This window comes from Coleofasciculus sp. H7-1, assembly GCF_057473865.1.
Genome location: NZ_JBYCCT010000054.1, coordinates 57,672 through 115,342, shown reverse-complemented (window position 1 = coordinate 115,342; position 57,671 = coordinate 57,672). Strand labels below are relative to the sequence as shown.

Genomic DNA, 57,671 nt, shown 5'->3' with positions numbered 1-57,671 from the left:
TTTTAGCAAATTTGCGGCAAGAATACCCAGTTTATGTCAACCTAGGAGCCGTTACATCTCAGGGCGATCTATTTTGCAGCGCCGTCCCCCTAAAAGCGCCCCTGAACTTAGTCAACGATTCGTGGGTTCGGGATGCTGTCAAAGAGCGCGACTTCTGGGCGGGAGACTATCAAATTGGTCGCATCGCGGGCAAACCGGCGATTTTTTTCAGCTATCCCGTCCTAGACGAAGGCAAGGTAAAAGCGGTCGTTTTTGCCGCCCTAGATTTGACATCGTTCAGTCAACGCGCGAACGTTGCCCAGCTACCACCAGGCTCGACGTTCGCGGTTATTGACAGCAAAGGGATAATTTTAGCTCGCTACCCCAACCCCGAAACCTGGGTGGGGCAAGCCGCGCCGGAGACACCTCTGGTTAAAACCATGCTGAGGCAAAAAAGGGCAGGCACGGTGGAGGCTGCTGGCGTGGATGGTGTCGCGCGATTGTATGCGATCGCGCCGCTGGAGGGCGCTTGTAGAGACAAGGGCGATCGCGTCTGCAACATCTACGTGTCGGTGGGCATCCCCAAAACCGTCGCCTTTGCTGCTGCTGACAGGCAGTTGCACCGCAACTTAGCAGGCATGGGGTTGGTCGCCGTGTTAGCGATCGCTGCCACTTGGGTGGGTAGCGACGTGTTTATTTTGCGTCGGGTGAAGGCGCTCCTGAAGCCAATGCAGCGGCTCTCAGAAGGCGATTTGAGCGTTCGTACTGGCGTTAATCACGGTTTTGGAGTCAGCCAATTGGCTGGTGCCTTTGACACGATGGCGGCGTCGCTAGAACGTTCTGAGGGCGATCGCAAACAATCTCTTGAGGCGCTGCGGGAGAGCGAAACCCGTTACCGCCTCGTCGCCAAAGCCAGCAACGATGCAATCTGGGACTGGGATTTGCTGACAAACCGGGTAGAGTGGAACGAATCCATCGAAAAACTCTTCGGCTACTCAGCAACTGAAGTCGGTTTTGATGCCAATTGGTGGTGCGAAAATATACACCCAGAAGACAGAGAGCGGGTTGTCTCTGGGATTCACGCTGCGATCGACAGTGGAAGACAAATCTGGTCGGATGAATATCGCTACCGTCGCGCCGACAACTCTTATGCTTTGGTAATTGACCGGGGATTGGTCGCCTATGACGATCGGGGGAATCCAGTGCGGATAATCGGCTCAATGACAGACATTAGCGAAAGCCTGCGGCACGCTACGCTACGCAAGCAAGCTGAGACGCTCATCGCCGGACAAAAACAGGTACTGGAAATGATTGCCACTGGCGCAGCACTGGTCGATGTTCTGGATGTTTTGGTTCGGTTTATCGAGAAACAATCAGGTGAAAGCTTTTGTGCGATTCTGCTAGTTGACGAAAAAGAGAACAAGTTGCGGCATGGAGCCGCTCCCAGCCTTCCAGAAAGCTACAATCAGGCGATCGATGGCATCGCCATTGGCGCTGAATTTGGTTGTTGTAGCAAGGCGGCGTTTTTCGGTAAACCCGTCATTGTTTCAGATATTGACAGCGATCGCCTTTGGGCGGATTTCGGGGATTTGACATTAAGCCACAAACTGCGAAGCTGTTGGTCTACGCCTATCTTTTCCAGCAATGGTAAGGTATTGGGCATTTTTGTGATGTATCACCCCGAAGCGAGGCAACCGAATCAGGATGAGTTACATCTGACCACGATTGCCACCCAAATCGCCGGGATTGCTCTGGAACGCCAGCAAGCAGAGGAAGCATTGCAACATAGTGAAGAGCAACTGCGCCTGATTGCAGATGCTTTGCCGGTGCTGATTGCCTATATCAATTCGGATCAGTGCTATCACTTTAATAATCGGGCTTACGAACAATGGTTCGGCAAATCTCAGGCGGAAGTCACCGGACAGCACATTAGAAAAGTTTTAGGTGAGTCGGCTTATCAGGCAATTCAGCAGTATGTCGAGGCAGCATTGTCAGGGCAGGAAGTAACCTACGAAAGCGCTGTGCCCTATGAATATGGAGGGACGCGTTGGGTCAATGCCACTTACCTGCCACATTTTGGGGAACACGGTGAAGTCAAAGGATTTATTGCCTTGGTCAGCAACATCACCGAGCGTAAAGCGGCTGAAGAGGCGTTGCGGCAGAGTGAGGAGCGATATCGTTCTTTGGCACGCGCTACGTCACAGATGGTTTGGACTTGCAACGCCCAAGGAGAGGTTGTGACCAATCAGCCGGATTGGAGAGTCTATACGGGTCAAAGCGAGGCAGAAATACTAGGCTGGCGCTGGCTAGATGCCATCCATCCAGACGATCGCGATCGCATTGCTCAGCAGTGGTCTGACGCTATCCAATCGAAAAACGTCTATGACACTGAGTTTCGCCTGCGGCGTGCTGATAGTATTTATCGCTACTTCAATGTCCGTGGTGTTCCTGTATTATCAAAAGACGGTGACGTGCGAGAGTGGATAGGCACCTGCACCGACATCACCGAAAAAGTACAGGCAGAGGAAGCGATTCGCCAGTTGAACGGCCAACTTGAACAACGAGTCATCAAACGAACCGCGCAACTGGAAGCCGCCAATCAAGAGTTAGAAGCCTTCTGCTATTCCATCTCTCACGACTTGCGATCGCCTTTGCGTGCCATCAACGGATTTTCGCGGATTTTGCTGGAAGAATATAGAGAACAACTCGATCCGGAAGCCCAACGCTATCAGCAACTGGTGCAAAACAACGCCCAGCAAATGGGTCAACTGATTGATGACTTACTTGCATTTTCGCGCCTTTCGCGCCAGCCACTGAGGAAACAAACCGTAGCGATCGCTGACTTGGTACGCCAAGTGCTAAGAGACTTATGGCACGAACAGCAAAATCGGCAATTTGAAATGATTATCGGCAATTTACCTACCTGCGAAGGCGATCCCGCTTTACTCAAGCAGGTAGTTGTCAACTTGCTGACAAACGCCCTAAAATTCACGCGCGGTCGGGAAGTCGCCCAGATTGAAATTGGCTGGAGTCATCAGTCATTAACGAATGACCCAGAACTAGAGACCGATCGCTCTTTAACGAATGTCGTTTATTTCGTCAAAGACAACGGCGCAGGCTTTGATATGCGATACGCCCATAAACTCTTTGGCGTCTTCCAACGGCTGCATCGTGCTGAAGATTATGAAGGAACCGGAGTGGGACTAGCAATCGTGCAGCGCATCATCCATCGCCACGGCGGACGGATTTGGGCTGAGTCAGTCGTCAACCAAGGCACAACATTTTACTTTACCCTAACAGGGGGCAATACTCATGAGTGAGCGCTCAGCAGAATGTTTGCTGGTCGAAGACAATCCCAACGACCTGGAATTGGCACTTTATGCTTTGCGAAAGTACAACCTTAGCGATCGCATCCAAGTTGCCCGCGACGGTGCTGAAGCCCTAGACTACATTTTCCGGACAGGTGCCTATCGCGATCGCTACCCTGAAAACCACCCCAAAGTCATTTTCCTCGATCTCAAACTACCCAGAGTAGACGGGTTGGAAGTATTGCAGCGCCTCAAATCCGACCCCCAAACTCGGATGATTCCAGTAGTAATTCTCACCTCGTCGAACGAAGAACGCGACATCTTAGAGAGTTACCGTTTGGGGGTCAACAGTTATATCGTTAAGCCGGTGAACTTTGAACAGTTCACCGAAACTGTGCAGCAATTAGGGTTGTACTGGCTGCTGTTGAACCAGACCCCAAGCCGCTAGCAGCCAGCATTCTTAAGGATAAAAGCTATAAAAGATAGAAACATCGCCATTGAATTTACACTGAACACGTAATAATTCAGAGTACACGCTCTATAAAAGCGCACAGTGGTGTAACCCCACCCACGGCTCAATTCCCCCTGCTTACAAGAAGGTCATCATGTCCGCTCTGCTCCAGATTTTACTGCTTGAGGATTCCCTGGCTGATGCTGAATTAACTTTGCACGCACTAAGTTTGGCTGGCTTTAAACCCGACTGGCAGCGTGTAGAGACAGAAGCCGATTACCTCGCCCAACTGCATCCCGGTATCGAGTTGATTCTGGCTGACTATAGCTTGCCTCAGTTTGACGCCCTCAGGGCGCTGCAACTTTTGCAAGAGCGCGGCTTAGATATTTCGTTGCCAGTTAATTCATGATGCGCGTTATTGGTCTGACTGGAGGCATTGGAACTGGCAAAACGACTGTCTCAAATTATCTTGCCAGTCACTACAATTTGCCGGTTTTGGATGCGGATATTTATGCTAGAGAAGCTGTGAAAGTGGGTTCGCCCATTCTCAGCGAAATTGTTGAGCGCTATGGAGCAGATATGCTGCTACCGGATGGGACGCTAGACCGCCGAAAGCTTGGCAATATTGTGTTTAATTCGCCCGAAGAGCGGCGTTGGCTAGAGCAACAGATTCATCCTGATGTGCGCGATCGCTTGATTGAAAAAATGCCAGAACTCAACTCGCATCCGACTGTGGTTTTGGTGGTGCCTTTGCTGTTTGAAGCGGGGATGACGGCTCTGTGTACGGAAATTTGGGTCGTATACTGTTCCGAACAACATCAACTTCAGAGATTAATCAAGCGCGATCGCTTAACTTTAGAACAAGCGCAAGCCAGGATTACTAGCCAAATGCCCATTCAGGAGAAATGCGATCGCGCTGATGTAATTTTAGATAACTCCTCCACCCTAGAAGCTTTGCTCAAACAGGTAGATAATCAATTAAAAATTAAAAATTAAAAATTGCCAAATCCCGTCAGTGTCACGAAGTTTTCTTGATGGGAATGACCTAACCCCCAACCTTCTTCCCTTCCAGGAATGGGGGAGAAGTCAAAATATAGGCGACGAAAAACTAATGACACTAACAACTCCCCATTTTTAATTTTTAATTTTTAATTACTCTGCATCGCCTCCCACAATAACATTGCGAATGCGGAGACTTGGCCCGCCACAGCCTACTGGCAAGCCATTTTGACCTCCCTTACCGCAGCCGCCGGATTCATCCCAGTAAAAATCATCCCCAATCGCTTCAATATCCGCCAAGGTACTGAAAACATTCCCTGAAAGCGTCACATCCCGAACGGGTTCGGCAATCTTGCCGTCGCGGATCATCCAAGCTTCAGCGGCGGAGAAAGTAAACATTTCTCCATTCGTCATGCCACCCAGCCAGTTACGAGCGTAGACGCCTTCTTTGATCCCTTTAAATAAATCCTGCACGGGCGTTTTGCCCCGCTCAATCCAAGTATTCGTCATGCGGACGAGGGGGGAATAGTGGTAATTCAGACAACGGGCATTGCCGGTGGGGGCTTCCGAGAGCTTTCCGGCAGTTTCGCGAGAGTGGAGGCGTCCGACTAAGATGCCATCCTTAATTAGCTGAGTGGTGGTAGCAGGTGTCCCTTCATCGTCGTATAAGTAGCTGCCGCGATGACCGGCGGGAGCGGCACCGTCAAAGATTTGCAGTTCTTTTGGCCCAAATCGGCGTCCCAGGGTCATCACTTCCAGAATATCGGGGTTTTCATAAGCCATATCTGCTTCTGAAAGGTGCCCAAAAGCTTCGTGGACAAATAAACCGCTGAGAATGGGATCGATGACGACAGTGTAGGTATTGCCTTTTACCGGAGGCAGAGAGAGGGCGTTCACGGCACGGAGAGCGGCACTACGAACCTGCTCGTCCAAATTTGTTAAGTCTTCGTAGGCTTTGCGGGAGCCGGTCGTTTCTCGTCCTGTTTGCACGGTTTCGCCATTTCGAGCGGTGGCGGCAAAGCGCATTTCCATATCCACCCAAGACTGCTCAATCAGCGTTCCGTCTGAGGTGGCGAGGATGACTCGCTGGGAGCTGTCGCTGTAGCGCACGGAGGTGGTGGTGATTGAAGAGCTGGCGCTCTTGAGGATTTCGGTGTAGCGATCGCACAATTGTTTCTTGGTTGCCAGCGATATCTCTCGCGGATCGCTGCCTTCTAGGGGAAGTTTACAAATCGCCTGCACGGGGTCTATCGGAGCCAGCAGGGTTTCTTCATCGCCAATAATTCGAGCGGCAGCGATCGCTTCTTCAATCCGTTCTGCTAAGGTGGAAAGCTGATTAAAGCTGGCGAAGCCCCAGCCTCCTTTGTAACAAGCCCGGACTTGTCCACCAATGGAGATGCCTTCAGTGAGGGTTTCGACCCGATCGCCGCGCAAAAAGATATCAGTTCCTTCGGCTTCTTCTATCCGAATTGCTAAATAATCGACGTGGGGTGAGTAACGAGCGACTAAGTCGGCGAGCAAGTTTTTGGCATCAGCCAGTAAGGTCGGCATTTGTCTTGCAGCAACATTGATAAACTGCTTCCATTGTGCAATTATTTAGCCTCACCTTGCCACTGGAGGCAGGAAAAGAGGAGCCGGAAAGGTAATGGCGATCGATAAATATACAAAGCATAAAAACCCGTTTTCGCTCCGAAAACGGGTTTTTATAGTTAGATGCACCTGTTGTCATCTAGACGAGAATATTTAAATTAAAGAGACCTTTCAGTGATGGGTGGCCCTGTCGGTGTCTTGGCGTCGTAAATTCTCAATTCTTGGACGTTCCAGCGGTTGAGAATTGCTTCGGCTTGACGCACCTCTGCCTCTGTGCCTTCGACGATCAAGAAATAGTCGCCATGATGAATGCGATCGCTGTAAACTGCGGCTTGCTCTTCAGGAATCCCATAGCCAGTCAATGAACCCAATAAGCCGCCTGCGGTTGCACCAATCACACCGCTGGTTAAGGTAGTAGCTAAAGCCGTTGCTGCCATCCCAATAATGCTAATTGGCCCTAAAACGGGAATGGCGGCAATGGTGCCCAGTCCCAGCGCCAAACCTAAGACGCCTCCGGCTGCACCGCCCGCGATCGCGCCAATGGTTGTTCCTTCTTGGGCTTTAGAAGCCGATGGCGGGGATACTGGCTCAGACTCTTTGCCGATCGCAGAAACCTGATTCATGGGAAAGCCAGCTGCTCTTAATTCCTCAATTGCGCCTTCTGCATCTTGCAAGTTTGAAAACACGCCAAAAGCGCGTTTTGGCTGAGTAAGCACCATTACCCTTTCCTCCCTAACTCTTTACCAATCTGTTCGTGGTTTTGCCACAAGCGAAATCAAATTACAGTTACAAAGTCATCGCAGTTAATTTTTAACTGTTGGTGCAACTTTCGCTTGAACAGTTACCGTCTTAACACCCTTAATTTGCTTCGCCAGTGGTTCTATTTTGCCCACTTGATCTGCATTGGCTACGGTTCCTACAACTGTTACAGCTCCGTCTTTAGCGTCAATTTCTAATTTGCTACTGGGCAAGTTCGCTTCTAACTTGTTGCGAACTTCGCTTTCCAAGTCGCTATCAGCTCTTTTTAGGGGGTCGCCAGCCACCTCATTGCGTTGTTCGCGTGCCCGAATATCTGATTCTAGCTGTCTTTTGCGGACATCACTCGATGCATCGTTTTTCGCGCCTTGATCGGGTTTTGCTGAATCATCAGTCGAGGGCGATGCTGGGGCGCTGGCATTTGGACTGGCGGCTCCGTTTGCAGCAGGCGAAGAAGTCTGACTCGCGTCAGAATCCGCTCCAGCGGACGTTTTCTCATTGTTGTCGCAAGCTGCAACACTCACCAACAATACGCCGCTAAACAGTAATGTTAAAACCTTGTTCATTTTTTCAATTCCTCACTTCGAGCAGATAAGAGGTGGAAGTATTTTACCTCCCACCCCGTTCAATCGTTCACATTCAGCCTAAAGAGTCTGTTCCCGGCGGTCGATGATTTGAACCGGGCTATCCGTGCGTGGAGTCGGATCAACTACTGGAGTTTGATATGTGCCACTCGGCTCGGCCATATCAGTAGTGCGAGTTGTATTAGTAGCAGGAGCATCATAGATACCCCAATCTTCAATTCCCCGATGACTGAGAATCGCTTCGGCACGACGGATATCGTCGTCGTTGCCATCTACCATGACTAAATAATCCCCACGGGATACTCGGTCGTTATAGCGTCTGGCTCGTTCTTCAGGAATTCCTAAACCAATTAATGCACCCAACAGACTTCCTGCGGCTGCACCAATGGCACCGCCAGAAAGGGTTGTAGCGATGGCTGTGCCTGCTGCTCCCGCTAGCATGACAGGACCAAGTCCTGGAATTGCCAAGGCTCCCAGACCGACTAGCAAGCCTGTTAGACCGCCCAAAGCACCTCCGGTGACGGCACCCGTTTTCGCACCTTCGTCGGCTTTGTTGCCAACGCGATCGCTTACATCAGCACCAGCAATGTCGTCCCCTTTGTCCGCGTCTCGGGCTACTACGGACACATTGTCCATCGAAAAACCAGAATTTTTTAGCTCGGTCAGTGCTACTTCGGCGTCTTGGTAATTTGAAAATACGCCAACAGCACGCTTATGTTGTCCTAACATCAGTGTTTTCTCCGATTGCCACTGAACCTAACCAAATTGTGTTACTACAGAGCCGAATTAGTCTCTTCGTAACAGTTCAATTTTTACTTTTTTCTTGACTAAAGCCATCAATCTTCAGATATAACTTCAATCCCTAGGTTTCTGGTTTTTTGGAACTGTCTATCTTCCTTAAGAATTAGATCGTTACTTGTTGCGGGAGTTTAACCTTGACCGTCCGCTCCTTTACAACAATTTTTTGAGATTTTTCAATTAGCAAGCAAATTAAGAAGCTGATTAAAACAACTTATTTTCTTAATAAAAAAACACATATTTAAACAAGACCAGTAAAAAGAAAACAAATAAGTAGAGTTCTGTAGACTGTTAGGTAGGAAGTTCAAGAAGTGATAGATAGTAAAAACATTTTCTGTTATTCAATGAGTTTATTAAAAACAGAGGACTTTAATTTTCGGGTCAAAACAGGGAAATATAAATAAGGTCTACTGGGTTGTTGTCATCAAGTTGTCAGATTGAGGAGTTGCAGATGCGGTACTTATTATTAATTTTTGTGTCTTCCCTACTAAGTTTGGCGTCCGGACGGGCGATCGCTGCCACAGAGTCCCAAATGCTGGATGTAAGTCGCCAAAGCCCTTTGAGGTCAACTTCGGCTCAAAGTTTCTGGCCCCAAGCCCAGCGACTGGTGCAGAATCAAATCAATTTAGTTAATCGGATAGAAAGAGCGATCGCCTCTCCCGATCCCTACCGTCCTTTCGCAGCGGAGGGGCAGATCCTCCTCCACCAGGGAGAAGTAGACCGCTTTCTCAAGAGCCAATATCCTAATCCTGCCCTGCTGTGTACCCGCACGAACGGCGTTACCCCAGCAGGCTCTAATTTAACGTTGCAAGAGGCGCAGGTATACTGTGCCCTCTATGCTTCGACTCAGCAATTATTGCCGCTGCGTCCGGTGCTAGAAAGACGACAGTCAATTCTCGCTCCCACCAGACCGAATCCGCTGGCAATCGGTGAACCGTCGATTTTAACCGTACCTCCCCAGAGGTTGTCCGTTCCAGTGCCCAAATTCCCCGCCCCCGAACCGCCAGTCGTTGGCGTAGCGGCAAAGACGCCGATTTCGGGCTATCAGCCTCCAATTCAGCCAGCGATCGCGCCCCCGTTACAAGCAACGACAACCCTACAAACTGCCAAAAAGTTCTTGGGGCAAGCCGTGGCAGCATTTCCCCCATCCACCCGTTTTACTGATATCGCCGAAACGTATCAATTAAACGAACGCAACACCTACGCCCTGTATCGGCAAGAGCCAAGTCTGTATACCGAGTTTCTTTCTCAGCCCAACACTGGCATTGCCCGCGTTTTACCATCTGCGGCTTACCGTCAACAACTGAATCCGCTAGGAAACCGACTCTCACCCAGCGTAGCAGAGCGTTTCCCATTTCCACCCTTGCTGCGTGGGGTTGGTGGCGGTAACAATGAGGAACCCACTCCCTCATCGGTGCGAATTGCTCCTGGGGATGAATTTACCCCGCGCTTTGCCGTTCGGCTGGAAGGGAGTAACTTTGAGATTGCCCAGCAAGGGCTGGATTATGGCTTCATGGTGGATTTGGGAGAAGTACCCTTAGAAAACCTCGACCCCACCTTGAAGAAAGCCCGCGCCTTATCGCCGCAAACACGCCAGTTTTTCCTCAATTATCGTCCCCCGAATCAATTGGCATCCATCCAGGTAGATCGACAGCGCTTTATCACGGGCAAGCTGGGTGAGGTGGCTTTCAGCGAACCAGTGCAACAGACAAGAGCGATCGCATCATCGATCGACCGCCTCTCGCCAAATGCACCAGCAATGCTGAACCACACCTACTTAATGCGATTAGTCCAATTTCAGGTGCCGGAAGTGGTGCTGACGGGAGGAACCGTTTCTAGGGGACAACGCCGCTATCTTGACCAAATTCTAGAAACGCCCAGCAGCGATGTCCTTGTCGCCTTCCGTCCCGTCAGCCGCCGCGCTGATGGCAGTTACACGGTTTTGTGGCAAGTGCTAACTCAGTTCCCAGATCCCCAGATTGAAGATGTGGAAAAGTACATCAAGTTGCAGTAGGTGAAGAATTAGTAGTCATTAGCCATCAGTCATCCTCTTAGCTCGACTTTATCCAATTCAGGCAGCGTAGCATAACAAGTCTCGTGCCCAGTCGAGCAGCGTTTTATGTTGCTGCTTGCGAGTTTGGTGATAGCATTTCTCCTGCAAAGACGCTGCGCGAACAGACGGTGCCAAAACGGTAAAGAACGGGAGTGCCCAGATCCGTTGTGCCCAAGGAATCTGAACCAGCAACATCAAACTCAGCCAGCGCAACCCACTGGTTTTGACTTATTGGCTATCACTTGAACGCACTGGATCTCGGTAGATACCTCGTGCTGCAATGCGTTTGCCCCACCGCCGCTCGATGGTGTCATCAATGCCCATCACTAACACCCCGCTAGGAGGAAAGACTTTGACCACCTGTTGCAACAGCAACCGACTCGCCTGACGACTTGACCAGATGGCTCGGCTGAGAGCGCGATGATAGTTTTGAAAGTGGGGTTCATTGTGCAACCCCATTACCTGTAAAATCGCACTGACTGTGCGTTTGCCCGGTGCCACAATTGCCCCCACTAGCAGCACGACTGCCGACTGCCATACAGGCTTGGAAAACAGCGGCGCGAACGTTAGGATTAAGGGCAGAAATTCTTTCGGTAGCAAGTTCATCAGCATAAATTCAACCACTCTTTCGCGATCTTGCTACCTTTCCTCCCCTTCAAAATGGATAAAGTCGAGCTTAGATCATTTTGTTTTTTGTTTGCAACATATAGACTTCTTAGCCCCCCAATTTATCGGGGTATCGTTAATGTAGAGCCTCACAACCCAAATGGTATTAAGGGGGGCTTAGAAAAACCTTTTTTGCTTTTATTCCCCTGGTTAAAGAGGAATAAAATGTGTGGCATTGAAACATTAACTGAACCGTATTGATTCTGGCAGGGGACGGGGAGAATGTAGATTTAAATTCTCTGTCCCCAAAGCTCCCTCTGCTACCTGGTTAGGATGCGACCTTCGCAGTCGAACGGCGGCGGCGTCTTCCGGCAGCCTTTGCAGGCGGTTCCTCTTCGGGAGTTTGCAGTAAGAAGACTAGCAAGGGGCGAGAAGCCTGGAATTCGCGTCGGATCAATCGCTGGAGGGCAGACTCCATTAGAGTTTGCAGTCCTATCCAGTCAACTTCTAGGAGTTCATCGTCCAAGGTGCGGGCGAATTCTGACCAGCGATCGCTCAACAGTGATTCTAGCGTTTCGCGGACAATTGCCTGTAGGCGATCGCGTTCCATTGATGTCACTACACCGCGCAGGTGAACTTCCGGCTTAGCACTCAGTTTGCCTTCCCAGTTCACCGCCGCTGCAATCGTCACAATTCCATCCTCAGCCAACTGCTGCCGTTCCTTCAGCACATTAGCTTTCACCACGCCAGAATTATCTACTAGCTCAATGCCAGACGGAACTTTACCTTTCACCTGGATGCCATCTTCCGACACCTCCACGACATCCCCATTGTCAATAATCACCATATTTTCAGCGGGTATGCTCATGCTCTGGGCAGTCTTGGCGTGCTGAATCAGCATCCGATGCTCACCGTGAACTGGCAAGAAGAATTTCGGACGAGTCAGGGCAATCATCAGCTTTTGGTCTTCCTGACAGCCGTGACCGGAAACGTGAATCCCCTTATCACGACCATAGATGACATTAGCACCCTGCATCATCAGCTTATCAATGGTGTTTACCACTGCAATGGTATTTCCCGGAATCGGGTTTGCCGAGAAGATCACCGTATCGCCCTTACGGATTTTAATTTGCCGGTGTTCGCCGTTCGCAATCCGCGTCATTGCTGACATTGGCTCACCCTGCGAACCTGTAGTTAGAATGATCACCTTCTCTTCGGGCAGCTGATGAATCGACTGCAAAGGTTGGAATAGATTGTCCGAACACTTGATATAACCCAAATTGCGTGCTTGGGCGATCACATTCAGCATCGAACGACCCACGACGGATACCACCCGTCCGTGTTTTTGCGCTATTTCCAGAACCATGTTGATCCGGTGGACGGACGAAGCGAAAGTCGTCAATAGCACCCGTCCCGTTGCCTGACTGATAAAGCGGTCAAGATTGGGATAAACTGAGCGCTCAGAAGGGGTGAACCCTGGTACTTCCGAGTTTGTAGAGTCGCTAATCAGGCATAAAACGCCCTTCTCGCCGTATTCAGCCAGCCTCTGTAAATCAAAAAACTCGCCATCTACAGGTGTGTGGTCAATCTTAAAGTCACCTGTATGGATGACGACGCCAGCGGGAGTATGGATAGCGACGGTGAAGCTATCAGCGATGGAGTGAGTGTTGCGAATGAATTCGACGAAGAAGGAAGCGCCAATTCGCACCATGTCGCGGGGTCCCACCCGTTTGAGTGTCGTGCGGTTGGAAACGCCTGCTTCTTCTAACTTGCCTTCTAGCAAAGCCATTGCGAGGCGGGGGCCATAGATGACTGGAATATCAAACTGTTTGAGGTGATATGCGATTCCCCCAATGTGGTCTTCATGACCGTGGGTGACGATCATGCCCTTAATCTTGTGGCGATTTTCTCGCAGATAAGTCATATCGGGCAAGACGATATTGACGCCGTGCATTGAATCGCTGGGGAAAGCCAATCCAGCATCTAATAAAACAATTTCGTCGTTGTATTCAAAAACACAGGTATTTTTTCCAATTTCATGCAGTCCACCCAAGGGAATCACTTTCAGGATGGGTGCGGATGATTCGTTCTTGTTCAGGATGGGTGCGGATGATTCGTTCTTGTTCAGGATGGGTGCGGATGATTCGTTCTTGTTCAGGATGGGTGCGGATGATTCGTTTTTGTTCAGGATGGGTGCGGATGATTCGTTCTTAGTCATTTGTTTCCTTCTATTAAGTCAATCAATGTCAATCAATACAAAACCGTTGAAAATTTGCATAAGATAGGGCAGCTTTGGCACGTAAAAAGCCCCAAGTAAAAAGAGAAGGTTCTGTCTTTGGTCTTCTTACTTTGTCTTTTTTTGCCTTTTGCCTTTTTACTCTTGCCTTTGTGGACGTATTCAGTTTTTCAAAAAAACCGTCGCCTTACATCAAAGCCATCTGAGTCATTACACCCTCTACCATTTGCCTATCTGACTCTGGTAGATGGCACAGGGGTGGACGAGTGGCACCCACATCCCAACCTTGCAGTTTTAGAGCCGCTTTGACGGGGATAGGATTGGTTGTACAAAACAAAGCTTTAAATAAGGGAAAAAGTTTCAGGTGAATCTCGGTTGCTACCTGAGGTTGACCGTTTTCAAAGGCTTGGATCATCTGTTGGAGCTGAGTACCTACCAGATGGCTGGCAACGCTAATGACTCCAGCAGCCCCAATGGCTAATAAAGGTAGCGTCAGGGAATCATCCCCAGCGTATATCTGAAAGTCCGTGGGGGTTATGCGTCGAATTTGACTCGCTTGGTCTAAGTTGCCACTGGCCTCCTTGATTGCCACAATATTCGGGATCTCTGCTAAACGAGCCACGGTCTCTGGCTGGAGATTCTGTCCGGTGCGACCGGGTATGTTGTAGAGGATCAGGGGCAGGTCTGGGCAGGATTGGGCGACGCGGAGGAAATGCTGATACAACCCTTCTTGCGGAGGCTTGTTGTAGTAGGGAACAACTTGTAAAGATCCATCTAATCCTAGTTTAGCGGCTTTTTCGGTGGCGGCGATCGCTTCTTTGGTTGAATTTGACCCCGTACCTGCGATTACCTTCGCCTTGCCAGCTACCGCCCGCTGCACTACCTGAAATAACTCGTATTCCTCATCCCAAGTCAGCGTCGGAGATTCCCCTGTCGTGCCGCATACTACTAAGGCGTCGCTGCCATTTTGAGCCAAATGAGCCGCCAGTTGCTCTGCAACAGCGTAATTCACACTGCCATCTTCTTTAAACGGCGTCACCATTGCGGTGAGAACGCGCCCAAAATTTACCACACTCTTTTAACTCCCCCTTGTTTTTCGTGATTGGTTTCGTGATGAGTTGTTTGTTGCTAGGGGCGCACAGTTGTGCGCCCTGCTGTTGTGAATCGTGTAAAAAACTATTTAGAAAAAGCTGGGGTTGCCGGTTGCAGTAGATGCCGTTCCACCAATAATTCGGCAATCTGGATGGCATTGAGAGCCGCTCCCTTGCGAATTTGGTCTCCACTCAGCCACAGTTCTAACCCACAAGGATGAGAAATATCTTGCCGAATCCGACCTACTAACACTTCATCCCGACCGCTGGCTTCAATGGGCATCGGGAAATAATTGGCCTGCCAGTTTTCGACCAACTTAACGCCGGGAGCATTCGCTAACACTTCCTTTGCCTTTGCTACCGGGAAGGGTTGCTCAAATTCTAGGTTAATCGCTTCTGAATGGGCGCGGAGTACGGGAACCCGCACGCAGGTTGCTGTCACTCGCAGATCGGGCGCACCGAAAATTTTGCGCGTCTCGTTAAGCATTTTCAGCTCTTCCTCACAATAACCTAGATCGGTCATGGGGGAATTATGGAGAAACAAATTAAACGCTAAGGTGTAGGGGAAAATGCCCGGTTTTGGCTCTTCTCCCCGTAAAATCGCCCAAGTGTGAGTTTTTACTTCTTCCATTGCCCTGGCACCCGCACCGCTTGCCGATTGGTAAGTAGCAGCAACAATGCGTTTGACTGGCTGCACTTGATGCAGAGGCCAAACCGCCACTGCCATCAAAATCGTCGTGCAGTTGGGATTGGCAATAATTCCTTGATGAGTTGCCGCTGCTTCTGGATTCACCTCTGGAACCACGAGAGGCACCCTAGGATCGAGGCGAAAGGCGCTGGAGTTATCAATCACCACCGCCCCAGCGTCTACTGCTTTCGATGCCCAGGCTTTAGAAGTAGAGCCACCGGCAGAAGCCAACACTACATCCACATTATCAAACGAGCGATCGCCCACCGCCTCTACAGGCACATCTTCGCCTAAAAATTGCAAAGTCCGACCGGCGGAACGCGGGGAAGCCAAGAGTTTCAACTCAGCAACCGGAAAGTTACGGGATTCTAGGAGTTCTAGCAACTCCGTACCCACCGCACCCGTTGCTCCCAGAATGGCAACGCGATAGGAATCAGACAAAGATGGTTCCTCCTCTTGAATACATATAGGTGTCAAAAGCTTTAATCAGAGTGAGCCAAAGCAGTTAAATATTTTTTTTCGGGAAATTTGAGCTTGTACTGGAAGATGCTTTTTATTGACTGTTGCTGGTTATATAACGAATATCTCTAACGAAATTTTACACAAGCTTAGCACCGACTTCGTCGAAGTTTCCAGTCCCCAACAAGCTAAATTGAATTCGCAACAGAGCGATGGCTTAGTCAATGTACTATCATCAAATATGTCAACGAGAGGGATAGGTAAGGTTTTATTTACCAAGGCTCCAACTGTTGCAAAACTAGGATATCACGGGGTTGAGACAGAAATTGTATCCATTTGGCTTGAACCGACCGTCCGAAAACGTCTGCAATACCCGCCCTCTCGAATCGTTATCAACCTTGTCGCTCTGAGTTTTGAGAGAAGTTAACTGATGAAAGTTACCCAGGAAAAGCTTCCCGCCAGCAAGATTGGCTTGGAAATTGAAATTCCAGCCGATATGTCAAAAAATGCCTACGAGCAGGTGATTCAAAAGCTCGCACGCTCAGCCAATATTCCTGGGTTTCGCAAAGGAAAGGTGCCTCGCCAGATCCTGCTACAGCAACTGGGGACGGCACGAATTAAAGCAACTGCCTTGGAAGAACTGATTCAAGATGGTCTCCAGCAGGCTCTCAAGCAAGAAGCAATTGAGGCGCTTGGTAACTTTGAGCTGCGTTCTGACTTCGAGGAATTAGTCAGCCAGTTTAAACCCGGAGAACCCATCACTTTCTTAGCTGCGGTAGATGTCCAACCGCAGGTGCAGGTAAGCGATTACAACAACCTCACTATCAAAGCCGAAGAAGTACCCTATGACTCCAGTTCGGTGGAGAAGTTTTTAGAAGAGCGTCGCGTTGAGCAAGCTACGTTAATTCCAGTGGCAGGTCGTCCGGCGCAGTTGGGAGATGTGGCGGTGGTCGATTATACCAGCCGCTTTGTCAGCGAACAAGAAGATGAAGCACAGGAAGAAATTAGTGGGGGTCAGGCAGAAGACGCTCAAATTGAGCTGGTAGAAGGGCGGTTTCTGGGAGAATTTATAGATGGCGTTGTGGGAATGAATCCCGGAGACAGCAAGGAAGTAGAAGTAAAGTTTCCGGAAGATTATCGCCAAGATTTAGCAGGTCGGACGGCGATGTTTACGATCACGCTCAAAGACCTGAAGGAAAAAGAGTTACCGGCGGTGGATGATGACTTCGCCCAAGAAGTCAGCGAGTTTGAAACCCTGGCTGAATTGCAAGCTGACTTGGAGAAGAAATTCCGAGAGAAGGCCGATCAAGAAATGTCAGCTAATAAAGAGCAAGCACTTGTCAAGGAACTTTTGAAAAAAGTTGAAATTGACGTGCCGGAAACCCTAATTCAGCGGGAAGTTGAAACCATGCTTCGTCAAACCATCATCCAGATGGGGCAGATGGGGATGGATGTCAAGAAAGTGTTTACTCCCGACATGGTAAAACAAATGGGCGTGCGATCGCGTCCGGAAGCCATCGATCGACTCAAACAAACCCTGGCACTTGAGGAAATTGCTAAGCGCGAATCCCTCAAAACCGAACCGCAAGAGGTGACAGACAGAGTCAATGAGCTACTCCAGCAGTTCCCGGATCAAGAGATCGACCTGGAACGGTTGCGTACCATTGTCGAAGGTGATTTGCTCAAAGAAAAAGCGATTAAGTGGCTGGAAGAACACGCCACGATTGAACTGGTTCCCCAAGGCTCTCTCGCACCTGAAAAGACGGAGGAAGAGCAGGCTGAAACAACGACTACAGAAGCCATAGAAGCGGCACAAGCGGAAGACAATGAAGTAGAAGCAACCGCTGCAACCGCTACCGAATCTCAACTAGAAGCTGAGGCGTCTGAGGTTGAATAAACCTGGCTTAGGGGCAATTTTAAAATTGCCCCAACATCTGCACAGGCAGTCCTGAATGGTCAAATACAGCGGATTCGGATATAACGGAAGTATGTGGTGACGAGCCACTCGCCAGTTCACCTGATAGTGCAGCGTTAAAATTAAGTTTCGCTCGTTATGGATGTATCTCTGTCCCAGAATTACGAAATCACAAACCTGAGGAAGAGTAATATTTACTCACAACTCCCCAGTAACGTCGTCCCTATGGTGGTGGAACAGTCCGGAATGGGGGAACGGGCGTTTGATATCTACTCGCGGCTACTGCGAGAGCGCATTGTTTTCTTGGGGACGCCGGTTGATGATAATGTGGCTGACACGATTGTGGCTCAGCTGCTCTTTTTAGACGCCGAAGACCCGGAAAAAGACATTCAGCTATACATCAACTCCCCCGGTGGGTCGGTGACAGCTGGTATGGCAATCTATGACACGATGCAACAAATACGCCCTGATGTTGTTACCATATGCTATGGTTTAGCAGCCAGTATGGGTGCATTTTTGCTAGCAGGTGGAGCGCAGGGTAAGCGTATGGCTTTGCCCAGTTCCAGGATTATGATTCACCAGCCCCTGGGAGGCGCTCAGGGACAAGCCGTTGATATAGAGATTCAAGCAAGAGAAATTCTCTATCATAAGCAAAAGCTGAACGAGCTACTGGCTCAAAATACTGGTCAGCCGTTTGATAAAATTTCGGCAGATACCGAACGCGACTTCTTCATGTCATCTGCTGAAGCAAAAGATTACGGTTTGATCGATCAGGTCATCTCCAGACAGAACCTTCCTCACTCGGAAGCAACTGTCACTTCACTGAGGTAAGAGGCAAGTATGTCTAAGTACGACTCCCATCTAAAATGCTCATTTTGCGGCAAGTCCCAAGAACAGGTACGCAAGTTAATTGCAGGGCCGGGAGTCTACATCTGTGATGAATGCGTTGACCTGTGTAATGAAATTTTAGATGAGGAGTTGCTGGACTCTGGGGCACCCGCACCCCAACCAGTGCCTCGCGCCGAACCTCCCCAGAAGCGTCGAACCAGGTCGGGCAATATTTCTTTGAGTCAAATTCCCAAACCGAGAGAACTGAAAAAGTATCTCGATGAACACGTCATTGGTCAGGATGAAGCCAAAAAAGTGCTTTCTGTAGCGGTCTACAACCACTACAAGCGCCTGAGCTTTATCCAGTCTAAAGGCAGTGGCAAAGGGGGGCATGAAGATCAGGTAGAGCTGCAAAAATCTAACATTCTCCTGATTGGCCCGACGGGTTGCGGGAAAACCCTGCTGGCGCAAACGCTGGCAAGTATTCTGGATGTGCCTTTTGCGGTAGCGGATGCTACAACGCTTACAGAAGCGGGGTATGTGGGAGAAGACGTAGAAAATATCCTACTGCGACTGCTACAGGTGGCAGACCTCGACGTTGAGGAAGCGCAGCGGGGGATTATTTACATTGATGAAATTGATAAGATTGCCCGAAAGAGCGAGAACCCCTCAATTACGCGGGATGTTTCCGGTGAGGGCGTTCAGCAAGCTTTGCTGAAGATGTTGGAAGGGACGATTGCGAATGTGCCGCCGCAGGGTGGACGCAAGCATCCCTACCAGGACTGCATCCAGATTGACACCAGCAACATCATGTTTATTTGTGGTGGTGCTTTTGTAGGTCTGGAGAAGGTAGTAGAGCAAAGAATTGGGAAAAAGTCAATAGGCTTTGTCCAAGGCGGGGAAGGGCAACCGCGAGAAAAGCGGACAGCAGATATTGTGCGGAACCTGGAGCCGGACGACTTGGTGAAGTTTGGGATGATTCCAGAGTTTATCGGTCGGGTGCCAGTGATGGCGGTCGTCGATCCGCTGGATGAAGAGGCGCTGATGGCGATTTTGACAGAGCCTCGGAATGCTTTGGCGAAGCAGTATCAGAAGCTGCTGAAGATGGACAACGTGCAACTGGAGTTTAAGCCGGATGCGCTGCGAGCGATCGCGCAAGAAGCGTATCGGCGGAAAACTGGCGCACGGGCACTGCGCGGCATTGTTGAAGAACTGATGTTGGATGTGATGTACGAGTTGCCGTCCCGCAAGGATGTGACTCGCTGCATGATTACGCGGGAAATGGTCGAGAAGCGATCGACTGCCGAACTGATCGTACATCCCTCCTCGATGCCGAAGCCCGAATCTGCCTAAAGCGATCGCATTATCGGCGAACCTTGTATCGCTCCAGTGACAAAAAAGCTGAAAATAATATAGAAACCCGTTTTCTCTCTCGAAGACGGGTTTTTCACATGATAGGCATCACTCAAAACTCAAAAATTTTAACATGGCTCATATTCAAGTTCGCGGCATCGCCCATTATTACGAGTGGATTAAGACACCCAGCGAGGAAGGTAAAAATAAGCCGGTGATGGTCTTCCTGCACGGATGGGGGGGATCTTCTCGATACTGGGAAAGTCCCGCTAAAGCCCTTTCAGATACCTTTGACTGCTTGCTGTACGATATGCGAGGATTTGGGCGATCGCGTAAACTTTCGCCTGTGGGGAACGGTAGCGTCTTAGCAGAAGAATCCTCGCCACTGGCAGAAGAACCTGCCACAGCGGAAGAGTTGACTTACGAAATGGAGGAATACGCAGATGACCTAGCAGGCTTATTAGATGCCTTAGAACTGGATCGCGTATACATCAATGCTCATTCTATGGGCGCATCGGTCGGCGTCTTTTTTCTAAACCGCTACCCAGAACGAGTGTTTAAGGCAATTTTAACCTGTAGCGGCGTTTTTGAATACGAGGAAAAATTATTTAAAGATTTTCATAAGTTTGGCGGCTATGTCGTTAAATTCCGTCCCCGTTGGCTGTATCAACTTCCGTTTGTTGACAGAATGTTTATGAAGCGATTCTTGCATCGCCCCTTATCTAGTGCCATCAGTCGGGCTTTCTTAGACGATTTTCTCATGGCAGATTACCAAGCTGCTGTAGGCACCATGATTACCTCAGTTAGCGAAAAAGCCGCCCAAGTGATGCCTAATGAGTTCGCCAAGCTTACCGTTCCAACACTTTTAGTGGCTGGCGAATACGATATCATTATCCCTGCCGCGATGGGGCGTCAGGCAGCAGCATTAAGTGAGAAAGTCGAGTATGTTGAGATTCCCGATACAGCTCACTTCCCGATGCTAGAGGCACCAGAAACTTACCTTCAGGTAGTACGAGAGTTTCTGGCAACCTCAGATTTAAATGAATAGAACCCCCATTCTGCGCTTTTGACGATCGCGGGGGATGATTTTGAACAGTTCACCTTAATCCTTCAAACTGAATTCTACCGTGCCATTTGAGCGGTCATGCGAGACTTGAACGCTTCCATTACCTCTGGTGTAGCCTCAGTAGCTTGCCAAGCCTCTCGTGCCATTAGGCGATCGCACCAAGCACTCAGTTTTGGATAGTCACTCAAGGACACGCCTCCTTGAGATAACCAGGGGATTACAGTTCCAGCAACAACCTCGGCTAGAGTTAAGTTTTGACTACCAAAGTAAGGGCGATCGCCTAATAAATTCTCAAAAAACTTCAGCACTGTGGTAATTTTCTGATGTGCCTGCTCGATTTTTTCTTGATCTCCTCCAGGCAAGCCTAAAATCTTCGGAATCAGTGGAAAAGTAGCAGGGAACAACTCATTCACAGTTACCAGTTGCACCATCCGCACAACTGCCAGATCCTTTCCATCTTTTGGCAACATAGCAGGCGTGGGGTACTTTGCCTCTAAATAGTCCATAATTGCCAAAGATTCCACCATCTTAAAGCCGTCATCTACCAAAGCTGGAATGTGGTGGAAAGGGCTAATCGCCATAAAATCTGGTTGAAACTGCTCCCCATCCAGTTTTATCTCTACCAGTTCAAACTCAAGTTTTTTTTCCAGCAGCGTAATCCAGACGCGGCGGGAGTTGGGAGATATCGGCTCGTGATAAAGCGTCAGCATGAGAAAACCTCACAGCTTTATGAGTAGAGTGGGTATTGCAATCTTACACCTTACACTCAATTGAATTGTTCTAACAATGTCTCAACACTGGCTTTGCGATCCAGAAAAGTCAAAATTATTGGTGTCAGTTGAAAGGGCGCGTGACTAGGTTGAAGGTTTACAACAGTTTATACTTCATCAAGTCGCAAACGGCTGTAATTGCTGACAAAAGTTACTTTCTTCCCAGTCAGGACTCGCCGCACATCACCACATAGTGTGGGCAACCACAGGGGGATTGAACCGACAAGAACGCTATATGTATAAGCTTTGCGTAAGTCCTACCAGTATTAGATTACCGAAATTTAGTAGGCACTTTTGAGGAACGAAAGCCAGCAAAGAAAGTTAAGTTAAGCACTTTTCGTTACTCGATCTACGGATACGGATTCTAAAAAACTCAGCCAGCTTTAAAGCGCAGCAATCCAATCAGGGCAACACCTGTAATCGCAGCGACGACAACCCATGCCACAGCTAAACCCACCAACTCGCTAACGAATAAGCGCGTCGCTTCGCGCAAAATGCCGCCAACAGCCCAACCCATCGCTAGCCCTATCGCCCAGCTAACAGAACTGACCAAGATCCATATCCAAGCTTTTTTTGCCTGCTGAAACAGGACAAGCCCTTGCAGCACTCCTAGCAAAGCGCCTGCCAGTGCCCCATTGAAGATGCCAAAGATTACCCTAGCTTCAAATAGTAACGTTCTGGGTGCTATCCAGCCGATGGCTCCGACGCCACTGCCGCCGATGAAGCCCCAGCTGACTACACTTGTTAGTACCCACCAAGCAGCGATCGCTTTTGGCATCGCTTTGCTCACCTCCACTCGCTGTCTGAGAACTAACGCTTGTGCCAAACCAACGGCAGATCCGCCGATTGCGCCCTCTACAACGCCGATGTCGGGTTTTTCACCCACCTCAATCCACAGCAAACTGACCAAAAAACCCACTAGCGTGACGGATACCCACTGGAACCAGAAAATGTAGGAATTGGTAATAGGCGATTGGTCATTGGTCATTGGTCATTGCTGATGGCTAATTGAAGGATTGTTCATCACCGATTACCAGACTTTGGCAAAATCTTGGGTCGTATAGCGCTGGCAGGAAAAAGTGCCTGGAATGCCTCTCGGCGTCTTTTTGGTGACTCTGGAGCCATATAACCCCACAAGCTTTCCCAGTAGAAGAAGGATACCCCACTAAAACCGCGATCGCGTACTGCCTGAACTTGCTGCTGAATCTGCTTCATGTCAATCGGACGACTAACTAAGCCCGATAAAATCCCGACACCCACTGGAATCTGACGACGCGCCATCTGCACAGAGGGTTGGGACAATTCAGCCAAAAAACTTTTTAGGTCATCTCTATACACCTGCAATACCAACTCCTCCACCAAACCCCGCTGCACCCAAGTCTGCCAATCTTGAAGATAGAATCTGTAGGCAAAAGAGTAGGGGTTAGGAGACAAGGACACCAAACAGCCAGGTTTGACAGATTTGACAGCCTGAAAGAGCCGCTGCATAAAATCAGTAATCTTGTCCGCTCTCCAACGCATCCACTCAGCCTCTTTGGGGTTGGTGGGAGGACTTTTGCCCTCGTGTTCTTGCCGATAAAGTTCGACTGTAAAAGGGTCGTAGCCAAACTCAACCGGCAAGCCAAAGTGATCGTCCATCTGAATGCCAGCTACATCATACTCAGTGACGACTTCAACAATCAGATTTAGGATAAACTGCTGCACTTCTGGATGCAGGGGGTTGAGCCACACGACTTTCCTGGCAAACTGGTTGCGGATAAATTGTTCTACTTTTCGAGAGGAAGGCTGAACATTTGGCTTTGCCGGGTTGAGCAAGTCCTGTTCCAGAATGTCCGGCAAGATATTCTTGGTGCCGTCCCGACGAAGGGAGATCCAGTCTGGGTGACGCTTCGCCAGTTCTGAACTCGCAGGAGCCATAAAGCCATACTCAAACCAAGGGATGGCTCGAATTTGCTGTCGATTTCCCTGCTTGATTATCTCAGCTAGGACATCTCGCCCCAGCCCCAGAAATTCTAGCCATTGGTCTTGAGAGCGTCCTGTCTTCCGTCTCCCAACCGTGCTGGGGTAGAAGGTATGCCCCCGATTCCAGACTACAGGATAGACCGTATTGAAATGTAGTTGAGATAGCTGGTGCATCGCCCGGTTGATTCCCCAGGGCATAAATAGCACAGAACTCCCAACATTGGTCAACCAAACGCCCCGCAATTCAGTGGAAGCTACAGAAGGCGGGGAATTGGCTCTAAACTGCGGAGGATAAATGGAGAACGCGATCGCTAGCCCCAGAGATAGCAAGGAAATGAACCAGGTATAAATCCCGTTCCTTTTTCGGCGGTGCGACCTCCTTAGACCATTGGGCTTTGAACTTGCATAATTTCTAACCACTGAAAATACCTGCTAGATTGCTTCGGTCAATCCAACATCCAAAATGGCATAAGTTGAGTCAACCCCAGCTAAAATTTTTGTTCAAAAATTAGAACTCGAACCGCGACGCTGCCGTTCGCTGAATAAATCCGAATTTCAAGTGCCGTATCAGGAACTCTAATATCCAATCACCTAGCATTGAGCCAGTCATGGCATGATTATTCTAATTGTCCTGAACTTGAGTGTTCCCAAAAAATCCTTTAGTTTTTCAAGCGGCTTGTGAAAAATCAATCTATTATGAAGCATTTTCTCCGACTAACAGCATTGGTCTTGGCACTCGTGCTTATCTGTTTTTCCCCTTCAGCACTCGCCGCTAGCTCTTCTTCCATTTCCCGTTCAGCTAGCCAAGGGGAACTTATAGGTAAGGATTTCTCCGGTCAAAACTTACAGGCAATTGAGTTTTCCAACGCCAATCTGGAAAATATTAATTTTAGCAATGCCGACTTACGGGGCGTGGTATTTAATAGTTCAGTCCTGAGCAAGGCGAATCTACATGGAGCAGACTTTACCAATGGAATCGCCTATTTAGCTGACTTCACGAATGCAGATTTAAGTGATGCAGTGTTCGCAGAAGCGATGATGCTGCGATCGCGCTTTAACGATGCGGACATCACAGGTGCCGACTTTTCTGATGCGATTTTAGATGCTGTCCAAGTGAAAAAACTCTGTGCTAGAGCAACGGGTGTTAATTCCAAAACGAAAGTAGGAACCCGCGAATCTTTAGGCTGTCGGTAAAAGGCTGTTTATCTGCATATTTGGGGAGGCTAAAGCCCCAGTTCTTGCCAGCTCAACTTGGGAACGAGAATATTACGGCTCATGGGGATGGGAAAAGTTCAAAAGATAAACCTGGTCGCAAGTTTCCCGTTCTAGAAAGGCTTTCTAGAAACTATTCCCAGCGCTGACTATTTTCTTTCTTATTGGGCAGTAGGTGAGCTACTCTTCGCTCCTATTCTCGCATTGATTTTGAGCGGATTGATTTTGAGCCGCCTTCCTGACAACCTCAACATCCAACTCTAACGCCGCAGCTATTTGTTCCACATTCAGCCCTAGATGCAATAACCGAGGCACTGTTTCTAACTTTGCCTCTTGCTTGCCTTCTTGCTTGCCCTCTTCCTTAGCTTCTTGATAGACCCTGGTTTGTTTTAAATCGCTTAAGCCAAACATTGCTTCTATCTCCTGACGGCTAACTCTGGGAAATTTATAGACTAATATCGTCTCAATCAATTCTCTTGTCGGATTGTTCTTGAGCTATCTTCCTCACAGCCTCAATATCCAACTCTAACCCCTCAGCTATTTGTTCCAGGGTCAATCCAAGTTTCAAGAACCGAGGCACGGCTTCTAACTTACCTTCTTCCTTAGCTTCTTGATAGACCCTGGTTTGTTTTAAATCGCTTAAGCCAAACATTGCTTCTATCTCCTGACGGCTAACTCTGGGAAATTTATAGACTAATATCGTCTCAATCAATTCTAGAATTTTTTGCCTGACCGCCTCATCCTCAAGCTCCTGTTGTGCCTTCTGAATTAATTGTCTGACTTGCGCTTGGGCTGTATCTTCATCCTCAACGACTAACTGCACCATACCCAATCCTACCGATTGGTTTCCGGCTTCCTCCAATTCATCCAAATATACCCATTGCACTTGCTGACTTAGTAGCAGTCGCTGATATTCTATTGGTACTTCTCGATCGATACTCCGTCTGCTGAACACTGCCACAGCACGCCAATCTCTGTTAGGTTTATTTTGACCTAAGTACAGGAAAATTTCGGTAAAGAATCGGTAGTAAAAGATATCGTCACGTTGAAACTGGACTTCAACAAAGTAGATGGGTTGACGGCTGCGCCCAGAAGGAACAAATATTCCATCAATCCGTTTAGCTACTTCTTTGATTTCAACTGACTGGAAGGTATAGCCATTTCCATTACTTGACGGCTGTCCGATGAGTTCAAAAAAGATGCCTGGAAAGGCTTGAAACATCTGATAGAAAATGCTGTCGGTTTTCATCTCAACCGCTCAGCAAAGCTTCTACAAATTCGTAGCTAGAAAAGGGACGTAAATCTTCTATACCTTCACCCGCACCGATGAAGCGGATGGGCAAGCCAAGCTGTTGCACTACGGCTAGAGCCACGCCTCCTTTAGCAGTTCCATCGAGTTTTGTCAAGACGACGCCGCTGAGTTTTGCTGCTTCTGAGAAGACTTGTGCTTGACGCAAGCCATTTTGACCGAGGGTGGCGTCAAGCACCAGGAGGGCTTCTACTTGGGCGTCGGGGGCTTTTTTATCGACAATGCGGCGGATTTTGCTCAGTTCGTCCATCAGATTTTTCTTGTTCTGGAGACGCCCTGCGGTGTCGATCAGGAGTAATTCTGTACCCCGTGCCTGGGCGGCGGCGATCGCGTCAAACACAACGGCAGCCGGATCGGTATTCTGTCCTGGGTTGGCAATCACCTCAACGCCACTGCGCTGTCCCCAAATCTTTACCTGTTCTACAGCAGCGGCACGGAAGGTATCGGCAGCACCAATTAAGCACTTATAGCCGGATTTTTGGGCTAAATGGGCAATTTTGCCAATCGTGGTTGTTTTACCCGCACCATTGACCCCAGTCATCAGCCAGATATTCAGGGTGTCTTTTGTCGGGACAAAGGTGGGGCTGTAGGATTCCTGAATGGGTTGGTCGAGTAAGTCGCGCAGGATTTGCTTGAGGTAGGCGATCGCTTGCTCTGGTGGCAGCACCTCATCTCGAAGTCTCTTTTGCAGCGTATTGATGATAGAGTCCGTCGCCTCAACGCCAGCATCTGCCTGCAACAGCAGCGCCTCAATCTCCATCACCGCGTCTTGATTTAACGGCCCTTGACCAACAATTGCCTTAAGTCGGTTGATCAAGCTGCGACGAGTTTTGTCCAAGCCTTGCCGCAGTCGCTTCAGCCAGGTAATTTCTTCAATTGAAACATCCTCCGCCCGACGCCCTTGAGATGCCAGCACTTGCGCTGACCACATGAAGCCCTCATCGAAGGTGAGTCCCGGCATCGATCCAGTCTCCAAGGTTGCCGCTGCTGGCTGCACGGGTGCCCTGACAGGTTCTGTTTCTGGCGTCTCTATCGCCGTTGCCTTGAGGCGTTCTAGCCGCGCCTGTCGGTCTTCCCGCGCCCAGAAGGGCACCGGGGTGGTGGCAGCTTCATCTGTCTGGGATTCAGTCGCTGTTGGCTCTGGTGAAGCCTCTGGGGGTAAGGCTTCTAAATTGACGCTGGTTTGGGCGATCGCTTGCTCAACCTCTGGTTCCCCTGCCTCTGACTCTGGGGGTAAGGCTTCTAAATTGACGCTGGTTTGGGCGATCGCTTGCTCAACCTCTGGTTCCCCTACCTCTGACTCTGGGGGTGCTTCTGCCTCAACTACTTTAGGCGTTTGAGTCGGTTCTGGTTCTGGGGCTGTTTCTACCGTGGACGCTTCTGCCAGTGTCAGCGTTTCAGGCGTCTCCGGTGCTTCAGCTTCAACCGTCGTTGTCGCGGGTGCCTCAACTGATTGAGCCGTCTGGGTCTCCGCGCTGACTTCTGTCGTTTCTGCTGCCGGTGTGGCGGGTGACTCAGCCACCGCTGGAGCCGTTTCTACCTGGGATTGTTGCTGTTTTTGCTGAATATTTTTGTAGGCTGCCTTAGCGTAACTGAGCAGGTCTTCAGCAACCTGCTGTGACTGAGCCTCTGTTGTTGATTCTGACGTTTCGGTTTCGGCTTCCGGTTGTAGAGACGCAATATCTGGCGTCTCTACATCGGTTTTTTCCGGTTCAACCTGGGAGTCACTTGTTTTATCGCTAAACTGACGACGGAACCAATTAAAAACCATTGCACCTATAAAACTCAGCAGCAATTAAGGAGCTATTACTGCTACTAACTATAGAAAACTTTTCTAGGTCGTGGGCGATTGAGCCTTAAGCTGGTCAGTGACTCGGCGCAGGACGCCTTGAATAAATCGATGCCCTTCCTCATCACTGTACCGTTTAGCTAACTCTATCGCTTCATTGACGGCAACTCTGTCTGGCACGCCCATATACATAATTTCTACCACTGCCACCCGCAAGATATCCCGGTCAATCCGAGGCAGGCGGTTTAACTGCCAATTCACCATTGCTTCGTCCAGCAGTTGATCGATCTCTGCCCGCTTGGCGTTGACTTTGGTGATAATTTCTAGAGCGTAGGCGCGAACCTCCTGCTGGTTTGACAGTTGAATAAATTCTGGCAGTTCTAGAGCCGTTCCCACGCGGTTGATGGCTGCCTGAGTTAGCTCAATGGCTTCGTTTATCATCGCCTTTGCACTCTGAACATCCGAGGCGCGGGTTTCGCTACTGAGCAAGCGTTCGCTTGAGCGTTGGACTTCTGCTGCGGCAACCTCTAAAGTCTCTTGCACTTCAGCGGTGAGGGCGCGGATGGCAGCCGTTATTAGACTGGAGAGTTGCTGACGAGTGACTTGTTCTGGATTCAGTTGTTTGGGATTTACACTCAGCTGGCTCAGGTTCAAAATAGCATTCCCACTCAGCTGGCTGAGGCTGAGGAGAGCTAATTCACGGGCAATACTTTGGGGTTTGCGGGTTTGCATGACAAATTGGTAATTGGGGAGGTAATTGGTAAAGTCAGTCGTCATTAGTCAGTAGCAGCAAACCAAGGATTAAGGACTATCTGAGGGCTGAGGACTGAGGACTGAGGGCTGAGGTAGCAACAGACTAAGGACTACTGACCATTACCAATTACCTACTAACTTTTTAATCTTCCTCTGTGGGTAAAACCTGCCATCTCCCTTCAGAAACCACGGGTTCCAGTTGGCGATCGCTATCAGTGGGAACCGGCACCGAGGGTAAGGGGTTGGGACTGACAATTCCTCCCGAAACCACTACCTTGAAGGCATCTTCAATCGACATTGAGAGGTTCAGCACTTCTTCCTCCGGGACAACCGCATACCAGCCGGTGGTTGGGTTAGGCGTAGTTGGAATAAAAACGCTGAGCATGGGACGAGTCATCTGACATTGGATTTCGCTGCTCATCACACCCGTAACGAAAGCGATCGCCCATACTCCTCGACGGGGATACTCTACCAAAATGACGCGACGAAACTTGCCGTTTGTATCCCTTAAAATCGTTTCTAGTAACTGTTTGAGCGTTTTATAAACCGCTCCCGCTAATGGAATCGCCTGCAACAGCCGCTCCCCAAAATCTAGCAGCCACCGTCCTGCAATATTGCGGGCCATCAAGCCAATCAGCATAATACACAGCAATGGCACTGCCAGTCCCACCAACAGATTTAGTACATTCACTAGGATGGGATGCAGACCATCGAAGGGATTTACCTGCTTTGGAATGCGGGTCAAAAAGTTGATCACCCAGCTGGCAATTGTAATTGTCAGCCAGATTGTGGTGGCCAAAGGAATGACAACCAGAAGACCTGCAATTAGGTCATTCTTTAAGTCCTGCTTGAAGCGTTGGATCACAGATTGCCCAATCTCCTTACAACTGGCGGTGCTTTCTTTATACGGAATACCAATCTCACTCGGTGAGCCTTGGCTGAAAATGAAAAAAGTTCGTCAATCAACCCCAGAAGACGCGCCTGCAAAACTAGAACTGGGCATTCTCTAAAGATTGCTGCTCCTTCATGCATGGCTTACCTGCCGCCAAAGTGCAGGGTTGATTCTGGAATTGTTTCATTTCTATCTTTATTTGTAAGACTTGTGAAGAATTGTTGCAACTCCCCTGGTATCTAGTATCACACTTTACACTTTAGCATTTACAAGCCCGCTACCTTTGTCGAGGAAAGGAACTGACTGTCGCCGCATCCACATTCGTGTCGTCTGGAGGAATTGGTTGATTTGGGTCATCCAGCGGGGGCAGGGGCATATGCTTTAGCTCCCACACCTTGAGTAAGATGAGATATTCGTAGAATGCCTGCAAAGTACACCAGGCAAATCCTCCTCGCCCGTCCAGAAAGCCACCCAGGAAGAAATACATATATACGAAGCGCACGAGCGGACGGAAGGGCAACCGCAGAGACAAATCTTTGAGGGCGCGGCGTTTTTCTACTTCCGAACGACCCAAGAGTAAATCTCGCCAGTTCACACTTCCTTTCTCTAGCTGGCGTAGGGTTTCAACGGCTTCGTCTGTAGAATAACGGTTGTGCTTGTCAATCCAGCGACTCAATCCCTTACTACAGGTGTAGTGGGGATAGGTTTCTTTCAAGAAGCTGGTAGCTCCTTGGCAAACTTCCCGTTCGGTATGACCGTAGTCGCTAAACCAGACTTTGCCCGGTTTCAACAGACGCATCTGGTAGCGGGGATACTGGGTGCTGCGGCGAATCCAACTGCCCATGAACATGACGCGCTCTGCCACGTAGTAGCCGACATATTCCTGAGTTTTAATCGCTTCCAGGCATTCCTGAAACAGCTCTTTTGTCATCCGCTCATCAGCTTCTAGGATGTAAATCCATTCGTGTTTGGCGGGTACTTCTTGGAGCATCCAGGTTCTTTGTCGTCCGTGACTTTCAAACCGATGCTTCACCACTCGCACATTGTAGCGACTGGCGATTTCGAGAGTGCGATCGCTACTGTACGAATCCACCACAATCACATCATCCGATAGCATTGCCGACTCAATACAAGCGGCAATATCAATTTCTTCGTTATGGGTCAGTATGTAAATTGAAAACATGCGATGCCGCTCGTGAGAGGAAATAACCAATCGCTGCTTTGAGATGCACTCCAGCCAGGAAAATCCCGATCGCGTGGGGTTCCTAGGGGCGTTATGACTTCCAAGAGTAGAAGTGTGTTAGTAGGATGCTTTCTTCGCCGGATGAAGGATGAAAAATTGCAGCCTTCATCCTAGCCTACTCAACGGGCAGCAGCTTCGCCCACCACTTCACCGAGGGGAAAGCCCTACAGCTTTTTTTGGCGACTGACCCCTAACCACTCACAACTCGCGAGTCCTTACCGCGCCTGAGCTTTCCGACGACTTCCTCCCAAACCTGTCAACCCCAGCGCCGCAATGCTCAGGTAGCCAATCGCTAAGAGTAAACTGCTCAGACCATTCCGAATACTCGTTTTCCATAACTCGCCTTGAGCTTGTTTTTGGGCTTCTAGTTTGCCGCCTCGAACTTGGGTTTTAGCTGCATCGACTTGTGCATTCAAAGCTTTTGGGTCTTGCTTTAACTTTTCTAATTGATCTTTGAGTGCTTGCAATCTCGCCTGTTGCTCCCCTTGGACTTGACCGCTCTTGAGCGCCTGATCTAGTTCCGATAGCTTCTTGCTATCTTCAAGCAGGGCGGTAACTTGTGCTGACTGGCTGGCGATCTGAGTTTCAACTTGAGTGGCTCTTTGGTTAATTCGGGCGATCGCTTCCTGGTTCAGCAGACGCAGGCTATTGATGTTCAGTAAGGGAACTGGCAGCAGGAAGCTCAAACCTAAAATAGCAGAGAGTATCAACGCTCCGACTCTCACTAGGTCTTCCCAACCTTTTCGAGCCACTCCAGAGTTGGTGTCAATCCAATATCCAGCGAACAGCAGCGCCAGACCTACCATCGGAATCACACCTCTGTCAATTAACTGCCCTGTAACGCCCTGTTGCCACTGTAGGAAGTTCAGCCGCCACTGTGGATCGTCCACGCCACCGGGTCTACTCGGCGGAATTAGAAAAACCGCATAGTCAAGCAGCGAGGAGACAATCAGGATTACCCCGACTAGCTTGAGAATTTTGGAAGTAACGGAGGAAGGTTGACGGCTATTAGCTGCTTTCATGGTTTTCGTCGTGAGTTATGAATTTTTCACTTCAAACTTAACTGAATAACATACTGAGTGACCTATCTGCCCACCGGATAATTACGCATTTATCAAGGTTTGGAAGACTCAGTAAAGGGGGGAAGTCTTCCCGATTCACCCGTTGGCTTCACGGAAAACCAAGAGGACTCCTACTCAGTTATTGTCGGTACGCGGTAATTATCTTGAGTTTAAAGCCGCTGATTCTTCAGATATTTTGTTAGCAAGCTCCACATCTTACATCAACTGGGTCTATCAGTGTTAAAAAATCACAATTTGCAACTAAAAGGATAAAATTTTGTAAGCATGGCAATCGTTTATGTTCATTGTCCAAAAATTTAGCGTCGAGAGAGTGAGGAACTGCTGAAAATCAGTAGTTTTGGTTTTTAGGTAACAAATGTTAGCCGTTTTTTTAAAGGAGACCTATCGTTAGTATATTATTCAAAACTAAAAGGACGCTAGGCTAGAAGAACTAACAATATTTACTGAAAGCTATTCAACAGAAAGATAAAATTTATATAAAAATTAGGTTAACGATGTAAATGTAAGGGTTTCGCCCCTTATCCCTTTAAGTTCGGAGAGAGAAAAGTTCAGACATCACTTGTTTTTAGCAAATTGCCTTGATTAACTCAATCCGATGAACCAGAATCGGTGCATCCAATCCTTTAAAACTCATGGCATTACACAGTCGGGGGCAATCCTTGACAGCACTGGCAGCGTCAGCGTCCATGAGTACAGTTTCAGTACAAGCAATGTCGTTGCCTTGGCTTGTAGCCTGCACCCGTGCTGCTGTATTGACCGTCGTGCCGAAGTAGTCAAGCCGCTCGTTTAGGGTGACACTAATACAGGGGCCGACATCAATGCCAATTTTGAGGATGAGCCGATCTTCTGCTGTTAGTTGCAACTGTTGATTTAAGGCTTCCATCTGCTGATGCATGGCGATCGCGCTGGCGATCGCATCAACAGGCGCAGTGAATGCTGCCATCACCGCATCCCCAATCGTCTTGACAACCACACCATTGTGGGCATCTACTACCTGAAACAGTAGATCGAAGTGTCGGCGTACCAGATGATAAGCCCGCGAATCTCCTCGCCTTGCATAGAGTGCCGTCGAACCAGCCAGATCCGTAAATAGAATCGCCACCCGCCGGATCGTTAAACTCTCATTAGGCGGAATCGTCTCGCGGGGAAAAAAGTCCCGAAAAGTTTGCAGCGTCAGCATCTGGTGTCCGGAAACCACCCCATATTGAGCATCGACTTGGGCGCGGAAATTCGGATCGTCCGCTTTCTTTTCCAGGTGGCGCAATCGTTCATCAATACTAAATGTAATCCGCACCTGCTCATCAGCATCAGTGGCGTGGACGGTGTGACACAGTGGGCAGGTATGGTTTGTCCGCAGATCGTACAGACTTTTCGGATTGAAGTCGATGCCCCGACAGATGGGACATTGAATGTCCCAGTTGAGAGACAGGATGCCTTCTTTCAAGGCGATGACTAAAACTCGCAGCGCCTCCCGTTCGCTTAAGTGCAATCTTTCGGCAATTCGGCGGGGGTTAGCATGGTATAGTTCGCGGCTGTCGCTTTCCTGCAAAAATGCCGTCAGATGCTGCCGCACTGCTGGTTTAACCCCATAGGTTTCCAATGCAGCGACAGCTTTGGCGATCGCACTTTGGCGTCTAGGAAAAAAGTTAAGCACTGCCCGGTTTATCCTCTATATCGCTAGATTGATTGAGAATTTTGGTAGCGTGCGACCCTGAGTGTAATCCCAATACAATGATTATTAGCGATTCAGTTTTAGCAAGATGAATGGGTGCAAAGAGTTATCTTAGTACCAGCTTAGAACATTAGTAAAAATACCCATTTGTCTTTGTTCGCAAAAAAACAATAATAATGGGTCTCAATACAAACACCAAGTCGTGCAAATTCCCCGGCTGCATCCAGACACTATTGAGGAAGTAAAGCAACGGGCTGACATCTACGATGTCATCTCGGAATACGTCTTATTGCGGAAGCAGGGCAAAGATTTTGTGGGTTTGTGCCCTTTTCATGAAGAAAAAACCCCTAGTTTTAGCGTCAGTCCCAGCAAGCAGATGTATTATTGCTTTGGCTGTCAAGCTGGGGGAAATGTAATTACATTCCTGAAGGAACACTCTAAGCGCTCCTTGGGCGAAGTCGTGCTGGATTTGGCGCGGCGCTACCAAGTGCCGGTGCAGATGCTGGAGCCAGAACAGCGACAGGAATTGCAGCGCCAAATTACGCTGCGAGAGCAGCTGTATGAGATTTTGGCAGTGACTGCAAGCTTTTATCAGCACGCGCTGCGGCAAGCTCAAGGACAGGTGGCTCTAGAGTATTTACGCTCAAAGCGGCAACTCTCTGAAGAAACCATCCAACAATTTCATCTAGGCTATGCACCGGCGGGTTGGGAAACCCTCTACCGCTACTTGGTGGAACAGAAACACTACCCGGTGCAGTTGGTGGAACAAGCGGGATTGATTGTCCCTCGGAAGTCAGGCGGCGGTTATTATGACAGATTCCGCGATCGCTTGACGATCCCGATCCACGACAGCCAAGGGCGCGTCATTGCCTTTGGCGGTAGAACATTGGGGGATGAGCAACCCAAGTATCTCAACTCCCCCGAAACTGAGTTATTTCATAAAGGCAAAACTTTATTTGCTTTGGATAAAGCCCGTGACGCGATTGGCAAGCAAGATCAAGCCGTCGTGGTAGAGGGATATTTTGATGCGATCGCTCTCCATGCAGCAGGCATTTCCAACGTCGTCGCTTCTCTTGGCACCGCTCTCAGCTTAGAACAGGTGCGGCTGTTGCTGCGATACACCGAATCCAAGCAGATTATATTCAACTTCGACGCTGACGCCGCTGGGACAAAAGCAGCTCAACGAGCGATTGGAGAAATTGCCAATCTCGCCTACCAAGGACAAGTAAATCTCCGAATTCTCAACCTTCCAGATGGGAAAGATGCCGACGAATTTATCCGCAAAGGCGGCACTCAAACCTATCGGGAACTGCTGCTCAACGCCCCTCTGTGGCTTGATTGGCAGATTCAGCAAATCTTAGTCGAAAAAAACCTCAAACAGGCAGATCAATTTGGGCAAGTTACGGGAGAATTGGTGAAGTTACTCAACAACCTCACCAACGACGATCAAATTACTTATTACATCAATCACTGTGCGGAAATCCTTAGTCAGGGCGATTCTCGACGGGTGGGGTTGCTATCAGATAATCTTCTCAATAAAGTTGTCCGTCACTGGGAAGAACTCCTCAATCAAGATAATTCCCTACAGGTGCCGCTGCTAGTTAATAATCTCCTCAAGCAAACTAAGCCCAATCAGAATAAACGTTCCCAGCCGCGCCGTACTGGTAGCAATAATAAACGCCAACAGCCAGTTGTACCTGGTTCTTCGGAACGCACTCTTTTAGAACGATCAGAAGCTTTACTCCTGCGCTTTTACCTGCATTGCCCCGAATATCGGCAGGCGGTTATTGATGTGCTAGAAGAACGAGATTTGTTCTTTAGCCTTCCCCATTACCGATTTTTATGGCTAAAAATTTTAGATATACAAAGGCGTCCAGAAGCGTCTAGAGTAGAAGCGCCAGAACTGATATCTTTCCTACAAAACTTGTTAATTGAGTTTCCTGGCGATTTGGCTCAGGTATCTCCACTGTTTCATCTTGACGAGAATACACAGCAAGATATTCTCTCTCCGGAATTGATTAAAGCAGCTGCCGCTTGTATGGAAAGGGTAATGTGTGAAAACATCGCCCGCCGCTTTTTGGAACTATGGAAAAACCCCGATACCTCTATCGCTCCTGAAAAACAGGAGTACTATTGCCAGGAATTTTATAAGGCAAAACAGCGGATCAAAGAGCTAGATGGGCAACTGCAATTTTCGTATTTTTATCGTTAAGTAATTTAGGTTTTGCTCACATCTTGCACCGGGCAGTTGAAACCGCAGTTCGGTTAAAAATAATTGTAGGTTGGGTTGAGGCAACGTTACCCAACTACGGGAACTTTGGTGTTTTTCGCTCTAACCGAATCGTATTGGATGGCGTAGCGGCTATTGTCAGCTTAACGATTCTCGGAATTACGCCTTGAAGACGATCGCTGGATCGACACGAGTCACCTTTTGAATGGCAAAGATGGCAGAACCGACGCACATGACAACCGTGATCCCAAAGGCAGCGATCGCAGTTGCCGGAGTAATTAAAATCATGATTCCCTGACTGGCAAATGTCCAGGCTACCACTCCTAAGCAAAGAACCATACTGGGAATATAGCCTAGAATCGCCATCCACAGCGCCTGCTCGACGATTGCACAGTAGATAACCCAATCGGACGCGCCCATCGCTTTGAGGGTGCCAAATTCCTTGATGTGATCTGATACTGAGGAGTAGAGGATCTGACCGACAACGATCGCCCCAACAATTATACCCACCGCTGCACCAAGACCCAGAAGGAACCCAATTCCAGTTCGCTTTTGCCAGTAAGTCTGAGTCATCTCAATCATTTCGGCGCGAGTGTACGCACGGGTATCTGGTAAGGTGGCTTCTAGCTTTTGCTTAAGTGCCTCTAAATCCTGACCCGGCTTGGCTTGAATCAACACATAAGTGATGGGATCTGATGCAGCTAACTGTTTGGGTACAGAAGAAGTAGAAGTTGGATCGGGCTTCTCATAAGTGTTGGTACACTGGATTCCCGTCGATCCCGATTGCAATCGGCAGGACAAACTAGAAGTCTGACCGGAATTTAAGTAAGCGTTGGCACTCTCCAAAGAGGTAAACATATAAGCATTCGATGCAATTGAGCGATTTCTTTGTGTGAACCCAACTAACCGCGCCGGTAAAGTACCAACTTCAGCGACATCACCTATCTTTCGTACCTTTAAGGAATCCAGGTTAGTTACATCCACCATTACGGTGTAAGGTTCTTTTAGGGCACTCACACTTCCTTGTGTGATATTGGTTGGTACAAACAATTGTCCATTTGGGTTAAATCCGATGACTCTCACTGGAGCAATCTCACCTGAGGGGTGACGCCATACGGAACCCCTAGCAATTAGTGCTTCGGCTCGCTCTACGCCTGCCACCTCTTGAGCCAGAACTACGTGCGCCTGGGGGATTGGCAGCGTCAGATCAACATACACCATACTCTTTGATGCCACCCAAAGATCGGCTTGGGAATTGTCAATTAATTTAGCAGCGGAGCGACTAAAGCCATTGAAGATACCAGTTTGAATTGTTACCAGGCTAACAGCAAACATAATCCCTGCCTGAGCCACAAGTAAGCGAGGAATGTCTTCGAGCAAGTGCTTCCGAGCCAGTGAAACCATAGGAAAAAATTTATGATTACGTGCAAACTTGACAAAAAGTTAGGCTAAAAACTTAAACGGATGAGTGCTTTTGAAATTAACTCTACTGTGTTTAAAAAGAGCCGGAGCCAGGATGATTCTACCTCAAGAGATTTTAATAATCGTCAAATGGGAGCCATTATTGCCAAAGGGGTAGAGATGGCATTCCCATCAGGACGACAGTTCTATCAAGTTCTTAAAGGGATTGACTTAGAAATCCCTAGGGGCGATATCCAACTATTGATGGGGCCTTCTGGATCGGGAAAAACCACTCTGCTGTCAATCTTAGCTGGACTGCTGACACCATCTGCTGGAAACGTGTACTTACTCGGAGACGAGATTACAGGAATGTCTAGGGCAAAGCTAGCACGGTTCCGACTCGAAAATATCGGCTTTATTTTTCAGGGTTTCAACTTGTTTGGGGCACTGACAGCATCTGAAAATATTGAAATCGTGCTGAATGTTAAAGGCATTCGGGATAGGCTAGCGCGACAGCAAGCAAAAGTTTTGTTGGAACAGGTGGGATTAGGGGATAAAGCGAATCAGAAGCCGGGTGATTTGTCCGGGGGACAAAAACAGCGGGTAGCGATCGCTCGGGCTTTAGCAGGTCATCCTCAATTGATTATGGCAGATGAGCCAACCGCTGCCTTAGACTCCCATAGTGGGCATACCGTGATTGAGTTACTGCGTCAGTTAGCAAAAGAAGGCGGCTGCACGGTGCTGATGGTGACGCACGATCCTCGGATTGTAGATGTAGCCGACCGAGTCGCTTATCTTGAAGATGGGGTTCTCCAGAAAGAATAGTGCCACGTTCACGATGCTGCTTGCATGATTCGGACAATCTCACGCAATGTTTCTGATACTGAGCGGGGATGCCAACCGAGTTCCTGAAAGGCTTTGGTGGCATCCACCCGGACGCAGCGGTCGTAAATATAATGAACGCGCTCCCGGCTGAGGGGTGGCTGCCATTTGAGAAGGCGTCCGACTGGATCGAGTAAGTTTCCCAAAAGTCTCACGACTGGCTTAGGAGCTTCGGCAGGGACGGGAATGTTGGTTTCCTGGCTGAAAATCTCAAACATTTCGCGGGTAGTCAGCTCACCGGCAGAAATAATGTAGTGTTCTCCAGATTTGCTTTTTTTTGCTGCCAGAATCATCGCCGCAGCTAAGTCGTCCACATGGACAATGCCGGTAATGCGATCGCCTCCTGCCCACAGCTTTAGCCGTCCTTTGAGAAATTGCTGCATCGCGGGGCCAAAATGGGGATCGTCAGCCCCAAAAATCCCGGAAGGCAGAAGACTAACCACCGGAAGCCCTTGCGCCGCAAATCGATCCACCCATTCTTGCGCTTGGTATTTAGTGCGATCGTAGGCTGAGGAAAAGTTAGTTTGTGTCCGTTTAAAAGTTTCATCTACAAGTTTGCCCCCGGTATCGCCAAACACGCCAATAGTGCTGCAATAGACCACTTTGGAGACACCAGCGGCTTGGGCAATTTCTAACACCGAGCGGGTTCCTTCCACATTCACCCGCTCCATTTCTGCCTCATTGACGATGCCCAGTTCTACATAGGCAGCAGTGTGAAAAACTGTATCTACCCCAGTCATTGCCGTTCGCAAGGCATCTCTATCGGTGATATCTCCGTAAACCAACTGGACGTTGCAATTAGAAAGACGCGCTAGATTGCTTGACTTTCGGACTAGACCCACCACAAAGTCGCCCTGCTGCTCTAAAGCCCGCACTAAGTGAGAACCTGTAAATCCGCCCGCTCCAGTAACTAGCGCCTTCATAATGCTTTTTCGTAAATGCGGTAAGTTTTATAAATCTTGCCCCCCGATGCTTCAATTAGCTTGCGGGAGGGAAAATTATCTTCATAGACCCAGGAAAGTTCAGCTCGTTTATAGGGTTTGCCCTTTTGAATTCCACCTTGCATTCCCAAATAAATTAAGGCGAGAGGTACCATTTTTCGGCGATACTCCGGCAGGGAACAAATGGCAATTACTCGTCCTCGATCAATTTGACGGCGATACCAAAGAAACTTAAGAATTCCTAGCCAGTCTAGCTTACCGTTGACGTGTTTTAGGGGAATATTATAGTCTGGTAATCCCATCCAAAAGCCAATCATTTCACCGTTATATTCGGCAATTGGGAAGACATCCGGATCTACTAAACTCTGTAGTTCCTTCGCTTCTTCTAAAAATTCTTCCTCGCTGCGCGGTGTTGAACTCCAGTTATTGGCGAAAGCGCGGTTAAAAAGGTGATAGAGGCTGATGCAATCTTGCTCAAATTCTTTTCCCTTAGTTCTTAACGGACGAAAGGTAACACCAGATTTACAAGCAATCCGATAAGCTTTCTCAAATTCTGTTGGTAAGGGTTTATCTAAAGAAAAATTATAGGCGTAAGCATCCTTGGCTTTATGCCAGCCATCTTTCTCTATAAACTCTGGATAGTAGGACAGATTGTAGGGCATCATCACCATCGGTGGCGAGTCAAATCCGTCTACTAAAAACAAACAATTATTGTGAGTTGAGAGATCGATAGGACCCCTAGCAACCGTCATGCCTTGCTCCCGCAACCAGTTGCAGGCAGTATCTAATAAGGATTGAGCGATCGCAAAATCTTGCACGCACTCAAAAAAACCGAACAAACCAACATTTTGCCCTTCTCGCTCAATTAACCGATGATTCACTGCGGCAACAATGCGCCCTAACGCCTGAGAATTGTTTGCTCCTTCAGATATGGCAATAAACTGTTGTAACTTCCCATATTGAAAGAACGGATTACTGGCAGTGAACTGCTTGGCAATACTGCTCCGAATCGGCGCTACCCAGTGAGGATCGTTCGCATAAACCCGCTCCGGAACATCCAGAAACATTTTGGTTTCTGCTGGAGTTGTTACCGCCCGGATTTGAACCTTTGCTGTTTGATCTATCACCATTACTCTAGTTGTAAAAGTGTCTAATGAAACAACTTTATCTTAGTCCTCCGAATTCATTCATAAAGTCAATCCAAAATTGAATGGCTCAACTTGCCAGAACCTTTTCCTGAGTCGTTTCTGTTGCCTTATTAGCTAGGTATTGGGTAAGTTGGGCTTCGATTTCGTCGCGCACAATTTGACGGTACTCGATGAAATGCTCAATATGGGCGCAATTAATCAAATAAGACTCAAATACACCCGGATTGTGCTTGATGATTGAGAACATCTGACGCCAGAACTGGAAGCGTGTATTGCGCTTCAGCCCCTGTCGCCAACAAATGATCAACAATGCCCGGATATCGCTTAATCCCGGCATTCGGAACTTCTTTTTGTGAGGCGTCGGCTTCATCTCTAGGAAGTGCCGATAGACTCGTGCCAGATAGCGAGTTGGTTCATACAGTTCCCAGAAGCAACTGACGTATTCACGAGCCAATTCTTCTAAAGGACGACTGGGGATAAAATTGGTAAGTGTTGTCTGGTGGATATTCGCCTCTTCAGTCCCCTCCAGCAGACGACCCTCTTTCTGGAGTCGATACCACAGTGCCGTATTCGGCAAAGCCTGAAGCATACTGAACAGTGCTTGAGGAATTGCAGTCGCTTCCACAAAATCAATGATGCGACGACCTGCCCCTGCCTTTTCACCATCGAAGCCAATGATGAAACCAGCCATCACGCGCAAACCCACCCGATTGATTTTCTGAACCGATTCCATCAGCGAACTGCGCGTATTTTGGAATTTCTGAGTGAGTTTCAGACTATCTGTGTCTGGTGTTTCGATGCCCAAAAACACTGCACTGAAGTTGGCAGCGACCATCAAATCCAGCAGTTCCTCATCCTGTGCTAAGTCCACCGAGGCTTCAGTCGAGAGACGGAAGGGGTAGCCGCGAGCTGCCATCCAGGGACCGAGTTCGCGCAGTAAGAGCTTGACGTTGCGCTTGTTGCCGATGAAGTTGTCATCAACCACAAAAATGGAGCGCCGCCAGCCCAAGTCATAGAGAGCTTGCAACTCAGCGAGCAGTTGTGCGGGTGTTTTAGTGCGTGGCTTGCGCCCATAGAGGACAATGATGTCGCAGAACTCGCACTGAAACGGGCAACCCCGCGAAAACTGCACCGACATATCGTTGTAGGCTGTGAGATCCAGCAGGTCGAATCTGGGAATGGGTGTGTTAGTGACATCGGGCTTTTCGTCATTGGCACGAAATATCCCCTCTGTTTCACCCCGCTCTAGAGCCTCGACTAAAAGCGGCAGGGTAATCTCGCCTTCATCTAACACCAGAAAATCCACTCCGGCTTCCTGTGCCGCCTTCGGAACTGAGGTAACGTAGGGACCACCTACCGCCACCAATTTGCCGCGCTGCTTCGCTTCGCGGATCAGGTGCAGCATATCTGGTTTCTGGACAATCATCCCTGAGATGATGACTAGGTCTGCCCAAGCCCAGTCTGCTTCAGTCTCAAATTGAACATTGCGGTCTACTAAGCGGAACTCCCAAGTTTGGGGCAAAATCGCTGCGACTGTAATCATCCCCAGCGGGGGAAGCGACACCTTGCGTCCGATTAGTTCCAGCGCTTTGTCAAAAGACCAGAACGATTTGGGAAATTGTGGATAGAGGAGCAGTACACGCATCACGCACTCCAAAAAGGGGGTTAAGCAAACAGCTAGTCTTACTGCAAAAGTGTCAGGTTAAGCCTGATATTGCTATGCACTAATGGTTGGTTGATACAACAAGTCCCGAATGGCTACCATCGCTGCCACCAGACGATCCATTTCCTCGTGAGTGTGGAGGGCGTTGACGGTAATGCGTAGGCGGGGTTTGGCAATAAACCAAATCGGAGATACCCAAAAACCGCGATCTTGCAAAAGTTGTCTGCCAAAGGCTTTGGGATTAATCTCCGACGGTAAAATGACTGGGACAACATTTGTCTCGCCAATCGCGACAAAATCATTTTCAGCTAAGCGCGATCGCATATACCGCGTATTTTCCTGAAGCTTTTGGACTCGTTCTGGCTGTTGGCGAACCAAACGGATGCTTTCTAAGGCAGCAGCTGTGGTTGGTGGCGGTAAAGATATGGTTCCAATTGAGGTGGGAGAAACATTCAGAAGCGGTTTTAGCTCGGCGACATGGCTGCTAATGGCGGCTCCGGCTGAGGCGGCAAACTTAGAGAAAGTCGTCATAATCAGCGGCACGACGCCCCGCTCAATCGCATAACTGGGCAAAATGCCAAAATGCTCGTAGATCCCTCTTCCAGTTGCTCCAATGGCACCACTGGCATGAGCCTCATCCATCACTAGCACGCTACCCTCGTATTTTTGCAGGACATTTATCATGTCGGGCAGCGGCGCGATATCCCCATCCATTGAGAATACGGCATCGGATACAACCAGAATGCGATCGCCGGGGCGGGCATACCGATGCAGTTTCCGCGCCAAATCCTCTATATCACAATGGCGGTAAGCTTTTACACGGGTGCGGGGGCTATTGCCAAAAACTTTTCCGGAACGAGTCCCGGCATTGACGACGGCTGAGACAATGCAGCCATGATTGAGGACATCGGTGAGAATCAAAGTTTCGCGGGTGTTCTGAAATCCTGGCACGGGAATTGCCAAGTGACAGAAGGCATCCATTAAGGCTTGCATCGCCATCCAAGCGTTCAGAAATAGCTGGGTGTGGGGGAGATGCTTAAAGGCTGAAATCTCGTCCTCTAGCTGTCGGTGCAGATCGATTCGACCGCTCAAGACTGAGCAGGAGCTGTTCGACGTTCCGTATTTCAGGATGGCGTCAATCGCAGCTTGCTTAACGGCTTCTTCGTGAACTAACCCTAAGACATCATTGGTGCAGAAGCTGAGAACGGTTTGACGCTCACCCGTCCTCGTGTCTTCAATTTCGACTATATTCCCCTGCTTCTGATGACAGATATACTCCTCAGGGTCAAGTCCGCTCTCGTACCAGTGCTGGACATATTCTTTGACAATTTGCATTCTTTGACTCCTCTCAGCTTTTACCAGATAAGCGATCGCCTCTGGCTCAACAGTATATTTGCCAGACTCGGTTTCTGCTATCCAGGTCTCACGAAACGCCCGAAGGAAGAAGACCTAATAGTGTTTATTAATACATTGCTCCAGCTCACTTGGGAGCCGCAACCCTGAGAAAGGGCTAGAGAATACGCCGCTGCTAAGAGAGTTGCCTTCATCCGATTGAATTTTCTTGGGTTAGTTCATCTGGCTCTCTTGCGATCGCCTCAGAAGAGAGAAATAGACTTTTGAGAATTCCCCTGATGATTGTTTTGCGATTGACTAGATTTTTGCACAAATTTCTCATATTGCCGGACAATTAGCCGCTGGATAGCAATAATCGCTGGGTTGATTTCTACATAACGTCGCTGGGGATTGGCTAAATAGGTTCGCTGTTCGCTTTCGATCATCTCGATGTCTTGGGCGAGAAATCTCAACAGTACAAAGCGCGGGAGCAGAATTTGTAACAAAGGCTTGAGCGGGTTGAGTATCCATTTGGGCAGGCGAACTTTGAAAAAGAAGAAGGCAAAAGATCGACTCTCGGTTAAGCCGACTGGCAGCCGCATCAAGTATAGAGCGGAAACTCCCTGAAGAACGGTATAAAAGTGGGGGTAGCGATACTGGATCGAGATCGGTAAGGTGGTTACTTGGTCAGCGCGATCGCTCAATCCGAGAAACTGAGCCATGCGACCTTTGTAGGAAACGTTATATTCGGCGCAGACTGCCGCTTCTGTCTCCCGCAGACTCGTTAGCACCGGATCGAACCAACCCTGCAATTTTTGGTGCAGAAAACCATGAAAAACGTCCATCGTGTTCTCATTGCAGATGGAAAAATGTGCTTGGAAGTGGGCATTTACTGGCACCATTAACCAATCTGGCTGGTCAAATTCAGGGATGTCCGGCGGCTGACAGGTGGTAGCGATCGCGCGATCGCCAGGGAAGATCCAGATCAGATTATATTTTTCCTGAACTGGATAACTGCGGGCTTGGGCGCGGGGAAGTTTTTGGTTGTCGGGAAGATAGGGAATGCTGACGCAATCACCTTCACCGTTAAATTCCCAGCCATGATAAGCACACGCCAGGTTACACCCTTGTACTGTGCCCTTGTGCAGGGCGATGCCCTTGTGAGGGCAAGCATCCTCTAAGGCATGGAGATTCCCTTGAGTATCTCGAAAAAGTGCGATCGCTTGCTGCCAGATGACTACAGCCATAGTATCACCGGGCTTCAGTTGGCTTGCCCAACCCACCGGATACCAGTGATTCGCGTTGATGCCCACCTCTCGGACAGCATTCTGAACTGTCTGGCTGGTTAGAGTCGTAGCCAGTTCCATCAATTGTGCCTCTCTTGCCTGTTTCTGTGACAATATTTAGCTTCCTAGCCGCCTATAAGTCAATCAACTTGTTTTATCCTTGGTGATTTTTCCATCATGAATCACCAATAACCAATGACCAAGGACAGCCCAAAATAAGTTGATTTCCACCTATCTACGTTATGATGACCAAAAATTGTAGGTTTCTGGCTTATGTTGGGCGATCGCAGACTGTTAGTGCTGCTGGCAGCAGGCTCCCTGACCACAATGACGGGGGGAGTCATTGCGCCAATTTTGCCAGAAATGGTGCAACAACTTCACCTCAATCCAGCGTTTGCCGGTAACTTGGTGAGTCTACATTGCCTGACAATTGCCCTATTCAGCCCACTGTTAGGCATTTTGGCAGACCGAGTCGGTCGGCTACGGGTGCTAATCCCTTCCCTGATTCTCTACGCACTGTTAGGCACGGCAGGAGCTTTCATGCAAACTCTGACGCCGCTGTTAGTGATGCGGGGGTTGCTGGGTGTCGCCAGTGGGGGGATTGCGGCGGCTAGTCTAGGCTTGCTGGGGAATATGTATGAAGGCGAAGCGCGATCGCAAGCTTTAGGCTACGCCACCAGTACCCTAACCCTGACTGGCATTGCCTTCCCCCTCTTAGGGGGTTGGGTTGGTGCAACTCACTGGCAATTTGCTTTTTATCTGTATGGACTGGGACTGCCGCTGGCGTTTTTGGCTGCTTTATTTTTGAAAGAAAAGCCACCGAAGTTTCGGGTTAAAGAACGCGCCACCGATTCCAACCAAAAGCTGAGCAAAATCCTCGGACATCCCCACGCCTTACAGTTGTTACTAACCCTTTGCTTAGCGTCAGTGGCGATGTATGCCGTAGTTATTTACGCACCCCTTTACCTCAAGGCAACCATTGGGGCAGGGGCGGCTCTCAATGGGATTGTCCTGGCATCGCGGGCAGTTGGGGCAGCCGCTGTCTCAGCTTTTGCCGCTAAGGGGCTAGCGAAGCGACTTGGTTTAAATCGAGCCACAGCAACCGGATTTGCACTGATGACCTTAACCTTGGCAACCATCCCACTGCTGTCCCAACTCAGCTGGATTTTGTTGACAGCGGTACTCTTCGGCGTGGGATTTGGGATTGTGCTACCCAACCTCTATAGCGCTTTAGCCGATCTCGCCCCCTCTCAACTTCGGTCTAGCGTGCTGGCAATCGGAACGGGTGCCGGTTTCCTCGGACAGTTCCTCTCCCCGATTCTCCTGGGACCAGCGATCAATTATGGCGGGTTGCCAGGGATCTTTTATGGGGCAGCGAGTGTCTCAATGGTGGCAGGATTGCTGCTTTTATTTGGCAGCAACGACAAATTTAATCGCGATCCTCTGGAAGCCTAACCTCCTGCTCCACTTCCAGTCCAGCCAGAAAACTCCGATCTTCGCTAATATGGGGAAATTTCAGTTGAGAATCGGGAATTCCCCTTTCCACCTGACGTTGGCGAACTTTGGCAAAGCTGCCAGCAGCTAGAATCCGCAGTCGGGGAGGAGGCACCTGATCTTTGCGCTTGGATTGATAGTAAACGTTAATTTCCTTGAGTTTACGGTCAAAGCTGGCTAAAAAAGCAAGGCGATCGCTCAGTATATGACCGCCAACGAGTTCAATGTTCACTAGATAATGGGCGGGGAACTCATTTTCGGACAAAGTGATACAAAAATCCTCCAATGGCAAGCCAAATTCTTGTTGCAGGCTTTGCATCACTTGAGTGGCATGAAATTCAGTCGTCTTCTCAGTCGTGGAAGACAAAATCCCGCCTCGACGGTGACGGAAGACAATCAGAGGAGCCTGCTCGTAAAAGCCCAGAACCTCTACAACATCACCAATATCGTAACGGTAGAAGCCGCTATAGTTGGTCATCAGAATGCGGTAAAGTTCTCCTGCTTTCACTTCCGTAGCAAGTAATGTTTTGGGATGCTCTACGTCCCACTGGTCTTCTGGGATAAATTCAAAAAAGCCAGTTTCAATAGCTAAGATGCTGCCATCATTGTTGAGGTCGTGGTAAATACTAAAGGTGCCTTCAGCGGTGGCGAAGACGGCACCAAAGCTAGGGATGTCGTCAAAGTAGGTGGGAAATCGCTCAAAGTAAAAATCTGAGGTTCCTCCCCGTGCGGTGGCGATAAAAGATAGCTCAGGCCATGCTAATTTTGGGGTAAGCCGTCCTTCTGACTTCAAGATTTCACGCAATTGAGCGGCGCGAGTTGGATTTGCTGACCATTGCCGTTCCAATTTGGCTCGAATCTCTGGTTCAAGTGTTAACCAACTGGTAATTGTCCCAGTTTCGATGTCCCGAATCAAATCTTCCGCGTAGCGCTCTAAATAGTTGCAAATCCGCAGGATGAGCATGGGAAAATTGGCTCCGATTCCGCGCATAGAGCGATCGCGCAGGGCAAATAGGAAGCAAAGATAGTGGCGTGTTAGACTATCCGCAGTTTGTAGGGTTTCGTAAGGATGGGCAAAAAGTTGTTCGTAGAGAAACTTGCCCATGCGGAGAACGCCTGTACCTCCCGGTCCATAATCAATCCCGCCACTGGTGCGTCCCGTTATTTGGGCGGTGTTGGTTACTAACAGTTTGCCAAATTTTCGATCTTGCGATCGCAGCGCCTCACTCAAAAAGCCGATGCAAGTCAGATTAGCCCATCCCAACGAGTTCTGAAATCGCTGAGTCACCGGGATTAATTTCTGATTTCCCGTCGAGCCACTGGTCGTATTGAGATAAACGACCGGATCTGGCGTTAAAATATTTTTTTCACCTTGGGCAATGCGTTCAGTGTAGGGTTCATAGCTGCTGTAAGGCAGAATCGGAATCTGCTGTTGAAATTGCTCGATTGTTTTGATATCTCTCAGCCCATATTTGCGACCTAATTCGGTATCTTTATGAGCCTGCAACAGCTCCCTTAATAACTGCTCCTGCACCGCAGAGGTCTGGCGAGTTTTCTTCACAAAATTCGCCCTAGCACGTTCAGCAATCGTCGTCAAAAGTGGCAGCAATATATTTGCCATCAGTGCATTACATCCGTTAGCAAGAATAACTAGATGTCGATTAAAGCAGATTTTTTATTTTTTTTCAAACTAAATGCTAAACTTTGGTAGTTGTCATGACTCATTGGTCTTTTGTTGATGACTAATGAGCGCTGACAACCCAAGCCTTTTGCGTACAATTATCTAAGTATCATTGACTCAGAATAGTTGGGAAAATAGGAATGGAAACTAAATCAGAAAGTAACCTAAAATTAGGATGGGAAAATCGGGTCAATCCAATCGAACGAGTGGACATATCATCGATAACGCCAGAAACATTTTTTGAAAAATATCAAAAAAACGGAACCCCAGTTATCATTACGGGCTTATTAGAAAGTGAATGTGACTGGAATTTAGACTATTTATGTGAGAAATTTGGCAATCAAGAGTTAATCTTCCGGAATCCGGGGCGGGAAAGGGACAAGCAGGAAAAACGCAAATGGAAAAGCATCGGCAGTGGCGTGAATCTGCAAAGTATGCCATTTACAGAATATGCAGAGATGTTGCGTAACCATAAGGCTCATGAAAATGACATTAACTTAGGAAAATGTCCCCTCAAAAATACCCCGCTTGCTGATACACCCTCTTTAAAAACAATTGGATCTCGGCTGGGTTTAACGAAGCCTGCCAGCGAAATGAACATTTATGTGGCTCCGGGAGGTCATAGCTCAGGTTTACATTATGACTCAGTGGACGGCACGCTGATGCAACTGCATGGTGCCAAAAAAATAGTGTTTTTTCCACCCTCAGAGACATACAATCTCTATCCATTTCCGGTGTATATTCATTTGCGCCACGGCTTAAAATTGCGTTCTTGGTTTAGTCAGGTGGATCTGGAAAACCCAGACTTTAAATCATTGCCAAAATTCAAGCAGGCACTCCAGCATAAACGCGAAGTAATTCTTGAGCAAGGTGAAACGCTTTATATTCCTGCCGGTTGGTGGCATGACGTAATCGGGTTGGGCGATGAAATGGTGTGTGCAGTCAATCGTTTCTGGAGGATATATCCTACATCACGAGCCGTGTTCTCTTGGAGTCGATGGCGTGCAGTTTGTGGAATTATATTTGCATTACCCTATACTTTTTTAAACTTAGCGATCGCTCTAGGCAGCAGCAACAGAAAACAAAAAATTAGCAAGATTTCCCATAGGATGTAAGCGTCCTAGTCAATCAAATCGGATAAAAAAGCTTCAGGTGTGCGTTGCTATACAGAAAAAGTGTGAGGAATGCGAGTTTATGACCTTATTAGCAAAGCTTTCTGTAGGAATCGCTTGTTTTAGTCTGGCGTTTGTCTTGGCAAGTTTAGTGGAATATTGGCTACATCGCTTGATGCACGTTTCGCCTCGGATTGGCGAACGTCACCGAGATCATCACCGTCGCAACGAAGGACAGGGGGTGTTGTGGGAGTTTCGAGACTATGTTAGGGGCAGTTTGGTGGTAATGTGCCTGATGTTTTTCTACTCGTGGGAGGCGGGAATCGGTTGGTTCCTCGGTGGCTTATTCTATGCCGCATTTTCAGCCTATGCCCATCAGCTACAGCACGAAAACCCAACCAAGTGCTTCTGGATGAAGATGCCGGTTCACTATGTGCATCACAAATATGGAATGTGGCATCACAACTTTGGTTTGGCGGTGGATTGGTGGGATCGGGTTTTTGGCACTTACAAGCCTGTAGAATGGCTGGGCGAAGAGGAACTGAGTCAATCACGGGGTTATTTGCAACTCCGGTGGCGGTAGGAGTGTCCTAGCTGGAATGGAACTGAGACAAGGAGCCGGGAAATAAATTTCACAGCGAGAAGCTAAAGTAAGCTAAAGCTTACTGTAAGCCGTTGAACCCGTTTAAACGGGTTGCGAGCTTTTAGCCGAAACTTTAGTTTAGGGCTGAAGTCAGCGACATTCGTCCTAGCTGCTATCCTAGGGGTAAATTGTCCAAACTGGGTGGAAGCAACCTAAAAAAATTTGCAATTTCTCTGGCTTTGGCAAGGGACTTAGTGATATCGTTCCTACAACGCTTTGAGTTTGACGAATTCGGGTTTCACCGCAGGAGAATTACTTTGAGCTACTTTCAGGAGGCTAAAGCCCACTTTGTGGCGAGTCATCAGCATCCCATCAACCAGTTTCTGCACCACTTGACTAACGTGCTGGCGATCGCTGCTGTGGTCTTGCTGTTTTATGATTGGCGGTTGACGCTCGTGTGCTTAGTCCTAACCCAAGTTTTCGCCTTGGGCGGTCATGCTGTCTTCGAGAAGAATGACCCCGCTTTTGTCAAGTACCCCGGAATTACCATCCTAGTTTCCCTCATGTGGTCTTTTGAAAACTGGTTTGGTCTGCGCCAAGTTTGGACGTACTTGAATCGCAAGCAGAAAGCGTTGAATTAAATTTCAGCCTAAAGGCGGGTCTTCCATTAAAAACATTGCGTCTTCATCGGGGCAGGCTTCTCTCCGACGCCCTTAAAACCTGGAATTTATTCGCAGGTGACGATTGTGCAAATTATTAAGGAGTGTTCATGTATCAAGGTCTACTGGTAATTGATGCAGATGCCCATAAGATAGAAAATCCTTTGGTGATGCGGGATTATCTAGAGCCAGAGTATCGCGATCGCATCGGTTTAGCGATTGATAGTCTTGGCGACCAACGGGCGAGAATCGTAGACTTTAATCCGGCTACGGGTAAAAACGACTTTATGCGGATGTTCCCGCAGCCTCAGGGACTGGGGAAAGGCGGCTTTCGCAACCTGCATCCAGATACAACTTTGGGGGCAATGTTCAATCGAGTGCGGATTGAACACATGGATCGAGAAGGCATTGATGTCCAGGTAATTTACGGCACGCTCAACTTAGTCTTTTCTAGCTTATTAGATAAGGACTTTGCGATCGCTCTGTGCCGTGCCTACAACAACTACATTGCCGATGACTGCCGGGGTTACGATAACCGGCTCAAACCCATTGGTGTATTGCCTCTACAGGATGTAGGTGCCGCTGTTGCTGAAATGCACCGCTGCATCAACGAACTGGGCATGATTAGCGTCGCCGTTGCCCCAAACCTACCCATCCCCCATCCCAAAGCGCCTCAAGCTTTCCCTGATATCCGCACCTGTAAAGCGATTAGCCATCCAGACTTCCGTCCTATCCTGCAAGCAGCAGCCGATTTGGACATTGGTCTCGGCATTCACGGGGGTCCGGGATCTTACATGGTAGGGGGTCTTGCCGATCATGTGGAAACCTTTGTCCTGACGCACATTTTTGTGCAGCGAAACCAGCAACAATTGGCTTTAGCGAGGATGGTTTTTGATGGCGCGTTTGAGCAATTCCCCTCCCTGCGGGTTGGCTTTTTAGAAGGCGGTTGTGGTTGGGTGCCGGATCTTGCCCATGCTTTCCACGAGCATTGGGAAAAACGCATCCGTGACTTTGACCCCAAACATCCCTATCGTCCTTCCCTGATGGAATTCACCAAGCTGATGATTCAGGAAAGAGGCACCCACAACAATATCAACCTGATTAGTCAGGCAAAAAACCTCTTCGATCTGCTGTGGAATGCTCAGCATGACCCGGCTCAGATTGAGGATGAAAGCCTTTATGAACATTACGATCTCCGCCATCGAGATCCCTTGGAATACTTCGAGCGGGGTCAAATCTTTACCTCTTTTGAATCAGACGATCCAGGTCCTTCTTATCTTCACATTGCGATGGGGGAAATTGGCAAACGTCTGGCTTGTTTCTCTGGGGACTATGGTCACTGGGATGGCGTACTGCATGACTGTGTCAAGGATGCGGCGACTGTTGCCGATTATGACCGGGAGCATCTAGAACTGTTGCTTAGCGGCAATGCACTGGCTCTTTACGGCGATCGCCTGCGCCAATCTGCGATCGCTAATCCAATCGCTGATGCACCCACTCTGAACAGTACGGTTAATTAGCCTTTTTTATCACTTTTGTTACATAGATAATCCTCTCCGGGACACGGCAATGCCGTATCCCGGAGAGGATTGGTCTTGAACGCTAAGTGAAAAATGCTCAGTGAAAAAATACAACTGCAAACATAGACGGGGTTCGTGTTTTCAAAAACCCAGTTGATGTTTTCTCCCCAGAACGATCGAAAAGGATTATGGACAAAACAAAGTTTCGCGGGTTTCTCGTCCAGTCGTGGGATTGGTACCAGACGCTATTTTACACAACTGTTGTTGCACATCCTGACGAAGCAGCACATCTGTAAAATCGGCTCCATCAATAATCGCACCTTCAAACTTAGTGTTAAAGGCAAACGCCCCTGACAAAATCGCGTTCGTTAAGTTAGCTTTGGTCAAGCGAGCTGTGTCCAGAGTTGCGTTTCTGAGATCGGCTCCTTCTAAATTAACGCTTTCCAAATTAGCCCCAAAGAAACTGACACCCCGCAAATTCGTATGACTCAGGTTACTATTGCGGAGATTGGCTTTAGTAAAACTGGAGTCGGTTAGCACTTTGCCTGAGAAGTCTGCACCAATTAAAAATTCTTTGTTGTAGTCGTTCGCCCAGGCAGGAGATGCGATCGCGCCAAAAGATGCAATTGCGATCGCCACAAGCAATAAACCAAGTAAAATTGTCGAAATTCGATTATCTAGCCTACACTTCATGCTGGTTCCATTTAATGGAAAACCGTCGTCTATCTCATTATCCCAATATCGGTGTTTTAGGAGAAGACCTAGTTGCTGAATGGTTGCTTTCCCAAGCCTGGGAAATTCTTGAGCGCCGGTGGCGTTGCCGCTGGGGAGAAATTGATATAATTGCGCGAAAACGCCCAGATGAAGTCAAGGGAGGGGGAGACAGGGAGACAGGAAGACAGCATTACCCATTACCCGTTACCCATTGCCCCATTACCCTGTCCTCTTGTTTAATATTTGTCGAGGTCAAAACTCGCAGTCGGGGAAATTGGGATGCGGATGGAATGCTGGCGATTACACCGCAAAAGCAAGCTAAACTCTGGCGCACAGCAGAGATTTTTTTAGCAGAGCGTCCAGATTTAGTAAATCTTCCTTGCCGATTTGATGTCGCTTTGGTCAGATGCCAGCGTCCTAAAACCAATACTGTTTTGCTACCCGAACCAGCTCCCTTGGTTTCTTCACCGGAACCTAGAAATTTAGCCGTAGGAGAATATCAGTTGAGTCTACAAGACTACATTCAGTCGGCTTTCGATGAGCCGTTAAGTTAATTAAGCTAGAGTTTCCGGGCAATATCCCAGCCCTTTTGTGAACTGTTGGCGGAATGCTTCAATATCGCTCCGATCGGGACTACCATGAGAAACCACAGCGACTTGGTAGCGACGCATCACATCAATGGGGGACTGTCCGGTTTCCAGGCTCCAAAGCGCCATCTGGAGGCGAATGGCAGGTTCGTAGGGAATTCCCAGTTCGTTCATGAACGCCCGGAAGTCACCATCTTGCTGCGGGTTTAGAGGGTTATTCATTTTGACCTTGATCACCCAGCCATCAATCTGATGAATCACCGTCATTAAACGAACGGGCAACTGGGGCATTGTGTGTAGATACTCAACCACCCGTAGTGTCAGGCTGGCATTCGCCAGAAAGTAGACGTATTCCATGAGAAATTATTAGTGTCTAGGTCGTGCTGGTTCTATAACTCTAATTCTCCATGAGTAAGATAGTCTGCGATAGGGGAGAAGCCCCCGTTCTTATCTGGGGGTTTTTACCCAATCTGCAAAGTTAAATTGATCGATTCCTTATCAGTGAACTAACGGGATGACAGAATTTAATCAAGACAGTCACATCAGCGATCCCCTGTCTGGAGATTCAAAAGCCGTTAGTGGGGCAAGAAGATTAAAGGTAGACAGCCCAGAACCTTCACGGTTTCAAGCTGAAGCAGCCAGCGGGGATGATATAGATATCGATCGGTTATTAGCCAGTTATGACTATGAACTCCCGGCAGAACTGATTGCTCAAAACCCATCTGTGCCAAGGGATAGTGCGCGTTTGCTGGTGGTGGATTCCCCAAATCACCAGGCGGCGCACGCTATTTTTCGAGATTTACCCGACTTCCTCCAATCCGGAGATTTACTGGTTTTAAATAATACTCGCGTCATCCCAGCCCGTCTCCGGGGTCGTAAATCTACGGGTGCCCCTGTGGAGGTGTTGCTGTTGGAGGAACAGCAGAACAACTGCTGGCTGGCTTTGGTGAAACCGGGGCGGCGTCTGCAACCGGGGGCGCAGATATTGTTTGAACCACAGAAAGGGACTGAGGAAAAATTGCACCCATCCCCAATTCCCAATCAATTCAGTGCCACGATTTTGTCTAGGGATGAGGCGACTGGGGGGCGGGTGTTGCAGTTTGATGTTCCAGCGGGGGATCGGTTTGAAGATTTGTTGGAGGAATACGGTCAAGTGCCGCTACCTCCTTACATTACAGATTCCCAATCTCAGGCGGAACAGTATCAAACTGTGTATGCCCAGGCTCAAGGAGCGATCGCTGCTCCCACCGCTGGGCTACACTTTACCCCAGAGTTACTCCAGCGCTTGCAAGAACGAGGCATTCAGCAGGCTTCGGTGACGCTGCACGTCGGTGTCGGGACATTTCGCCCCGTGGAAGTGGAGGATATTACCACCCACAAAATGCACGGGGAGTGGGTAGAAGTCCCCATGTCTACGGTGGAACAAATTCGGGAAACCCAGGCGCGGGGGGGTCGGATTATTGCCGTGGGAACAACGGTTGTGCGATCGCTAGAGTCAGCCGCTGCTAGTGGGGAATTACACGTCTTTAGGGGCAAGACAGAGTTATTTATTTATCCCGGCTATCAGTGGCGGGTGGTGAACGGGCTAATTACAAATTTCCACTTACCCCGTTCGAGTTTGCTGATGTTGGTGGGTGCTTTAGTCGGGCGTCAGCGGTTGCTGGAACTGTACCAAGTGGCGACAAAGCATCGGTATCGCTTCTATTCTTTTGGGGATGCGATGCTAATTTTGCCGGAAGCCACAATCGGATGACGATGGGACAAGTTAAGGTAATGAGGAATGGTCAATCATCACTGGTCAGTGGTAAATTGCAACTGACAACTCATTACCTTTTTCCCAATTACCTTTTTCCTAAATAGCGAGTGGTGCGGGGTTCTAGATATGGTTAAAAACCACAAACGAATTTATCTCCTTGCGGCTGCTTTGATCGGTCTTGTGACGACTGCCGGTACTGCCTTTGCTGGTGAATCGCGGTATGGGCGACAAAAGACAACCTCTTTTGAGTCGCCCGTACAAACTAAGCAGATGGTCGAAGGTCTATACACTCAAGATTTTGAGGCAGCTACTTACTTCCAACAAGGGGTGACGCGGTATAATCGCGGAGACTATCGGGGGGCAGAGCTAGCTCTTCGCAAAGCGCTTGAGTTTGATTCCAGCATTGCGATGGCTTATTATCTGTTGGGGAATTCTCTAGCCGAGCAAGGACAGCTTGATAAGGCAACGAATGAGTACCTGCAAGCGCTTCGTCTCGATCCCAATTTGGGAGAGGCTTACTACAATTTGGGAGTTGCTTTATATAAGCAAGGGCAACCAGATGCCGCACTGACTGCGTATGAACGGGCGCTAAGTTTTAATCCCAAGTTGGCAGATGCTCACTATAATGTGGGCTTGGCGTTGGAGGCAAAAGGTCAGACACAGGAAGCGATCGCTGCCTATCAGCAAGCGATTGTGAATGACCCCAAATATGCAGCAGCTTACTATAATCTGGGACTGCTGTTAGTCAACCAAAATCAAAATGAAGCTGCGATAGCTCAGTTTCAAAAAGCAGTTGAAGTTGATCCGGCTCTTGCCGATGCTCAATATCAACTGGGGTTACTTTACGCTCAACAAAATCAGCCGAAACAAGCGATTAACGCCCTGAATGCAGCGGCTTCTGAGAATCCTAACTTGGCAGCCGCTCAATACCAGATGGGTCTGATTTTTGTCCAGCAAGGCAACTACAAAGCGGCAGCCAATCGATTCAAGCAGGCGGTGCGTCTCAATCCCAATGATGGCGAAGCTTATCAACAATTGGGGGCAATGCTGTTAAAGGAGAACCAGGCAAAAGATGCAGCTGCGGCATTGAGGGAAGCCAAGCGCCTCAACCCAAATGATGCCGTGACTCTATATAATCTGGGCGTGGCTCTGCAACGGCAAGGTCTGTTGGCGGAAGCGATCGCTAATTACCAGGAAGCGATTGTCATCAATTCCAGTCTGGCAGATGCATTTTTTAACTTAGGAGTAACGCTGCAACAAACTGGACGACGCGAGGAAGCGCTCCCCTTTCTTGTTCAAGCTAAAACGCTATTCAATCAGCAGGGGAATGTAGACAAAATTGACCAGATTAACCAGTTTCTACAGCAGCTAGGCGCTTCTTGAATTAAAAATTAAAAATTAAAAATTAAAGAGATAATTTTTTAATTTTTAATTTTTAATTTTCTAAATGGGTAGGCGATTAATGTCTTTGTTGGAGCCAATCACAACCATTGCTGCCCCCTTATAGAGTCGATGGTTGGGATTGGGATTAATTTCAAACTTGCCATCGTGACTGACCGCTAGCAGATTCAAACCATAGCGGCTGCGAAGTTGCAGTTCTGAGATAGTTTTGCCGTGAAAGTCGTCTGGAATAATAATTTCTACAATACTGTTATCAACGTCCAGATCGAACCGATCTAAAATAGCTGGTTTAGTCAGCGATCGCGCTAAAGTACAGCCCATTTCATGCTCTGGAAATACCACATGATCTGCCCCGACTTTTGTCAGAAGTTTCATATGAATTTCTGAGGATGCCTTTGCCACCACATGAGCCACCCCGCCTTCCTTCAGATTTAGGGTTGTCACCACGCTAGCTTCCAGATAATTCCCAATCGCTACAATCACCGTATCAAAATCAAAAATTCCTCCCTCTTTAAGAGCAGCGGGTTCTGTTGAATCCAACTGCAAGGCATGAGCGGCAATTTGATCGGTCAAGACTTGGGCGACTCTCTTTTCGTCGGCGTCAATGCCCAGCACTTCGTAGCCTAGATAGTGTAGAGTCGAGCAGACGCCACGACCAAAGCGACCTAACCCAACGACTGCAAATTGATTCTTGTTATTAGTGCTGAGACTGCGAAAAAAGTTTAAAGATGATAAGTTCACGGATAAACTCCGAACTGACTCATTGAGTTAGGGAACATTAGTCAAAAACAGTTGCAAGTATAAACCAACTTTTTAACTTTTAACCTTTTAATCGACAAGCTGCCATTCTGTCACGAACAACTGACAAAAAGCTAAAGGTTACTCAGGTTATAGCTTATCAAGCATCGGGGACGCGATCGCTATCCTACCAACAAATTCTCCTCCGGATAGCGGATAACGCTGGGACTGGGATTTCCGAGAATCGCTGACATCAGTAGCAACACTCCCACCCGACCCATGTACATGGTGGCAATCAATACCAGTTTGGCAAACGTGGAAATACTCGCTGTAATGCCAGTAGAAAGTCCCACAGTGGCGAATGCTGAAACAACCTCAAACAAGATTTGGATAAACTCCAACTGTGGATCGCTCAGCGCAATTAAAGTGGTGGAACTAATGACCACCAGAAGCGAACCAACCGCCACCCCAGTTGCTTTCACAATTAGCGCCTTCGGGATTTGGCGTTGATAAGCAATAACTTCTTCCTTACCTTGTAATGCCGAGAAAGTAGAACTGAGTAAAACCCTTGTCGTCGTGGTTTTAATTCCGCCGCCAGTACTGCCAGGATTAGTCCCAATAAACATTAATGCAATGGTAATAAAAAGAGAAGCTTCGGTCATTTTCCCAATGTCAATGGTATTAAAACCAGCCGTTCGAGGTGTTACCGATTGAAACCAAGCCGCCATGAGCTTCTGGGGGAAATTAAGTGTGCCAAAGGTTTGTGGATTGTTGAATTCTGTAAACAAAAAGAGAATTGTTCCCAGGATGAGTAAAAAGAGAGTAGTAGTGGTAGCAATCTTAAAATTGAGAGAAAAGACGACACGAGCTTGACTTTTAAAGAAGCGATCGCGCGTCCATAAATACATTTCCATAATCACTTCATAGCCAATCCCACCCAAAATAATCAAGGCGGTGACAATCAGGTTGAGCAAAGGCGATCGCACATATTGCATTAAATTATCTGAAAACAAGCCAAAACCTGCATTGTTAAAAGAATTCACACTATGAAAAATCGATAGCCAAAGACCGCGATCGAATCCATAGTCGGGTACAAACA

Annotated in this window: 50 protein-coding genes and 1 pseudogene (2 of these 51 cut by a window edge); 20 read left to right on the top strand and 31 right to left on the bottom strand. The window is 48.6% G+C overall.

What is annotated here, in order from left to right; genetic code table 11:
• The 4 genes from AC2VDX_RS13925 to coaE form a co-directional block, all read left to right on the top strand.
• Positions 1-3,299, top strand: partial view of a PAS domain S-box protein gene (locus AC2VDX_RS13925; protein WP_378181400.1) — the 3' portion only. 322 nt of this gene lie to the left of the window's left edge; 3,299 of the gene's 3,621 nt are visible here — the last part of the coding sequence; the start codon falls outside the window, past its left edge; its stop codon occupies positions 3,297-3,299.
• Positions 3,292-3,735, top strand: coding sequence for a response regulator (locus tag AC2VDX_RS13920; RefSeq protein ID WP_378181403.1), 444 nt, complete (start codon positions 3,292-3,294; stop codon positions 3,733-3,735). The genes AC2VDX_RS13925 and AC2VDX_RS13920 overlap by 8 nt, the downstream gene beginning before the upstream one ends.
• 157 nt (positions 3,736-3,892) lie before the next feature.
• Complete coding sequence (locus AC2VDX_RS13915; protein WP_378181406.1) at positions 3,893-4,147, top strand: hypothetical protein; 255 nt, start codon at positions 3,893-3,895, stop codon at positions 4,145-4,147.
• Positions 4,144-4,734, top strand: a complete 591-nt coding sequence (gene coaE / locus AC2VDX_RS13910; RefSeq protein ID WP_378181409.1) for a dephospho-CoA kinase — start codon at positions 4,144-4,146, stop codon at positions 4,732-4,734. Before AC2VDX_RS13915 ends, coaE begins: the two co-directional genes overlap by 4 nt.
• A 156-nt stretch (positions 4,735-4,890) precedes the next feature.
• On the opposite strand, the gene AC2VDX_RS13905 is transcribed toward coaE, so the two are convergent.
• From AC2VDX_RS13905 to AC2VDX_RS13890, 4 genes are all read right to left on the bottom strand, one after another.
• Entirely contained in the window at positions 4,891-6,288 is a 1,398-nt protein-coding gene (locus AC2VDX_RS13905) for a TldD/PmbA family protein (RefSeq protein ID WP_378181412.1), read from the bottom strand.
• A 197-nt stretch (positions 6,289-6,485) separates the two neighbouring features.
• Positions 6,486-7,046: a DUF1269 domain-containing protein gene (locus AC2VDX_RS13900; protein ID WP_378181415.1), complete on the bottom strand. Its 561-nt coding sequence runs from the start codon at positions 7,044-7,046 to the stop codon at positions 6,486-6,488.
• An 84-nt stretch (positions 7,047-7,130) separates the two neighbouring features.
• Positions 7,131-7,649 carry a BON domain-containing protein gene (locus AC2VDX_RS13895; RefSeq protein WP_378181417.1) on the bottom strand — a complete coding sequence of 173 codons (519 nt, stop codon included), beginning with the start codon at positions 7,647-7,649 and terminating at the stop codon, positions 7,131-7,133.
• 78 nt (positions 7,650-7,727) lie between these two features.
• Positions 7,728-8,396 (bottom strand): general stress protein, encoded by a 669-nt coding sequence (locus AC2VDX_RS13890; RefSeq protein ID WP_378181420.1) that lies wholly within the window; start codon positions 8,394-8,396, stop codon positions 7,728-7,730.
• Between the two features lie 520 nt (positions 8,397-8,916).
• Here AC2VDX_RS13890 and AC2VDX_RS13885 point away from each other — a divergent pair.
• Positions 8,917-10,479, top strand: a complete 1,563-nt coding sequence (locus AC2VDX_RS13885; protein WP_378181423.1) for a hypothetical protein — start codon at positions 8,917-8,919, stop codon at positions 10,477-10,479.
• 57 nt (positions 10,480-10,536) lie between these two features.
• Here the strand turns inward: AC2VDX_RS13885 and AC2VDX_RS13880 are convergent, their stop codons facing one another.
• The 5 genes from AC2VDX_RS13880 to AC2VDX_RS13860 all read right to left on the bottom strand — a co-directional run bounded on the left by AC2VDX_RS13880 (position 10,537) and on the right by AC2VDX_RS13860 (position 15,580).
• Complete coding sequence (locus AC2VDX_RS13880; RefSeq protein ID WP_378181426.1) at positions 10,537-10,713, bottom strand: hypothetical protein; 177 nt, start codon at positions 10,711-10,713, stop codon at positions 10,537-10,539.
• A gap of 33 nt (positions 10,714-10,746) precedes the next feature.
• Positions 10,747-11,124: a transposase gene (locus tag AC2VDX_RS13875; protein WP_378181429.1), complete on the bottom strand. Its 378-nt coding sequence runs from the start codon at positions 11,122-11,124 to the stop codon at positions 10,747-10,749.
• 328 nt (positions 11,125-11,452) lie between these two features.
• A complete protein-coding gene (locus tag AC2VDX_RS13870; protein ID WP_378181432.1) occupies positions 11,453-13,342 on the bottom strand; it encodes a ribonuclease J in 1,890 nt (629 codons plus the stop codon).
• 205 nt (positions 13,343-13,547) lie between these two features.
• On the bottom strand, positions 13,548-14,432 hold the full coding sequence (gene dapA, locus AC2VDX_RS13865) for a 4-hydroxy-tetrahydrodipicolinate synthase (RefSeq protein WP_378181435.1): 885 nt from the start codon (positions 14,430-14,432) through the stop codon (positions 13,548-13,550).
• A gap of 104 nt (positions 14,433-14,536) precedes the next feature.
• Positions 14,537-15,580, bottom strand: coding sequence for an aspartate-semialdehyde dehydrogenase (locus AC2VDX_RS13860; protein WP_378181438.1), 1,044 nt, complete (start codon positions 15,578-15,580; stop codon positions 14,537-14,539).
• Between the two features lie 448 nt (positions 15,581-16,028).
• Here AC2VDX_RS13860 and tig point away from each other — a divergent pair, with 448 nt between their 5' ends.
• From tig to AC2VDX_RS13840, 4 genes are all read left to right on the top strand, one after another.
• Positions 16,029-17,495 carry a trigger factor gene (gene tig / locus AC2VDX_RS13855; RefSeq protein WP_378181441.1) on the top strand — a complete coding sequence of 489 codons (1,467 nt, stop codon included), beginning with the start codon at positions 16,029-16,031 and terminating at the stop codon, positions 17,493-17,495.
• Positions 17,496-17,651: 156 nt separating this feature from the next.
• Positions 17,652-18,344: an ATP-dependent Clp endopeptidase proteolytic subunit ClpP gene (clpP, locus tag AC2VDX_RS13850; RefSeq protein ID WP_378181444.1), complete on the top strand. Its 693-nt coding sequence runs from the start codon at positions 17,652-17,654 to the stop codon at positions 18,342-18,344.
• A 9-nt stretch (positions 18,345-18,353) separates the two neighbouring features.
• Positions 18,354-19,694, top strand: a complete 1,341-nt coding sequence (gene clpX / locus AC2VDX_RS13845; RefSeq protein WP_378181447.1) for an ATP-dependent protease ATP-binding subunit ClpX — start codon at positions 18,354-18,356, stop codon at positions 19,692-19,694.
• 133 nt (positions 19,695-19,827) lie between these two features.
• Positions 19,828-20,742, top strand: coding sequence for an alpha/beta fold hydrolase (locus tag AC2VDX_RS13840; RefSeq protein ID WP_378181450.1), 915 nt, complete (start codon positions 19,828-19,830; stop codon positions 20,740-20,742).
• A 74-nt stretch (positions 20,743-20,816) separates the two neighbouring features.
• Here AC2VDX_RS13840 and AC2VDX_RS13835 read toward each other — a convergent pair whose 3' ends face one another.
• The 3 genes from AC2VDX_RS13835 to AC2VDX_RS13825 form a co-directional block, all read right to left on the bottom strand.
• Positions 20,817-21,470: a glutathione S-transferase family protein gene (locus tag AC2VDX_RS13835; protein WP_378181453.1), complete on the bottom strand. Its 654-nt coding sequence runs from the start codon at positions 21,468-21,470 to the stop codon at positions 20,817-20,819.
• A 433-nt stretch (positions 21,471-21,903) separates the two neighbouring features.
• Positions 21,904-22,518 (bottom strand): hypothetical protein, encoded by a 615-nt coding sequence (locus tag AC2VDX_RS13830; protein WP_378181456.1) that lies wholly within the window; start codon positions 22,516-22,518, stop codon positions 21,904-21,906.
• A 35-nt stretch (positions 22,519-22,553) separates the two neighbouring features.
• Positions 22,554-23,912, bottom strand: a complete 1,359-nt coding sequence (locus AC2VDX_RS13825; protein ID WP_378181459.1) for a glycoside hydrolase family 10-like protein — start codon at positions 23,910-23,912, stop codon at positions 22,554-22,556.
• Positions 23,913-24,188: 276 nt separating this feature from the next.
• Between AC2VDX_RS13825 and AC2VDX_RS13820 the strand changes: the two genes are divergently transcribed.
• Positions 24,189-24,686 (top strand): pentapeptide repeat-containing protein, encoded by a 498-nt coding sequence (locus tag AC2VDX_RS13820; RefSeq protein WP_378181664.1) that lies wholly within the window; start codon positions 24,189-24,191, stop codon positions 24,684-24,686.
• A gap of 198 nt (positions 24,687-24,884) precedes the next feature.
• Here AC2VDX_RS13820 and AC2VDX_RS13815 read toward each other — a convergent pair.
• The 8 genes and pseudogenes from AC2VDX_RS13815 to AC2VDX_RS13780 all read right to left on the bottom strand — a co-directional run.
• A pseudogene (locus tag AC2VDX_RS13815) lies at positions 24,885-25,178 on the bottom strand (DUF2887 domain-containing protein); the annotation flags it as partial.
• Complete coding sequence (locus tag AC2VDX_RS13810) at positions 25,168-25,953, bottom strand: Rpn family recombination-promoting nuclease/putative transposase (RefSeq protein ID WP_378181462.1); 786 nt, start codon at positions 25,951-25,953, stop codon at positions 25,168-25,170. The gene AC2VDX_RS13810 and the pseudogene AC2VDX_RS13815, both read right to left, overlap by 11 nt.
• Before the next feature lies 1 nt (position 25,954).
• The gene (gene ftsY, locus AC2VDX_RS13805) at positions 25,955-27,784 is read right to left on the bottom strand and encodes a signal recognition particle-docking protein FtsY (RefSeq protein WP_378181465.1); all 1,830 of its coding nucleotides are present in this window, start codon (positions 27,782-27,784) and stop codon (positions 25,955-25,957) included.
• 63 nt (positions 27,785-27,847) lie between these two features.
• Entirely contained in the window at positions 27,848-28,579 is a 732-nt protein-coding gene (gene nusB, locus AC2VDX_RS13800; RefSeq protein WP_378181468.1) for a transcription antitermination factor NusB, read from the bottom strand.
• Positions 28,580-28,697: 118 nt separating this feature from the next.
• Positions 28,698-29,474: a DUF502 domain-containing protein gene (locus AC2VDX_RS13795; protein ID WP_486928180.1), complete on the bottom strand. Its 777-nt coding sequence runs from the start codon at positions 29,472-29,474 to the stop codon at positions 28,698-28,700.
• A gap of 250 nt (positions 29,475-29,724) precedes the next feature.
• A complete protein-coding gene (locus AC2VDX_RS13790) occupies positions 29,725-30,630 on the bottom strand; it encodes a glycosyltransferase family 2 protein (RefSeq protein ID WP_378181474.1) in 906 nt (301 codons plus the stop codon).
• A gap of 275 nt (positions 30,631-30,905) precedes the next feature.
• Entirely contained in the window at positions 30,906-31,712 is an 807-nt protein-coding gene (locus AC2VDX_RS13785; RefSeq protein WP_378181477.1) for an HpsJ family protein, read from the bottom strand.
• Positions 31,713-32,337: 625 nt separating this feature from the next.
• Positions 32,338-33,426 (bottom strand): adenylate/guanylate cyclase domain-containing protein, encoded by a 1,089-nt coding sequence (locus tag AC2VDX_RS13780; RefSeq protein WP_378181480.1) that lies wholly within the window; start codon positions 33,424-33,426, stop codon positions 32,338-32,340.
• A 220-nt stretch (positions 33,427-33,646) separates the two neighbouring features.
• On the opposite strand from AC2VDX_RS13780, the gene dnaG reads away from it, so the two are divergent.
• A complete protein-coding gene (dnaG, locus tag AC2VDX_RS13775) occupies positions 33,647-35,656 on the top strand; it encodes a DNA primase (protein WP_378181483.1) in 2,010 nt (669 codons plus the stop codon).
• Positions 35,657-35,833: 177 nt separating this feature from the next.
• On the opposite strand, the gene AC2VDX_RS13770 is transcribed toward dnaG, so the two are convergent.
• Positions 35,834-37,078, bottom strand: coding sequence for an FtsX-like permease family protein (locus AC2VDX_RS13770; RefSeq protein WP_378181486.1), 1,245 nt, complete (start codon positions 37,076-37,078; stop codon positions 35,834-35,836).
• Between the two features lie 60 nt (positions 37,079-37,138).
• Between AC2VDX_RS13770 and AC2VDX_RS13765 the strand changes: the two genes are divergently transcribed.
• A complete protein-coding gene (locus tag AC2VDX_RS13765) occupies positions 37,139-37,900 on the top strand; it encodes an ABC transporter ATP-binding protein (protein WP_378181489.1) in 762 nt (253 codons plus the stop codon).
• An 8-nt stretch (positions 37,901-37,908) separates the two neighbouring features.
• On the opposite strand, the gene AC2VDX_RS13760 is transcribed toward AC2VDX_RS13765, so the two are convergent.
• From AC2VDX_RS13760 to AC2VDX_RS13740, 5 genes are all read right to left on the bottom strand, one after another.
• Positions 37,909-38,880, bottom strand: coding sequence for an NAD-dependent epimerase/dehydratase family protein (locus AC2VDX_RS13760; protein ID WP_378181492.1), 972 nt, complete (start codon positions 38,878-38,880; stop codon positions 37,909-37,911).
• Positions 38,877-40,028 carry a hypothetical protein gene (locus tag AC2VDX_RS13755; RefSeq protein ID WP_378181495.1) on the bottom strand — a complete coding sequence of 384 codons (1,152 nt, stop codon included), beginning with the start codon at positions 40,026-40,028 and terminating at the stop codon, positions 38,877-38,879. The genes AC2VDX_RS13760 and AC2VDX_RS13755 overlap by 4 nt, the downstream gene beginning before the upstream one ends.
• 85 nt (positions 40,029-40,113) lie before the next feature.
• On the bottom strand, positions 40,114-41,691 hold the full coding sequence (locus tag AC2VDX_RS13750) for a B12-binding domain-containing radical SAM protein (RefSeq protein WP_378181498.1): 1,578 nt from the start codon (positions 41,689-41,691) through the stop codon (positions 40,114-40,116).
• 72 nt (positions 41,692-41,763) lie between these two features.
• The gene (locus AC2VDX_RS13745; RefSeq protein ID WP_378181501.1) at positions 41,764-43,044 is read right to left on the bottom strand and encodes an aminotransferase class I/II-fold pyridoxal phosphate-dependent enzyme; all 1,281 of its coding nucleotides are present in this window, start codon (positions 43,042-43,044) and stop codon (positions 41,764-41,766) included.
• A 260-nt stretch (positions 43,045-43,304) separates the two neighbouring features.
• Positions 43,305-44,408: an aromatic ring-hydroxylating dioxygenase subunit alpha gene (locus AC2VDX_RS13740; RefSeq protein ID WP_378181667.1), complete on the bottom strand. Its 1,104-nt coding sequence runs from the start codon at positions 44,406-44,408 to the stop codon at positions 43,305-43,307.
• A 192-nt stretch (positions 44,409-44,600) separates the two neighbouring features.
• Here AC2VDX_RS13740 and AC2VDX_RS13735 point away from each other — a divergent pair, with 192 nt between their 5' ends.
• Entirely contained in the window at positions 44,601-45,782 is a 1,182-nt protein-coding gene (locus AC2VDX_RS13735; protein WP_378181504.1) for an MFS transporter, read from the top strand.
• Here AC2VDX_RS13735 and AC2VDX_RS13730 read toward each other — a convergent pair.
• Positions 45,757-47,442 (bottom strand): GH3 auxin-responsive promoter family protein, encoded by a 1,686-nt coding sequence (locus tag AC2VDX_RS13730; protein WP_378181506.1) that lies wholly within the window; start codon positions 47,440-47,442, stop codon positions 45,757-45,759. The genes AC2VDX_RS13735 and AC2VDX_RS13730 overlap by 26 nt on opposite strands.
• Positions 47,443-47,642: 200 nt before the next feature.
• Here AC2VDX_RS13730 and AC2VDX_RS13725 point away from each other — a divergent pair, with 200 nt between their 5' ends.
• The 4 genes from AC2VDX_RS13725 (at position 47,643) to AC2VDX_RS13710 (ending at position 51,376) form a co-directional block, all read left to right on the top strand.
• Positions 47,643-48,617, top strand: coding sequence for a cupin-like domain-containing protein (locus tag AC2VDX_RS13725; protein WP_378181509.1), 975 nt, complete (start codon positions 47,643-47,645; stop codon positions 48,615-48,617).
• Positions 48,618-48,696: 79 nt separating this feature from the next.
• Positions 48,697-49,197 carry a sterol desaturase family protein gene (locus AC2VDX_RS13720; protein ID WP_378181512.1) on the top strand — a complete coding sequence of 167 codons (501 nt, stop codon included), beginning with the start codon at positions 48,697-48,699 and terminating at the stop codon, positions 49,195-49,197.
• A gap of 317 nt (positions 49,198-49,514) precedes the next feature.
• Positions 49,515-49,838, top strand: a complete 324-nt coding sequence (locus AC2VDX_RS13715) for an Mpo1-like protein (protein WP_378181515.1) — start codon at positions 49,515-49,517, stop codon at positions 49,836-49,838.
• 128 nt (positions 49,839-49,966) lie between these two features.
• Positions 49,967-51,376: an amidohydrolase family protein gene (locus AC2VDX_RS13710; protein WP_378181517.1), complete on the top strand. Its 1,410-nt coding sequence runs from the start codon at positions 49,967-49,969 to the stop codon at positions 51,374-51,376.
• Positions 51,377-51,562: 186 nt separating this feature from the next.
• Here AC2VDX_RS13710 and AC2VDX_RS13705 read toward each other — a convergent pair whose 3' ends face one another.
• A complete protein-coding gene (locus AC2VDX_RS13705) occupies positions 51,563-52,069 on the bottom strand; it encodes a pentapeptide repeat-containing protein (protein WP_378181520.1) in 507 nt (168 codons plus the stop codon).
• A 14-nt stretch (positions 52,070-52,083) separates the two neighbouring features.
• Between AC2VDX_RS13705 and AC2VDX_RS13700 the strand changes: the two genes are divergently transcribed.
• Positions 52,084-52,644 carry a YraN family protein gene (locus tag AC2VDX_RS13700; RefSeq protein WP_378181523.1) on the top strand — a complete coding sequence of 187 codons (561 nt, stop codon included), beginning with the start codon at positions 52,084-52,086 and terminating at the stop codon, positions 52,642-52,644.
• Here AC2VDX_RS13700 and AC2VDX_RS13695 read toward each other — a convergent pair whose 3' ends face one another.
• A complete protein-coding gene (locus AC2VDX_RS13695) occupies positions 52,645-53,034 on the bottom strand; it encodes a hypothetical protein (protein ID WP_378181525.1) in 390 nt (129 codons plus the stop codon).
• 157 nt (positions 53,035-53,191) lie between these two features.
• Here AC2VDX_RS13695 and queA point away from each other — a divergent pair, with 157 nt between their 5' ends.
• A complete protein-coding gene (gene queA / locus AC2VDX_RS13690; RefSeq protein WP_378181528.1) occupies positions 53,192-54,430 on the top strand; it encodes a tRNA preQ1(34) S-adenosylmethionine ribosyltransferase-isomerase QueA in 1,239 nt (412 codons plus the stop codon).
• A 129-nt stretch (positions 54,431-54,559) separates the two neighbouring features.
• Positions 54,560-55,816, top strand: coding sequence for a tetratricopeptide repeat protein (locus tag AC2VDX_RS13685; RefSeq protein WP_378181531.1), 1,257 nt, complete (start codon positions 54,560-54,562; stop codon positions 55,814-55,816).
• A 60-nt stretch (positions 55,817-55,876) separates the two neighbouring features.
• Here the strand turns inward: AC2VDX_RS13685 and AC2VDX_RS13680 are convergent, their stop codons facing one another.
• Both AC2VDX_RS13680 and AC2VDX_RS13675 read right to left on the bottom strand, forming a co-directional pair.
• A complete protein-coding gene (locus AC2VDX_RS13680; RefSeq protein WP_378181534.1) occupies positions 55,877-56,575 on the bottom strand; it encodes a potassium channel family protein in 699 nt (232 codons plus the stop codon).
• A gap of 179 nt (positions 56,576-56,754) precedes the next feature.
• Positions 56,755-57,671 carry the 3' portion of a TrkH family potassium uptake protein gene (locus AC2VDX_RS13675; protein ID WP_378181537.1) on the bottom strand. It continues 418 nt past the right edge of the window, so only the last 917 of its 1,335 coding nucleotides appear in the window; its start codon lies off the right edge, out of view; it ends in the stop codon at positions 56,755-56,757.

Excerpts from the sequence above, each read along its gene's own strand:
- AC2VDX_RS13920 (WP_378181403.1), top strand. The coding sequence starts at position 3,292 with ATGAGTGAGCGCTCAGCAGAATGTTTGCTGGTCGAAGACAATCCCAAC.
- AC2VDX_RS13915 (WP_378181406.1), top strand. The coding sequence starts at position 3,893 with ATGTCCGCTCTGCTCCAGATTTTACTGCTTGAGGATTCCCTGGCTGAT.
- coaE (WP_378181409.1), top strand. The coding sequence starts at position 4,144 with ATGATGCGCGTTATTGGTCTGACTGGAGGCATTGGAACTGGCAAAACG.
- AC2VDX_RS13905 (WP_378181412.1), bottom strand. The coding sequence starts at position 6,288 with ATGCCGACCTTACTGGCTGATGCCAAAAACTTGCTCGCCGACTTAGTC.
- AC2VDX_RS13900 (WP_378181415.1), bottom strand. The coding sequence starts at position 7,046 with ATGGTGCTTACTCAGCCAAAACGCGCTTTTGGCGTGTTTTCAAACTTG.
- AC2VDX_RS13895 (WP_378181417.1), bottom strand. The coding sequence starts at position 7,649 with ATGAACAAGGTTTTAACATTACTGTTTAGCGGCGTATTGTTGGTGAGT.
- AC2VDX_RS13890 (WP_378181420.1), bottom strand. The coding sequence starts at position 8,396 with ATGTTAGGACAACATAAGCGTGCTGTTGGCGTATTTTCAAATTACCAA.
- AC2VDX_RS13885 (WP_378181423.1), top strand. The coding sequence starts at position 8,917 with ATGCGGTACTTATTATTAATTTTTGTGTCTTCCCTACTAAGTTTGGCG.
- AC2VDX_RS13880 (WP_378181426.1), bottom strand. The coding sequence starts at position 10,713 with ATGTTGCTGGTTCAGATTCCTTGGGCACAACGGATCTGGGCACTCCCG.
- AC2VDX_RS13875 (WP_378181429.1), bottom strand. The coding sequence starts at position 11,124 with ATGAACTTGCTACCGAAAGAATTTCTGCCCTTAATCCTAACGTTCGCG.
- AC2VDX_RS13870 (WP_378181432.1), bottom strand. The coding sequence starts at position 13,342 with ATGACTAAGAACGAATCATCCGCACCCATCCTGAACAAAAACGAATCA.
- tig (WP_378181441.1), top strand. The coding sequence starts at position 16,029 with ATGAAAGTTACCCAGGAAAAGCTTCCCGCCAGCAAGATTGGCTTGGAA.
- clpP (WP_378181444.1), top strand. The coding sequence starts at position 17,652 with ATGGATGTATCTCTGTCCCAGAATTACGAAATCACAAACCTGAGGAAG.
- clpX (WP_378181447.1), top strand. The coding sequence starts at position 18,354 with ATGTCTAAGTACGACTCCCATCTAAAATGCTCATTTTGCGGCAAGTCC.
- AC2VDX_RS13840 (WP_378181450.1), top strand. The coding sequence starts at position 19,828 with ATGGCTCATATTCAAGTTCGCGGCATCGCCCATTATTACGAGTGGATT.
- AC2VDX_RS13835 (WP_378181453.1), bottom strand. The coding sequence starts at position 21,470 with ATGCTGACGCTTTATCACGAGCCGATATCTCCCAACTCCCGCCGCGTC.
- AC2VDX_RS13830 (WP_378181456.1), bottom strand. The coding sequence starts at position 22,518 with ATGACCAATGACCAATCGCCTATTACCAATTCCTACATTTTCTGGTTC.
- AC2VDX_RS13820 (WP_378181664.1), top strand. The coding sequence starts at position 24,189 with ATGAAGCATTTTCTCCGACTAACAGCATTGGTCTTGGCACTCGTGCTT.
- AC2VDX_RS13810 (WP_378181462.1), bottom strand. The coding sequence starts at position 25,953 with ATGAAAACCGACAGCATTTTCTATCAGATGTTTCAAGCCTTTCCAGGC.
- ftsY (WP_378181465.1), bottom strand. The coding sequence starts at position 27,784 with ATGGTTTTTAATTGGTTCCGTCGTCAGTTTAGCGATAAAACAAGTGAC.
- nusB (WP_378181468.1), bottom strand. The coding sequence starts at position 28,579 with ATGACGACTGACTTTACCAATTACCTCCCCAATTACCAATTTGTCATG.
- AC2VDX_RS13790 (WP_378181474.1), bottom strand. The coding sequence starts at position 30,630 with ATGTTTTCAATTTACATACTGACCCATAACGAAGAAATTGATATTGCC.
- AC2VDX_RS13785 (WP_378181477.1), bottom strand. The coding sequence starts at position 31,712 with ATGAAAGCAGCTAATAGCCGTCAACCTTCCTCCGTTACTTCCAAAATT.
- AC2VDX_RS13770 (WP_378181486.1), bottom strand. The coding sequence starts at position 37,078 with ATGGTTTCACTGGCTCGGAAGCACTTGCTCGAAGACATTCCTCGCTTA.
- AC2VDX_RS13765 (WP_378181489.1), top strand. The coding sequence starts at position 37,139 with ATGAGTGCTTTTGAAATTAACTCTACTGTGTTTAAAAAGAGCCGGAGC.
- AC2VDX_RS13760 (WP_378181492.1), bottom strand. The coding sequence starts at position 38,880 with ATGAAGGCGCTAGTTACTGGAGCGGGCGGATTTACAGGTTCTCACTTA.
- AC2VDX_RS13755 (WP_378181495.1), bottom strand. The coding sequence starts at position 40,028 with ATGGTGATAGATCAAACAGCAAAGGTTCAAATCCGGGCGGTAACAACT.
- AC2VDX_RS13750 (WP_378181498.1), bottom strand. The coding sequence starts at position 41,691 with ATGCGTGTACTGCTCCTCTATCCACAATTTCCCAAATCGTTCTGGTCT.
- AC2VDX_RS13745 (WP_378181501.1), bottom strand. The coding sequence starts at position 43,044 with ATGCAAATTGTCAAAGAATATGTCCAGCACTGGTACGAGAGCGGACTT.
- AC2VDX_RS13740 (WP_378181667.1), bottom strand. The coding sequence starts at position 44,408 with ATGGAACTGGCTACGACTCTAACCAGCCAGACAGTTCAGAATGCTGTC.
- AC2VDX_RS13735 (WP_378181504.1), top strand. The coding sequence starts at position 44,601 with ATGTTGGGCGATCGCAGACTGTTAGTGCTGCTGGCAGCAGGCTCCCTG.
- AC2VDX_RS13730 (WP_378181506.1), bottom strand. The coding sequence starts at position 47,442 with ATGGCAAATATATTGCTGCCACTTTTGACGACGATTGCTGAACGTGCT.
- AC2VDX_RS13725 (WP_378181509.1), top strand. The coding sequence starts at position 47,643 with ATGGAAACTAAATCAGAAAGTAACCTAAAATTAGGATGGGAAAATCGG.
- AC2VDX_RS13720 (WP_378181512.1), top strand. The coding sequence starts at position 48,697 with ATGACCTTATTAGCAAAGCTTTCTGTAGGAATCGCTTGTTTTAGTCTG.
- AC2VDX_RS13710 (WP_378181517.1), top strand. The coding sequence starts at position 49,967 with ATGTATCAAGGTCTACTGGTAATTGATGCAGATGCCCATAAGATAGAA.
- AC2VDX_RS13705 (WP_378181520.1), bottom strand. The coding sequence starts at position 52,069 with ATGAAGTGTAGGCTAGATAATCGAATTTCGACAATTTTACTTGGTTTA.
- AC2VDX_RS13700 (WP_378181523.1), top strand. The coding sequence starts at position 52,084 with ATGGAAAACCGTCGTCTATCTCATTATCCCAATATCGGTGTTTTAGGA.
- AC2VDX_RS13695 (WP_378181525.1), bottom strand. The coding sequence starts at position 53,034 with ATGGAATACGTCTACTTTCTGGCGAATGCCAGCCTGACACTACGGGTG.
- queA (WP_378181528.1), top strand. The coding sequence starts at position 53,192 with ATGACAGAATTTAATCAAGACAGTCACATCAGCGATCCCCTGTCTGGA.
- AC2VDX_RS13685 (WP_378181531.1), top strand. The coding sequence starts at position 54,560 with ATGGTTAAAAACCACAAACGAATTTATCTCCTTGCGGCTGCTTTGATC.